The sequence below is a fragment of the Streptomyces sp. NPDC001732 genome (assembly GCF_053596315.1).
Map to the genome: position 1 here is coordinate 1 of NZ_JBSFFY010000022.1, position 56,951 is coordinate 56,951.

General features: G+C 69.8%; 46 protein-coding genes and 4 pseudogenes (1 of these 50 running past the window's edge). 24 read left to right on the forward strand and 26 right to left on the reverse strand.

The window, feature by feature from the left end; all coding sequences use genetic code 11:
• Positions 1-245: 245 nt before the first annotated feature.
• Positions 246-1,484, reverse strand: coding sequence for an IS701 family transposase (locus ACWCXX_RS21550; protein ID WP_451129541.1), 1,239 nt, complete (start codon positions 1,482-1,484; stop codon positions 246-248).
• Positions 1,485-1,623: 139 nt separating this feature from the next.
• Between ACWCXX_RS21550 and ACWCXX_RS21555 the strand changes: the two are divergent.
• The 3 genes and pseudogenes from ACWCXX_RS21555 (at position 1,624) to ACWCXX_RS21565 (ending at position 4,564) form a co-directional block, all read left to right on the forward strand.
• Positions 1,624-2,580: pseudogene (locus tag ACWCXX_RS21555) on the forward strand (ABC transporter permease).
• Entirely contained in the window at positions 2,577-3,410 is an 834-nt protein-coding gene (locus tag ACWCXX_RS21560) for an ATP-binding cassette domain-containing protein (RefSeq protein ID WP_451129543.1), read from the forward strand. Before ACWCXX_RS21555 ends, ACWCXX_RS21560 begins: the two are co-directional and overlap by 4 nt.
• 110 nt (positions 3,411-3,520) lie before the next feature.
• Complete coding sequence (locus tag ACWCXX_RS21565) at positions 3,521-4,564, forward strand: LacI family DNA-binding transcriptional regulator (RefSeq protein ID WP_451129545.1); 1,044 nt, start codon at positions 3,521-3,523, stop codon at positions 4,562-4,564.
• A 178-nt stretch (positions 4,565-4,742) separates the two neighbouring features.
• Here ACWCXX_RS21565 and ACWCXX_RS21570 read toward each other — a convergent pair whose 3' ends face one another.
• Together ACWCXX_RS21570 and ACWCXX_RS21575 are read right to left on the reverse strand one after the other, a co-directional pair.
• The gene (locus tag ACWCXX_RS21570) at positions 4,743-5,159 is read right to left on the reverse strand and encodes a hypothetical protein (RefSeq protein ID WP_451129547.1); all 417 of its coding nucleotides are present in this window, start codon (positions 5,157-5,159) and stop codon (positions 4,743-4,745) included.
• Positions 5,156-5,854: pseudogene (locus ACWCXX_RS21575) on the reverse strand (IS5 family transposase); the annotation flags it as partial. The pseudogene ACWCXX_RS21575 and the gene ACWCXX_RS21570, both read right to left, overlap by 4 nt.
• An 815-nt stretch (positions 5,855-6,669) precedes the next feature.
• Between ACWCXX_RS21575 and ACWCXX_RS21580 the strand changes: the two are divergent.
• Positions 6,670-7,698, forward strand: a complete 1,029-nt coding sequence (locus tag ACWCXX_RS21580; protein WP_451129549.1) for a dipeptidase — start codon at positions 6,670-6,672, stop codon at positions 7,696-7,698.
• 362 nt (positions 7,699-8,060) lie between these two features.
• On the opposite strand, the gene ACWCXX_RS21585 is transcribed toward ACWCXX_RS21580, so the two are convergent.
• The gene (locus tag ACWCXX_RS21585) at positions 8,061-8,525 is read right to left on the reverse strand and encodes a MarR family winged helix-turn-helix transcriptional regulator (protein WP_451129551.1); all 465 of its coding nucleotides are present in this window, start codon (positions 8,523-8,525) and stop codon (positions 8,061-8,063) included.
• Positions 8,526-8,581: 56 nt separating this feature from the next.
• On the opposite strand from ACWCXX_RS21585, the gene ACWCXX_RS21590 reads away from it, so the two are divergent.
• The 4 genes from ACWCXX_RS21590 (at position 8,582) to ACWCXX_RS21605 (ending at position 13,796) form a co-directional block, all read left to right on the forward strand.
• Positions 8,582-9,448, forward strand: a complete 867-nt coding sequence (locus ACWCXX_RS21590) for an SDR family NAD(P)-dependent oxidoreductase (RefSeq protein WP_451129553.1) — start codon at positions 8,582-8,584, stop codon at positions 9,446-9,448.
• A 210-nt stretch (positions 9,449-9,658) separates the two neighbouring features.
• Positions 9,659-11,893: an MMPL family transporter gene (locus ACWCXX_RS21595; protein ID WP_451129555.1), complete on the forward strand. Its 2,235-nt coding sequence runs from the start codon at positions 9,659-9,661 to the stop codon at positions 11,891-11,893.
• 428 nt (positions 11,894-12,321) lie between these two features.
• Positions 12,322-13,239 carry a histidine kinase gene (locus ACWCXX_RS21600; RefSeq protein WP_451129557.1) on the forward strand — a complete coding sequence of 306 codons (918 nt, stop codon included), beginning with the start codon at positions 12,322-12,324 and terminating at the stop codon, positions 13,237-13,239.
• A complete protein-coding gene (locus ACWCXX_RS21605) occupies positions 13,236-13,796 on the forward strand; it encodes a hypothetical protein (protein WP_451129559.1) in 561 nt (186 codons plus the stop codon). The genes ACWCXX_RS21600 and ACWCXX_RS21605 overlap by 4 nt, the downstream gene beginning before the upstream one ends.
• 65 nt (positions 13,797-13,861) lie before the next feature.
• On the opposite strand, the gene ACWCXX_RS21610 is transcribed toward ACWCXX_RS21605, so the two are convergent.
• From ACWCXX_RS21610 to ACWCXX_RS21630, 5 genes are all read right to left on the reverse strand, one after another.
• Positions 13,862-14,734: an IS3 family transposase gene (locus tag ACWCXX_RS21610; RefSeq protein WP_451129561.1), complete on the reverse strand. Its 873-nt coding sequence runs from the start codon at positions 14,732-14,734 to the stop codon at positions 13,862-13,864.
• Positions 14,731-15,039: a transposase gene (locus ACWCXX_RS21615; protein WP_451129563.1), complete on the reverse strand. Its 309-nt coding sequence runs from the start codon at positions 15,037-15,039 to the stop codon at positions 14,731-14,733. The genes ACWCXX_RS21610 and ACWCXX_RS21615 overlap by 4 nt, the downstream gene beginning before the upstream one ends.
• Positions 15,040-15,093: 54 nt before the next feature.
• Positions 15,094-15,495, reverse strand: a complete 402-nt coding sequence (locus ACWCXX_RS21620) for a fumarylacetoacetate hydrolase family protein (protein ID WP_451129565.1) — start codon at positions 15,493-15,495, stop codon at positions 15,094-15,096.
• Positions 15,496-15,575: 80 nt separating this feature from the next.
• A complete protein-coding gene (locus ACWCXX_RS21625; RefSeq protein WP_451129567.1) occupies positions 15,576-16,238 on the reverse strand; it encodes an SGNH/GDSL hydrolase family protein in 663 nt (220 codons plus the stop codon).
• Positions 16,235-19,075, reverse strand: coding sequence for an FG-GAP repeat domain-containing protein (locus ACWCXX_RS21630; RefSeq protein WP_451129569.1), 2,841 nt, complete (start codon positions 19,073-19,075; stop codon positions 16,235-16,237). Before ACWCXX_RS21630 ends, ACWCXX_RS21625 begins: the two co-directional genes overlap by 4 nt.
• Before the next feature lie 189 nt (positions 19,076-19,264).
• Here ACWCXX_RS21630 and ACWCXX_RS21635 point away from each other — a divergent pair, with 189 nt between their 5' ends.
• Positions 19,265-22,351 (forward strand): sialidase family protein, encoded by a 3,087-nt coding sequence (locus tag ACWCXX_RS21635; protein WP_451129571.1) that lies wholly within the window; start codon positions 19,265-19,267, stop codon positions 22,349-22,351.
• A gap of 15 nt (positions 22,352-22,366) precedes the next feature.
• Here ACWCXX_RS21635 and ACWCXX_RS21640 read toward each other — a convergent pair whose 3' ends face one another.
• A complete protein-coding gene (locus ACWCXX_RS21640; protein WP_451129573.1) occupies positions 22,367-23,134 on the reverse strand; it encodes an IclR family transcriptional regulator in 768 nt (255 codons plus the stop codon).
• 37 nt (positions 23,135-23,171) lie between these two features.
• The gene (locus ACWCXX_RS21645) at positions 23,172-24,041 is read right to left on the reverse strand and encodes an SMP-30/gluconolactonase/LRE family protein (protein WP_451129575.1); all 870 of its coding nucleotides are present in this window, start codon (positions 24,039-24,041) and stop codon (positions 23,172-23,174) included.
• Positions 24,042-24,275: 234 nt separating this feature from the next.
• Here ACWCXX_RS21645 and ACWCXX_RS21650 point away from each other — a divergent pair, with 234 nt between their 5' ends.
• The 10 genes from ACWCXX_RS21650 (at position 24,276) to ACWCXX_RS21695 (ending at position 35,222) form a co-directional block, all read left to right on the forward strand.
• A complete protein-coding gene (locus ACWCXX_RS21650) occupies positions 24,276-25,604 on the forward strand; it encodes an aspartate aminotransferase family protein (protein ID WP_451129577.1) in 1,329 nt (442 codons plus the stop codon).
• On the forward strand, positions 25,601-27,100 hold the full coding sequence (locus tag ACWCXX_RS21655; RefSeq protein ID WP_451129579.1) for a M81 family metallopeptidase: 1,500 nt from the start codon (positions 25,601-25,603) through the stop codon (positions 27,098-27,100). Before ACWCXX_RS21650 ends, ACWCXX_RS21655 begins: the two co-directional genes overlap by 4 nt.
• A 16-nt stretch (positions 27,101-27,116) precedes the next feature.
• The gene (locus ACWCXX_RS21660; protein WP_451129581.1) at positions 27,117-27,512 is read left to right on the forward strand and encodes a RidA family protein; all 396 of its coding nucleotides are present in this window, start codon (positions 27,117-27,119) and stop codon (positions 27,510-27,512) included.
• Positions 27,509-28,450 (forward strand): dihydrodipicolinate synthase family protein, encoded by a 942-nt coding sequence (locus ACWCXX_RS21665; RefSeq protein WP_451129583.1) that lies wholly within the window; start codon positions 27,509-27,511, stop codon positions 28,448-28,450. The genes ACWCXX_RS21660 and ACWCXX_RS21665 overlap by 4 nt, the downstream gene beginning before the upstream one ends.
• Positions 28,447-29,250 (forward strand): SDR family NAD(P)-dependent oxidoreductase, encoded by an 804-nt coding sequence (locus tag ACWCXX_RS21670; protein ID WP_451129585.1) that lies wholly within the window; start codon positions 28,447-28,449, stop codon positions 29,248-29,250. The genes ACWCXX_RS21665 and ACWCXX_RS21670 overlap by 4 nt, the downstream gene beginning before the upstream one ends.
• A gap of 148 nt (positions 29,251-29,398) precedes the next feature.
• Entirely contained in the window at positions 29,399-31,024 is a 1,626-nt protein-coding gene (locus ACWCXX_RS21675; protein ID WP_451129587.1) for an ABC transporter substrate-binding protein, read from the forward strand.
• 164 nt (positions 31,025-31,188) lie between these two features.
• Entirely contained in the window at positions 31,189-32,145 is a 957-nt protein-coding gene (locus ACWCXX_RS21680; RefSeq protein WP_451129589.1) for an ABC transporter permease, read from the forward strand.
• Positions 32,146-32,161: 16 nt separating this feature from the next.
• On the forward strand, positions 32,162-33,058 hold the full coding sequence (locus ACWCXX_RS21685) for an ABC transporter permease (protein ID WP_451129591.1): 897 nt from the start codon (positions 32,162-32,164) through the stop codon (positions 33,056-33,058).
• A gap of 8 nt (positions 33,059-33,066) precedes the next feature.
• Positions 33,067-34,170, forward strand: coding sequence for an ABC transporter ATP-binding protein (locus tag ACWCXX_RS21690; RefSeq protein WP_451129593.1), 1,104 nt, complete (start codon positions 33,067-33,069; stop codon positions 34,168-34,170).
• A complete protein-coding gene (locus ACWCXX_RS21695) occupies positions 34,167-35,222 on the forward strand; it encodes an ABC transporter ATP-binding protein (RefSeq protein WP_451129595.1) in 1,056 nt (351 codons plus the stop codon). Before ACWCXX_RS21690 ends, ACWCXX_RS21695 begins: the two co-directional genes overlap by 4 nt.
• A gap of 53 nt (positions 35,223-35,275) precedes the next feature.
• On the opposite strand, the gene ACWCXX_RS21700 is transcribed toward ACWCXX_RS21695, so the two are convergent.
• Entirely contained in the window at positions 35,276-36,277 is a 1,002-nt protein-coding gene (locus ACWCXX_RS21700; RefSeq protein ID WP_451129710.1) for a Gfo/Idh/MocA family protein, read from the reverse strand.
• A gap of 141 nt (positions 36,278-36,418) precedes the next feature.
• Here ACWCXX_RS21700 and ACWCXX_RS21705 point away from each other — a divergent pair, with 141 nt between their 5' ends.
• The 3 genes from ACWCXX_RS21705 to ACWCXX_RS21715 are packed head-to-tail and all read left to right on the forward strand — an operon-like array spanning position 36,419 to position 39,194.
• Positions 36,419-37,315: a succinylglutamate desuccinylase/aspartoacylase family protein gene (locus tag ACWCXX_RS21705; protein ID WP_451129597.1), complete on the forward strand. Its 897-nt coding sequence runs from the start codon at positions 36,419-36,421 to the stop codon at positions 37,313-37,315.
• A 23-nt stretch (positions 37,316-37,338) separates the two neighbouring features.
• Positions 37,339-38,385 carry a pyridoxal-phosphate dependent enzyme gene (locus ACWCXX_RS21710; RefSeq protein ID WP_451129600.1) on the forward strand — a complete coding sequence of 349 codons (1,047 nt, stop codon included), beginning with the start codon at positions 37,339-37,341 and terminating at the stop codon, positions 38,383-38,385.
• Positions 38,382-39,194, forward strand: coding sequence for an SDR family NAD(P)-dependent oxidoreductase (locus tag ACWCXX_RS21715; RefSeq protein WP_451129602.1), 813 nt, complete (start codon positions 38,382-38,384; stop codon positions 39,192-39,194). The genes ACWCXX_RS21710 and ACWCXX_RS21715 overlap by 4 nt, the downstream gene beginning before the upstream one ends.
• Positions 39,195-39,239: 45 nt before the next feature.
• Here the strand turns inward: ACWCXX_RS21715 and ACWCXX_RS21720 are convergent.
• Positions 39,240-39,518 (reverse strand): annotated as a pseudogene (locus tag ACWCXX_RS21720) (universal stress protein); the annotation flags it as partial.
• A gap of 534 nt (positions 39,519-40,052) precedes the next feature.
• Here ACWCXX_RS21720 and ACWCXX_RS21725 point away from each other — a divergent pair.
• Positions 40,053-40,232, forward strand: a complete 180-nt coding sequence (locus tag ACWCXX_RS21725) for a hypothetical protein (protein WP_451129604.1) — start codon at positions 40,053-40,055, stop codon at positions 40,230-40,232.
• A gap of 721 nt (positions 40,233-40,953) precedes the next feature.
• On the opposite strand, the gene ACWCXX_RS21730 is transcribed toward ACWCXX_RS21725, so the two are convergent.
• From ACWCXX_RS21730 to ACWCXX_RS21765, 8 genes are all read right to left on the reverse strand, one after another.
• Positions 40,954-44,541 (reverse strand): GH32 C-terminal domain-containing protein, encoded by a 3,588-nt coding sequence (locus ACWCXX_RS21730; protein ID WP_451129606.1) that lies wholly within the window; start codon positions 44,539-44,541, stop codon positions 40,954-40,956.
• A gap of 79 nt (positions 44,542-44,620) precedes the next feature.
• A complete protein-coding gene (locus ACWCXX_RS21735) occupies positions 44,621-46,147 on the reverse strand; it encodes a glycoside hydrolase family 32 protein (RefSeq protein WP_451129608.1) in 1,527 nt (508 codons plus the stop codon).
• On the reverse strand, positions 46,144-47,184 hold the full coding sequence (locus ACWCXX_RS21740) for an ATP-binding cassette domain-containing protein (protein ID WP_451129610.1): 1,041 nt from the start codon (positions 47,182-47,184) through the stop codon (positions 46,144-46,146). Before ACWCXX_RS21740 ends, ACWCXX_RS21735 begins: the two co-directional genes overlap by 4 nt.
• Positions 47,181-48,134 (reverse strand): ABC transporter ATP-binding protein, encoded by a 954-nt coding sequence (locus ACWCXX_RS21745; protein ID WP_451129612.1) that lies wholly within the window; start codon positions 48,132-48,134, stop codon positions 47,181-47,183. Before ACWCXX_RS21745 ends, ACWCXX_RS21740 begins: the two co-directional genes overlap by 4 nt.
• Positions 48,135-48,137: 3 nt before the next feature.
• Entirely contained in the window at positions 48,138-49,058 is a 921-nt protein-coding gene (locus ACWCXX_RS21750) for an ABC transporter permease (protein WP_451129614.1), read from the reverse strand.
• A gap of 13 nt (positions 49,059-49,071) precedes the next feature.
• On the reverse strand, positions 49,072-50,049 hold the full coding sequence (locus ACWCXX_RS21755) for an ABC transporter permease (protein WP_451129616.1): 978 nt from the start codon (positions 50,047-50,049) through the stop codon (positions 49,072-49,074).
• A 97-nt stretch (positions 50,050-50,146) separates the two neighbouring features.
• Positions 50,147-51,826, reverse strand: a complete 1,680-nt coding sequence (locus tag ACWCXX_RS21760; protein WP_451129618.1) for an ABC transporter substrate-binding protein — start codon at positions 51,824-51,826, stop codon at positions 50,147-50,149.
• A 74-nt stretch (positions 51,827-51,900) separates the two neighbouring features.
• On the reverse strand, positions 51,901-52,917 hold the full coding sequence (locus ACWCXX_RS21765; RefSeq protein WP_451129712.1) for a LacI family DNA-binding transcriptional regulator: 1,017 nt from the start codon (positions 52,915-52,917) through the stop codon (positions 51,901-51,903).
• Between the two features lie 130 nt (positions 52,918-53,047).
• Between ACWCXX_RS21765 and ACWCXX_RS21770 the strand changes: the two genes are divergently transcribed.
• Entirely contained in the window at positions 53,048-54,157 is a 1,110-nt protein-coding gene (locus ACWCXX_RS21770; RefSeq protein WP_451129620.1) for a carbohydrate kinase family protein, read from the forward strand.
• A 126-nt stretch (positions 54,158-54,283) separates the two neighbouring features.
• Here ACWCXX_RS21770 and ACWCXX_RS21775 read toward each other — a convergent pair whose 3' ends face one another.
• From ACWCXX_RS21775 to ACWCXX_RS21795, 5 genes and pseudogenes are all read right to left on the reverse strand, one after another.
• On the reverse strand, positions 54,284-54,484 hold the full coding sequence (locus ACWCXX_RS21775) for an alpha/beta fold hydrolase (RefSeq protein ID WP_451129622.1): 201 nt from the start codon (positions 54,482-54,484) through the stop codon (positions 54,284-54,286).
• A gap of 15 nt (positions 54,485-54,499) precedes the next feature.
• Entirely contained in the window at positions 54,500-54,652 is a 153-nt protein-coding gene (locus tag ACWCXX_RS21780; protein WP_451129624.1) for a hypothetical protein, read from the reverse strand.
• A 63-nt stretch (positions 54,653-54,715) separates the two neighbouring features.
• A pseudogene (locus tag ACWCXX_RS21785) lies at positions 54,716-55,451 on the reverse strand (IS6 family transposase).
• 294 nt (positions 55,452-55,745) lie between these two features.
• Positions 55,746-56,717, reverse strand: a complete 972-nt coding sequence (locus tag ACWCXX_RS21790) for a DUF4432 family protein (protein ID WP_451129626.1) — start codon at positions 56,715-56,717, stop codon at positions 55,746-55,748.
• On the reverse strand, positions 56,710-56,951 hold the 3' portion of the coding sequence (locus ACWCXX_RS21795; protein ID WP_451129628.1) for an SGNH/GDSL hydrolase family protein. The gene runs 460 nt beyond the window's last position; 242 of the gene's 702 nt are visible here — the last part of the coding sequence; its start codon lies beyond the right edge, outside the window; the stop codon is at positions 56,710-56,712. Before ACWCXX_RS21795 ends, ACWCXX_RS21790 begins: the two co-directional genes overlap by 8 nt.

A 56,951-nucleotide genomic window follows, 5' to 3' on the forward strand; every position in this document is an offset into this window, starting at 1 on the left:
TCAAGCCCCCACCCTCCGGATAACGCATACCACCGGCATATCGCAGGGATCATGAACCGTCACTACCCGACGACAACCCGAAAACCTCAGTAACGACGGATCTCCGCTAGTAGTACTTCGTTAGATCTGAAGTGGTCCGGTGTGCCTTGGCTGGCGTGTGGTGGGTAACTCGCGGTGGCAGGTGGGGCATTCGCCGGTCCAGGCCCGTATCAGGTCCTGGATGGTGTCGAGGACTCGGTAGAAGGTCAGGCCGGCGTCCCGACTTTTGGGTCGAGGCGCCGGAGGGTGAGGAAGGCGTGGGCGGCGGTGACCAGGGTGACGTGGTGGTGCCAGCCTCGCCAGGTGCGGCCCTCGAAGTGGTCCAGGCCCAGGCCGTGCTTCATTTCGCGGTAGTCGTGTTCGATGCGCCAGCGGATCTTGGCCAGGCGTACGAGTTGGCGGACCGCGGTCTCGGGCGGCAGGCTGGTCAGCCAGTGCTCGGTGGGTGCGCTCGCGTCCGGTGGCCATTCGACCAGGAGGGTCTCGGTCGGCAGGACACCGTCCCAGGAGGCGCTTCCGCCCGCGTCGGCGGCGGCGAGCGCCCGGGGGATCTTCCCTGCGGGCCGTATCTGCAGGACACGGAACCTTGAGCGCATCGCCCCGCGGGTGCCCTGGCGCCAGGTGACCTGCCGAAACGCCCGGCGGCCGCCCGCGGCGGCGAGCTCGTGCAGGGCGACGGAATCCGTGCGGTAGCGGGGCAGTGTCCTGCGGCCGGTGCCACCGTAGGCGGGCGCCTCGGGCTGCGCATCGTGGAGGTGTGCGGTCTCGTCCCCGCGCACCGCCACGACGTAGTCCAGATCCCGCGAGCGCAGGGCATGGCGGAAGGCCGCCGGCCGGCCGTAGCCCGCGTCAGCGACCACGACCTGCGGGGCGAGCCCCCAGGAGATCAACTCTTCGAGAGCGTCGATGGCCAGCCGCCACTTCTCGATGTGCCCGATCTCCGACGGCAGGCCGGTGCGTCGCCGGCGCACATCGTCGCGGTCATCCCAGTCCGGCGGCACGAACAGCCGCCAGGACAACGGGCTGGAAGCCTTGTCGGTGACGGCGTGGACACTCACACCGACCTGGCAGAGCGAGCGCTTGCCCAGCGCGCCGCAGTACTGCCGCGAAGCGGCCACCGACTGATCCCCGGCTTTTGGGAACGAGGTGTCGTCGATCACCCACGCCTCCGGCGCGAGGGCGGAGGTCATCTTCCTGGCGATCTGCCGCAGCACCGGGGTGTGGTCCCACGGCGACTGGCTGACGAACTGCTGCAACGCCTGCATGTTCCCGTCCGGCAGCCGCTCGGCCATCGGCTGGATCGACTTGCGCCGCCCGTCCAGCATCAGCCCGCGCAGGTAGCAATTCCCCTGCCGACGTTGGTCCTTGCGCGCCAGGGACACGAACACCTCGGCCACGAACGCGCCGAGGTGCTCGCGGAGCCGCTCCACCTCACCAAGATCCACAGCCCGCAGCATGCACCACCGCAATCACCAAGATCAAACCAACCTAACGAAGCTACTAGGGCCTGTCCGGCGAGCAGCCCTCCGGCGTCCCTCTGACGAACCCCGCTCCACCGACCATCGATCACCGGCAAGGACCCTCATGACTGCCACACCCCTGCCCTACGATCAGCTGAAAGGACCGACCATGGTCCGCCAGCTGCTCACCACACCGACCACGGGCCCGCTCGTCGCCCTGCTGGCCTGTGTCTTCTTCTCCCTGACGACCGAGCAGTTCCTCTCCGGCGGCAACTTCTCGCTGATCGTCCAGCAGGTCATGGTCGTGGGCACGCTGGCCATCGGCCAGACCCTGATCATCCTCACCGCCGGCATCGACCTGTCCTGCGGTGCCGTCATGGCGTTCGGCAGCATCGTCATCGCCAAGACGGCCGCCGAGGGCGGCCTGCCACCGCTCGTCGCGATCACCCTCGGCCTGGCCGTATGCGCGGGCTTCGGACTGGTCAACGGCCTGCTGGTGTAGATGATCCCGCTCCCGCCGTTCATCGTCACCCTCGGCATGCTGAACGTGGCATTCGCCCTGACCCACGTCTACTCCGCCGAACAGACAATCACCAACCTTCCCGCACCGCTGACCGCCCTCGGTGAGACGTTCCCGCTCGGCAACACCGACATCACCTACGGCTCGCTCGTCACGATCGCCCTGTTCCTGCTCTTCGCCTACGCGCTGGGCAACAGCCCCGAGGCCGCCCGGCTCAACGGCATCCGCACCTCCCGGCTGACGATCGGCCTCTACACCCTGGCCGGAGCCGTCTACGGGATCGCCGCGCTGCTCCTGATCTCCCGCACCGGCGTCGGTGACCCGCAGGCCGGACAGACCGACAACCTCGACAGCATCACCGCCGTCGTCCTCGGGGGAACCAGCCTCTTCGGCGGCCGGGGCGCAGTCCTCGGCACCTTCATCGGCGTCCTCATCATCGGTGTGTTCCGCAACGGCCTCCAGCTGATGGGTGTCGCCTCCATCTACCAGACCCTGATCACCGGTGTGCTGGTGATCCTCGCTGTGACCGTCGACCAGATCTCCCGGAGGAAGGCACGATGAGCACTGCCGATGTCACACCCGTGCTCCAGGCCCGCGGCCTGGTCAAGCGGTACGGCCATGCCACCGCCATCGACGGAGCCGACTTCGACCTGCTGCCCGGCGAAGTCCTCGCCGTCATCGGCGACAACGGCGCCGGCAAGACGAGCCTGATCAAAGCCCTCACCGGCGCGATCACCCCCGACGAGGGCGAGATCCGGCTGAACGGCGAACCCATCAAATTCACCGGACCGCAGAGCGCTCGGCAGCACGGCATCGAGACCGTCTACCAGGACCTCGCCGTCGCCGCCTCCATGGACATCGCCTCCAACATGTTCCTCGGGCGCGAACTGCGCCGACCGGGCTTCCTCGGCAGCGCGCTGCGCATGCTCGACAAGAAGCGCATGCGCCAGGAAGCGGCCGCCCACATGGCCGACCTCAAGATCGGACTGCGGTCGCTGACCCAGCCGGTGGAGACCCTCTCCGGAGGCCAGCGCCAGGCCGTGGCGGTCGCGCGGTCCGTCGCCTGGGCCAAGAGCGTCGTCGTGATGGACGAGCCCACCGCCGCGCTGGGCGTCAAGGAGTCGGGACAGGTCCTCGACCTGATCCGCCGAGTCCGCGACAAGGGCATGCCCGTGGTCCTGATCAGCCACAACATGCCGCATGTCTTCGAGATCGCCGACCACATCCACATCCACCGGCTCGGCCGCCGCGAGGCACTGATCAAGCCCTCCGACCATTCCATGGCGGAGGTCGTCGCCATCATGACGGGGGCGCTCCGGGTGAACGACGAGGGGGGTACGGTCGTTGCCGACGCGGATGCCGCCAAGGCGGCAGGCGTGTCCGCCCACTGAGTCGCCGCAGGGGCAACACCGCGCAGAACGCAGGGTCGCCGCGCGGTCAGGACAGCAGGCCCGGCCCTGGGCAGGGGTCGGGCCCGACGAACGCATAGGAACGGTGGTACATGGCCGCGAACCGCCGCCCCACACTGGCCGATGTCGCCAGAGAAGTGGGCGTCAGCGCCAAGACGGTGTCCCGGGTCCTCAACGAGGATGGGCCGAGTTCTCCGCAGACCCGCGAACGTGTACTCGCCGCGGTCGCGAAGCTCGGCTTCCAGCCGAACCTGATGGCCCGCAACATCCGCGTCGGAGGACCCGACACCACCGTCGGCCTGGTCGTGCCGGACCTGGGCAACCCCTTCTTCGGAACCGTCGCCGGGGGCATCGAGGACGTCGTACGCGGCCGGGGGCTCACCCTGCTCATGGGCTCATCGGCCGAAGACCCTGACCGTGAGCGGGCGTTGATCCAGACCTTCCTCGCCCGGCGCGTCAGCATGCTAATGGTCGTTCCCGCGTTCGGAGCCGACCACAGTCACCTCAAGGCAGCGCGTGCCGCCGGGCTGCCGGTGGTGTTCCTCGACCGGCCGGGAGTCGGCCTGTCCACCGACTGCGTGGTCAGTTCCAACCGGACCGGCGTCCACGAGGGCGTTGCCCACCTCATCGCCCGCGGCCACCGCCGGATCGGTTTCGTCGGAGACCTTCCCGCCAAGCTCTACACCCGGCGCGAGCGGCTCGCCGGCTACCGCTCGGCACTCGCCGAGGCCGGACTGCCCTACGACCGGACCCTGGTGACCGGCGCCCACAGCCAGGCCGGGGCCGCCGCCGAGACCACCGCACTGCTGAACCTGCCGAATCCACCCACCGCCATATTCGCCGGAAACAACATGATGGCCCTCGGGGTCATCGCCCAACTCACCCGCGCGGACCGCAAGGACATCGCCCTGATCACCTTCGACGACCTCCCACTCGCCGAGACCCTCGAACCCGCACTGACCGTTGTCGCCCAGGACCCCGCGACCATCGGCGAGACAGCGGCCGAGACCGCGCTCGCCCGCCTGGACGGCGACCGCACCCGCGCCCGGACCATCATGGTCCCCACCCGTCTGGTGGTCCGCGGCTCCAGCGAACTGCTCCCGCCCACTGCCGGCTCGACAGCGGCCAGGAACTGAGCACCACGGCCCTGGGCATTCCGGGCGTCCTCGTGACCCGCTCGAACTCTTTCAGAAGTCGATGGGGATGCGATCCAGGTTGACGCCGCCGGTGTCGGTGGATTCGTGGCTGAGACGCACGGGGTTGGGTCCGGCGCTGAGTGGGCGGTTCGTGAGTTGATGTCCGTTCCGGACTTGGTTACTGCTTCTTGCTGAAGGTGCCGGGCTCGGCCTCGGTGAGGATTCCTAGTGTGATCAGGCGTTTCATCTTGGCGCGGGTGCGTTCTATGTGTTTCGGCAGGAGTTCGAAGTCGAGGGCCTGGCAGATGTCGCGGGCCCTCAGTGGGCCGGTGGTGTCGTTGAAGGCGGCGAGGATGCGCGGGTAGTCCGGGTGCTCGGGCAGCTCCGGACTCCCTGATGGGTCGGCACTCTGGACCGGGATTCGGTCGGCGAGGCCGGTGATGGTCGTGCGGGTGATGGCCAGGTGTTCCAGACGCAGTTCGGCCTCGCGGAGCTGGGTCTGAAGGGTGTCGATCTGGGTGCGGAGATCGTCGGTCAGGGCCCGGACTGCGTCTTCCTGAAGGTCGAGCGCCTGGAGGAGAAGGTTGAGGTTCACGCGCCGATCACCTGCGGATCGCGCCAGGTGGGCGTGCTCGCGTCGGTGAGCCGACGGGCCATGACGTGGGTCATGGCCCAGTAGACGCGTGAGGTGGAGGAGGCTGGGCGGTGTTCGTAGTCGCGGACCAGGCGCCGGTTCAGTATCAGGGTCCCGAACGTCTGCTCCACCCGCCACCGTTTCGGCTGCGGAACGAATCCCCGCTCCTCAGGGTTGCGCCGGACGATCTCGACGTCGATGCCGAGGGCGGCCCCATGCATGACGACCTGGTTCTTGAAGCCCTGGTCGACCAGGGCCTTGCTGACCGAGCCGCCGGCCGCGACGGCGACCTGGTCGAGCAGAGCGATGCCGGCGGCGTTGTCGTGGACACTCGCGGCCACCACAGTGACGGCGATGACCAGGCCGAGGACGTCCACGGCCAGTCCCCGTTTGCGGCCAGGCACCCGTTTCGCGGCGTCTTTGCCCGTCGTGACCGCGGGGACCCCGGTGCCCGCCCGGACACTTTGGGTGTCCAGGATCACCAGGGTCGGGTCCTCTGATCGCCGGTTTTTCTCCCGCACCTGGCAGCGCAGGAGTTCATGGATCTGCTGGTCGGTGCCGTCGTCCCGCCAGGTGGCGAAGTAGTAGTACGTCGCGCTCTTCGGTGGCAGGTCGTTCGGCAACAGGGCTCACTGACAGCCAGTCCGGCTGGAGTGAGCCGTGAGGTCGCTGTGAGTCGGCTGTTTGTTCTGGAGGGCCGGGGTGAGCTGAGTACGGCGCATGTGCGGTTGGTGGCGTCGGCGGTGGGTGTCTCTGAGCGCACAGTTTGGAACTGGGTGTCGGTGGCGCGTTGTGAGGGCAGAACAGGGCCGCGTCCGCGTCCGCGGTTCACAGTGACGCGGGAGATTCGGGAACTTCTCGCGCTGTGGGGTGGGAACGTCTCTGCGGTTCACCGGGAGCTCGTCGCCCGTGCGGCGAAGACCCTTTCACCGGATCCGGTCCCGTCTCTTTCGGTTCTCCACCGTGCGGTCGTGCGGGACCTGTCGGCGGGGGACCGGGCGGGGTTGCGGTCGGGCAAGGCAGGCCGTCGGGTCATGACGTGTTCGGGAAGCGGCCGCCGGTGTACTGCAACGCCTGCTGGGAGGGTGATCACAAGCGGGTCCCGGTGCGGGTGGACGGGCCCTGACCCCGGTGCTGCTCGGGGAGCTCACGCTGGCCGTGGGCGGTAGTGATCGTCTGGCGGAGCCAGTTCGTCAGTTCCGGGTCAGGAGCGGTACCTGATGCGGTCCAGGTCTGCGTCGAGGACGGCCATGTCCGGGTGGTCTCGAAGCTGCTGCTCGCGCGCTCAGGTCAGCGAGGTCGGCTGTGTGGGCGGCGCGGACGTCGTCGACACTCGTGTCGGTATCATGGCAATGCTGGCCATTCCCACTCGTCGAGGCCGTTGTACCGGTTGGCGGGGCCGTGCAGGCGGCCAGGTCATGAGTGTGACTGAAGCCTGCCGCAGTGAGCTAGTGATGCGAAAGGCCCTTGCATGTCCGTCGAGCTGCACCGCACCGCCCTGGTGGCTGATGCCCACAACGACCTTCTGATGGCGGTGGTCGCGCGGCCGCCGCAGCGCTGGGGGTCCTTCTTCCGCGAACGGTGGCTGCCGCAGCTGCGCGAGGGTGGTGTCGGCCTTCAGGTGCTACCAGTCTTCATCGACGACGAGTACCGCCCCGACGGCGCCTTGAGGCAGACACTCCGCATGATCGAGTGCGCGCACGCGATCGCCGAGCACAACAGTGACCAGGTGCGGCTGTGCCTCGACGGCGCTGACATCGACGCCGCTCTGGCCGACGGGAAGATTGCGCTGGTCCTGGCGTTGGAGAGCGCACCAGGCCTCGACGCGAACGTGGAGCTCTTTGCGACCGTGCACCGGCTCGGCGTGCGGATCGCGTCCATCGCCCACCTGGGCCGTACCCCACTGGCCGATGGCAGCCGCGAAGACGCTGCCAGCAGTCGGCTCACCGCCGCGGGAATGGAGGCCCTGACCGAGATGGAACGCCTCGGCGTCCTCTTCGATGTCTCCCACCTGGGCGCCGCCGGGGTGGCGCACGTGCTGGAGCTGGCCACCCGCCCGGTTCTGGCCACGCACTCCGGCGCGCGAGCCCTGTGCGACCACCACCGCAATCTCACCGACGACCAGCTCAGGGGAATCGCCGCGACGGGCGGCACGGTCTGCGTGAACTTCTACCCCGAGTTCCTGTCCACCGACCCTGCCGAGCGTACTGTCGGCCGCGTGGTCGACCACATACTGCACATCGCCGACGTCATCGGTATCGACCGCGTGGGCCTCGGCCCCGACTTCATCAAGGAAGTCGACCAGGATCTCGCCCGGCGCTGCTGCGAGGCCCCGGGCGACACCAGCGAACTCGCCCTACCCGGACTCGAAGGCCCCGGCGGCCTACCCTTGATCACCCGCGCCCTCACCGAGCGAGGCGTCCCCGAAGACGCCATCCTCAAGATCCTCGGTGGCAACGTGCTGAACCTCCTCCGCACGACACTCGGCCGCCCATCCTGAGAGACCGCCTCGTCTACCGTTCCGGGCTCGGGAAACGTCGGTACAGCCGTTGGTGCTGAGATTGATCACACTCCGGTCGGTGCCGTGAGGGCGTTGACGTGGTCTCGTACTTGCGGCTGTGTCACCGCCCTGGGCAGCCGGATCGACACCGTGAGAGCCACCGATACTTGGCAAGCGGCACTCGAGGCCCACTGACATGGAACGCCGGTGTGGTTTCACGGCGACATCGGCGTGCAGAGATCGCAGGCCGCGCCTCCGCCGGTAGCACGGTCCCGGATCGCCACGTGGTGTGTCCCTGATCCGAGCTGATGCGGAGCACCGGTGGTGCCGAGCAGTCGCGTTCCGGGGACGCACGTTGCGCGTCAGCGGACCTCGTCGCCTGCCAGGGTGGTGTCCACAAGGGTGAGCAGCGCTTCGAGGTCTGCCAGCTGCTGTGGTGTCAGCGAGCCGAAGATCTGACGAAGCACGCGCGTTCCGGCCTCTTCTGCGGCTGCCAGAGTCGTGCGGCCCGTATTCGTGAGCGAGACGGTTTTACGGCGACGGTCCTCGGGGTCGTCGGTCCGGCTGACCAGGCCGAGGCGTTCCAGGCCCTCCACGCTCTGGGTGACGGAGCGCGGTGCCTGCCCCAGGGCAGTGGCGAGTTCGGCCTGGTGCAGCGTGCCACGGCCAGCCAGTGCCCGGAGAACCTTGGTGCGGGACAGAGACAGTCCCGCAGTCGCCACCATGTGCTGGTCGACTTGTTCGCGCAGGTCGTAGGCGAGGGTGAGGAAGGAAAGTCCCACCCGCTCCGGAGTGCTGGCCGTGGCTGTTGCTTCGTGCTGCTCCATGGTTCGGGTATCCTCCCACAACAAAGTCGTGAGGTACCTCATGAAAGGAGTGGGGGATGGACCGTCCCGTCGCCGTGATCACCGGAGCCACCTCCGGACTGGGCCGCATCGCCGCCTTCGAACTGGCCCGCCAGGGCTACCGCATCGGCACCGTGGCCCGATCCCACAGCAAGGCGGAAGCCCTCGTCGACGAGATCAGGGCGGTGACCGGCGAAACCGTCGACGTCTTCCACGCCGACCTCGGCCTGATCTCCGACGCGCGCCGCGTGGGTGAGGAGATCGCCGCGCATTACCCGCGTCTGGACGTTCTGGTCAACAACGCCGGCCTTCACGCGTTTGCGCAGCGCATCACCGCCGAGGGCTTCGCCGAGATGACGGCCGTGAACTACCTGGGCCCGTTCGTCCTGACGGAGGCGCTGAAGGCGAAGCTCGGCGCCTCCGCGCCGGCCCGGATCGTCAACGTCGCCTCCGAGGCCTCCCGGCAGGCGAGAACCATCGTGCCGCCCGAGGACCTGCGCCGCACCACCCCCTACACCCGCCGGGAATCGATGCCCCTGTACGGACGCACCAAGTTGATGACCATCATGTGGACGCAGGAACTCGCCCGGCGCCTGGACGCGGACAAGGTCACGGTGAACTGCTGCGACCCCGGCTTCAACGCCACCAGCCTCGGCCGGGACCTGCCCGGCTCCGCCGCTCTGCAGCGCGTGCTCAACACCCTGAGGATCGGTGACCCCCGCAAGGGCGCCGGCATCATCGTGCGGCTCGCCACCGACCCGGCGCTCGCCGGCACCAGCGGCGGCTACTTCTCCGTACGCGGCGCCCGCCCGCTTCAGTGCCCCGAGCCCGGCCGGGACCCGCGCGTGCAGAGGGAGCTGTGGCAGGAGACCGTCGCGCTCCTCGCCAGCCGCTCGGCCGGCTGAGACCCGGGCGTCCTTCAAAAGCTCGACTGGCTGAGACCCAGGGCGTCCTTCAAAAGAAGGACGGAGACCAATACCGGGGTACTGCCCCGGGCGCGTTCGTCCTTGCGTAGCTCATTTCGGCCGCGCCCGACTCCTACGTTTACCTGCGGAGCCTGTCAGGCCCGCCCTCACACATCCCTTTTCATTTTCTTTCTGGTGGGAGTAACTTTCATGGCCACCTTTCTCTACCGGCTCGGCCGGCTCGCCTTCCGGCGGCGCCGGCTGGTGCTGCTGGCGTGGATCGCGGTGCTCGTCGCCGCGGGCATCGGCGTCAGCAGCGTGTCCGGCAGTACGACGGACGACTTCACCCTTCCCGGCACCCAGTCGCAGCAGGCCATCGACCTGCTGGAGAAGGAGTTCCCGCAGGCCTCGGCCTCCGGCGCCACGGCCCGTGTGGTCATCGAGGCCGCAGACGGGCAGAAGCTGACGTCGGCTGCGCACAAGCAGCGGGTGGAGTCTCTGGTCGCCGACCTGCAAAAGGCACCGCAGGTGGCGAGCGTCGCCGATCCCTTCGCCAGCGGCCTGGTCAGCTCCTCGGGCAGCATCGCCTACGCCCAGGTGACCTACGCCGTCCCGCAGGCCGATATCACTCCCGCCGCATCGGACGCCCTGCACGAGGTGGCGGACAAGGGCGAGAAGGCGGGCCTGAACGTCAGTCTGGGCGGCAACGCGGTACTGGAGGAGGAACAGAGCAACGCCGCCGAACTGATCGGTCTGCTGGTCGCCGCCTTCGTCCTGGTCATCACCTTCGGTTCGCTGGTCGCGGCCGGACTGCCGCTGCTGTCCGCGATCGTCGGCGTCGGCGTGGCCCTGTGCGCCATCACCGTTGCGTCGTCGTTCGTCGACATGGCCTCCAACGCACAGACCCTGGCGCTCATGTTGGGCCTGGCGGTGGCGATCGACTACGCCCTGTTCATCGTCTCCCGCTACCGCACGGAGCTGCGCGAGGGCCACGAGCCGGAGGAAGCTGCCGGACGCGCCCTGGGCACCGCGGGCTCGGCGGTGGTCTTCGCCGGCCTGACCGTGATCATCGCGCTGGTGGGTCTGAGTGTCATCGGGATCGCGATGCTCACCACCATGGGCCTGGCCGCGGCCTTCGCCATCACCGTCGCCGTGCTGGTCGCGCTCACCCTCCTGCCGGCCACTTTGGGCTTCACCGGCACCCGCGTGGCCAATGGCCGCCTGACCACGCGCCGCATGCGCGCCGCGCAGCACGGCCGACGCGTCACGATGGGCGTGCGCTGGGGCCGCTTCGTCACCCGCCACCCCTGGAAGATGCTGCTGGCCTCCGTCGTCGGTCTGGGCGTGCTGGCCATACCGGCGCTGTCGCTGCGGCTGACCCTGCCCGACGACAGCATGGCCGCCCCCGGCAGCACCCAGCGCATGGCCTACGACACGCTCAGCAAGGGCTTTGGGCCGGGCTTCAGCGGCCCGCTGACCGTCGTCGTCGACGCGCGGGGCAGCGAGGACGCGAAGGCCGCAGCCAAGGACACCTCCGCCATGCTGGACGGCCTCGACGACGTCGCTACCGTGCGACCCCCGGTCTTCAACGAAGCCGGTGACGTCGCCCTGATCACCGCGGTGCCGGGCAGCTCACCCACCAGCCAGGCCACGGTCGACCTGGCCGCCGACATACGCGACCGCAGCAGCACAGTGGAGAAGGACAGCGGCGCGCAGGTGATGGTGACCGGCACGACCGCGCTCAACATCGACGTCTCCGCCAAGCTGGGCGAGGCGATGGTGCCCTACCTTGCCATCGTCGTTGGTCTCGCACTGCTCCTGCTGCTGCTCGTGTTCCGTTCGGTGCTGGTTCCGCTCAAGGCCGCGGCAGGCTTCCTGCTCAGCGTGGTCGCCACCCTCGGCGTGCTGGTCGCCGTGTTCCAGTGGGGCTGGCTGAAGGGCGTCTTCGGCGTCGACGAGACCGCGCCCATCGTCAGCCTGCTGCCCATTCTGCTGATCGGTGTCGTCTTCGGTCTGGCCATGGACTACGAAGTCTTCCTCGTCTCCGGGATGCGCGAGGCGTACGTCCACGGCGCCGGCTCCACCGAGGCGATCGTCACCGGGTTCCGGCACGGGGCCCGTGTGGTCACCGCCGCCGCCGTCATCATGATCTCGGTGTTCGCCGGATTCCTCCTCGACGACATCGCCCTGGTGAAGTCGATCGGCATGGGTCTTGCCACCGCGGTCCTCTTCGACGCGTTCGTCGTCCGCATGACCCTCGTGCCCGCGGTAATGACCTTGCTCGGCGCACGGGCCTGGGCGCTTCCCCGCCGGCTCGACCGCCTGCTGCCCAACGTGGACGTTGAAGGCGAGAAGCTTCGCCACGCCCTGGCCGAACGCGACCGTCAGGCGTACATCCCCGCCCCGGCCGACCTGGAGCCGACGGCACCTGCTCCCCTCGGGTAGGCGCACACCCGGCACGCCTCGACCCCGTCCGTCGGCCCTTCCCCCGAGGGCTGGCGGGCGGTCCCCGGGGCCCGGACAGCACAGAGTGCGCTGCACGTCAGCTGACCGGGCTCATTGACCCTGCCCGGACAGCGAAAAGGCCCGAACCTGCCATGCCCGAGCCGACCACCGAAGAGCGCACGCGGCGCCTCCTCCCACGCCTCCCGGCTTCCGCAGTCACTGACCAGCGACCCCGACCACCGCGTCACCGTGTCGATCATCAGCAGACTGGCCGCATGGCGGATGCTCGACCGCGCCCATCCCCAGTTGCGGCGGTGGGCCGTGCCTGCGTTCTGCGCCGTCCTCGGGCTGCCCTCACTGTTGAACCCGGCCAACCGCGCCTATCTGCCAGCGAGATCGTCCTCACCCTCGCCTACACCGTGCCGCCGTTGTGGCGCGAACGCCGTCCCGGGCTGGTGTCCGCCCTCATCACAGCCGCCTCCGTCCTGGTGCTGCCGCTGAACGTCCTCAACGGCGCCGACGCCGCCCGGATCGTCGCGCTTTACAACGTCGGCCGCTACGGCAGGCCCCGCCGACTGGCTCTCGCCTGCACGGTTACCGCCGCCCAACTCATCGTCCGAGTAGAGGAGTTCTGGGGAAGCGGCCACCTGCAGCACGCCAAACGCCCCGAGATGATCACGCTGCTTGCCTTGCTCGCCGTCACCGCCTGCGCGGGCCTGGCCCTGCCCGGGCGCCTGGCGAAGGCCTACATCGTGACCCTGGAGACCGAGAGAGACCAGCAGACCCGCTTGACCGCGGCCCGGGAACGCACCCACGTCTTCCGCGAGATGCACGACATCCTCGGCCACACCCTTGCGGTCGTCGTCGGCCTGGCCGACGGAGCAGCCGCCCTGGCCAGATCCCGCTCCGAGAAGTCCGCCGACACACTCGCCCTCATCGTCGATAGCGGCCGCGAGGCTCTCGCGGAACTGCGCCGGCTGCTCATCGTGAACGACGCCCCCCAACGCACAACGACACCACCCCGCTGTCCCCGCAGCCGACCCTTCAGGACCTGCCCGCGCCGCCCCACCGCCGACCTGCGCACCGAAGGGGATCTGGCCCCGCTCAGTCCTGCCCTCCAGCTCACTGCCTACCGCATCGTGCAACCTCGACGAGTACGCTTACGAAGCCCTACGGGCCGGCACCGCCGGCTACAACGGCACGGCCACGCCACCACACACCACAGCACCAACTACTCAGCAATCATCAAGGAGCTTTCCACCGCCATGCCCATACGCACCCACCCCACCGACCCGTGCGGACTGTCACCCCACAGCTCGGCCACACCGCCGAGGGCAGCGACTTGAGCACCCTCGCACAGGAAGTCGCCGTCGCCGGAGCGAGCATCGTCGTCTCGGCCACCGGCCACCGCTATCTCTACCTGCGGCTCGTCAAGAACGTCGCCGCCTCCATCCGGCTGCGCCGTGCAGGGCAGACCGCGGCGGTGGCGCTCACGATCCTGGTTCCTACGGGTGTTCTTGCCGCCCAGTACGCCAACCCCGCGCGCATTGCCTGGATCGCCTGGCCGACGTTCGCCTGGGTCGCCTTGGCCGCCTACCTTGTGATGGTATTTGCCGTCCTCGAGATTCCGGTATGCCTCACGGCGTGTGCGCTGAGCCGTTGCGCAAAATCCGACCCCGACAGCTTCGCGGAAGCCGACCGGGTGCCGATGGCACACCATTCGCCGTCTGACACCACCGCGATATCGGCGGGGATCGCGGACTCGCGTCCTGACGCCGACGGGCCGCAGATGGTCGATCGACGCCTTGTCCTGGCCCGATCGGTCGCTCTGCTCGCGACGGGAACGGCCGTGGCCACCACCGGCTACGGTTTCCACCGCGGCCTGGGGGCGCCCGATGTCTAGACCGTGCCGGTCACCCTGCGCCGACTGAGCTTGTTCCGCTTTGACGGACACCATTGGTGTGGTGGTCAGGCTACGAGCGCAGTCTCGTATTCGGCTGGGCTGCGATAGCCGAGACTGCTGTGCAGACGGTGCAAGTTGTACCAGCTCTCGATGAAATCGAAGATCGCGGTGCGGGCGGCGGCCCGGCTGGGCCAGGCGGCGGTGTGGAGCAACTCGCGCTTGATGGTGGCGAAGAACGACTCGGCCAGTGCGTTGCCCCAGCACTGTCCGGTGCGGCCGACTGACAGACGGACCCCCAACTGGTCGGCCAGTGAGGCGAATTGCTGGCTGGTGTACTGACAGCCGCGATCAGAGTGGAAGATCACCGGGTTGGTGGGTCGGCGCTGCCGGCAGGCGGCCATGAGGGCATCGGCGACCAGATCGGTCCGAAGGTGGTCGGCCGTCGCCCAGCCGACCACGCGACGCGAGGCGATGTCGATGACGGTGGCCAGGTAGAGCCGGCCCTCCTCCGTGGCGATGTAGGTGATGTCGCCGCACCAGCGGGTGTCCAGTGAGCCGGCGTCGGGCTGGAAGTCCCGGACGATGAGATCGGGCCGCACGGCAGCCCGTGGATCGGGGATCGTCGTCAGGTGCCGTCGTCTGCGGTGTCTGCCCTGCAGGCCTGCAGCCCGCATCAGCCGCGCGACACGGCGCCGGCCGCACCCGGCGCCCTCCCGCTTGAGGACGGCATGGATGCGCGGGGCGCCGTAGCTTCCCCGCGATCGCGTATGAACGTCGGCGATCTGCTTCGCCAGCTCGGCGTCACGGACCGCCCGTGGGCCGGGCATGCCGCTGCGGCGGGCGTAGAAGGCGGTCCGGGAGACCTTCAGCAGCTCACACGCTCGTTTGACGCTGTGACCTGCACGCTTCTCCGCCTCGATGAACGGGTGCACCGTCACCGGGTCTCCTGAGCGAAGAAAGCCGTGGCCCGCTTGAGGATGTCGACGTCCTCACGCAGGCGGTGGTTCTCCCGCCGCAGCGCGGCCAGTTCCTCTCGTTCGCTGCTGGTCAGGCCATCCCGCTCGCCCGCATCGACCTCGGCCTGCCGGACCCAGTCGCGCACCGCGGTCTCGGTCAGATCGAAGTCCTTGGCGATCTGACCGACCGAGCGGTCACCGTGTCGACACAGCTCGACGATCTCGGCCTTGAACTCCGGCGTGAACGAGCGGCGAGGGCGAGGCTTCTTCTTCCCCATGCTCTCCATGATGGACATCCTCTCGGGGCTGAACCCCTGATCTCGAATGTCCGCCAAAGCGGATCAAGCCCAGACGATGCCCAACTCGACCTCCCAGTCGGGCTTGGTGGAGCCGCGGGGGATGCGGACGTCGTCGTTCGGGCCGACGAGCGTGTTGGGCGACTTGGTGAACAGGATCGGCTCTTCGGGCACCGGCATCCCCGTCTCGGCCGCGTGGTCACGGTAGTTGAGGCCGACGCACAGGATCTGGTGAGGGCGGGCGAGGGGGGCGCCGACGCGCTCCCCGGCGAAGCGGGACACCCGGCCCGCCGCCGCCCGTTCGGCCACCAGCGGGCGGATGCGGTCGAGGCCGCCGGTGCCGAAGAAGGTCTCGTCGAAGTCGGTGACGACGTCGCCGACATCGACGTAGGTGTCGGCGTCGAGGCGGACGACGGGTTTCTCGGCGCCGAGGGCACCGATGCGCATGAGGTAAACGGGCTCAATCTCCAGGAACGGAAGGGCAGTTCAGCGACGGGGGTGGTCGGCGCCGACCGGCGCGGCCGGTATCAGGGCAGGAAAGCTCGGGTGAGGGTGGCCTCCGGACCGTCCAGCTCCAGAGCGCTGAACAGCTCCAGCGCCAGCGCCCGGTGGCCGTACTCGTTGGGGTGGCATCCGTGCGAGATCCAGTACTCCGTCCGGTCGTCCGGCTGGGTCTCGGTCCACGCGCGATAGTGGTCGACCAGCACGGCGTCGAACCGCGCGGCGAGATCCCGTACGGCGTCGGCGTATTCGGGAAGAACCGCCCGGCGGGGTTCGTCGTACACGGCGACCTGGTTCGGGGTCTGCACGACGAGGGTGGCGTCGGACTCTTGGGTCAGCCGGCGCAGCACCGAGGCGTAGCCGTCGGTGAACGCGTCCAGCCCTTCCTGTCCCAGATCCGCGTCGTTGAGCCCGAGCATCAGCACCACCACGTCCGGCCGGTGGCGCAGAACGCTGTGGTCGAGGTCCTCCCGGAGATCGCCGATCCGCCGGCCGGAGACCCCCGTGTTGATGACGGTGTCCCGGCCGCGCCCGAGTTCCCAGCGCCAGCGTTCGGCGAACAACTCGGTGTAGTCGCGCCAGCCGTTGGTGTGCCGGGCACCCTGCGTCACGCTGTCCCCGGTGAACACCCAGGTGACCGGGTCCGGTTGCGGCAGCAGTGACCCGGCCGTCCATCCGGTGGGCGTCATGTGTTCCTCCGCGGGTCCGGGACGGTGACGTTCATCGTGGCGGACTCGATCCGCGGGGTCGCCACCGCGTTCACGGCGCCCAGGGCGAGGCGGTACTGGAGGAACCGGCCCACTTGGAGGTCGCATCCGCCCGCGTCGTTGGTGAAGTGGGTGTCCGGGGTGCCGTCCGGTCCGAGCCAGGGTGCGGCGGCGAGCGCCTTCTCGTCGTCCGCGTACCTGATCTGCCCGCTGACCCAGGTTTTCGGGGGGACCAGTCCTCCCCACTCCAGCCCGGCCAGTCGTCCCCCGTCCGGAACGCGGTGTACGCGGGAGGTGAAGTGCTCGACCATGCCTCGGTCCCTGACGTTGCCCAGGTCGGCGTGGAAGATGCCGTGCGGGCCGCGGGTGGGCAGCGTCTGGGTGCGGTGTTCGGCGAACCCGTCGGGGCCGCCGTGCCAGATCACCGAGCCACCGGGGTGGTTCCCGTCGGTCTTGTGGTTCGCCACGGCCAGGTCCATCCGGCCGGTCTCGGTGAAGTCGGCGGCCAGCAACCCGCAGGCCGAGTGCTGGAAAAGCCGGGTACGCCGGGCCGGATGGAAGCCGTCCTCGTCGGCCCAGTAGACGTACGAGTCGATGTCACGGGTGCGGTGCGCGCTGTAGCAGGCGACCGCGATGTCGAGGCGGCCGTTGCCGTTGAGGTCGGCGACCGCGACGTCGGCCGGGAACGACGCGGGCAGCTGAGTCCGGCGGGAGTCGCTGAAGCCGTCCTCGGACCCCCAGTAGACGAACACCGACGCGCGGTACCGGTCGCCGGGGTCGTTGCCCTGGTAGCCGCCGATCACCAGGTCGGGCCAGCCGTCGCCGGTGAGGTCGGCGATCCGGCTCGACACCGCCTTGCCGCAGCGCAGTACGGTCGCCCGGCTCGCGTCGAAGCCCTCTGGGCCGCCCCAGAGCAGGATGACACCGCCGGTCGGGCCGAGTTCCGGGATCACCAGATCGAGATGGCCGTCACCGGTCAGATCGCCGATCGACATGAAGCGCGGCTGCTGGTAGGTGACTCCGTCGATCACCAGCGGTACGTCGACCGGATCGCCGAAGCCGTCCGGGCCGCCGGGGAAGATCTGGAGCCGGTCCCGGGAGAACCCGGCGGTGATGAGGTCCAGGTACCCGTTCCGGTTCAGGTCGGCCACCAGCGTGGACATGTTGCGCGTGGTGCCCAGCTCGGTCCGGTTCTTCGGGTCGACGCCGTCGTCGGTCGCGTGGTAGAGGAACGATCCGTGCGGACGGTCGAGGTCGTTCTCGTTGGAGTTGGACAGGTAGACGTCCGGTCGGCCCGAGTCGTCGAGGTCCACGTACCGGAGTTCGGTGGCGGCCCAGCCGGTGAGTTCAAGGCGGCGGGTCTCGTCGTACCCGTCCGGTCCGCCCAGGTAGATGTACGTGGCGACGTCCCCGAAACGGCTGTGCGCCTTGTGGTTCACGACGGCAAGACGGGCCGGGCCGAGCGGGCCGCGCAGGGCCAGGATGTCGGTGGCGCAGTGGGTGGCGAAGGCCTCCACGGGTGCGAGTGCGCCGCCGTCGGTCCGCAGCACCAGACTCTCGTGGGTGTAGGTGCGTTCGGCCGCGCCCTGGCAGACCACAATGTCGGGCCGGCCGCGACCGGTGAGGTCGACGGCGAGTACGTCGACGCCGCGGTGCACGTCGATGCCGCTGCCGTGGTCGGGCCGGTACTGCGAGGACTCCCAGTACACCGTGCACTGTTGGGCGGCGGGAGCGGCTTCGCCGGGGTGCCGGTCCAGCACGATCAGGTCGGTGGTGCCGGTGCCGGTGAGGTCGGCGGTCTCCACCGACTGGGCCGGACCGGTCCGTACGGTCAGCAGGTCCACCGGCCGGCGGTCGGCGGTGAAACCGAGCAGGACCGTCCGGTCCTCCCGCGGGCAGAACAGCGCGGCCCTGCCGTGCCAGGGCACGGTCTTCAGCCGCGGAGCGGTGGGGGCGTCCTCGGCGTGGATCGAACCGACCGAGCGGCTGTAGGCCACCGGGTCCAGGACCTCGCCGTCAGGACCGGTCTCCGGGGCGGTCGGCGTCTGCGACGCTCCCGAAGCGGCCGCGTTGACGCCGACTCCGGCTTCGATCACGCCGGACAGCTCGGTGGGCAGCGCGGTGTGGCGGTCCCATGACAGCGGCGCGGCACGGCGGCCCCAGAGCACCCGGACGATTCCGTCGGTGCCGCGGGCGAGGAGCTCGTCGCATCCGTCGCCGTCGAGATCCGCGGTGGTGATCGCCTGCACCTCAACGCCGAACGGGAGGTCGGTGAACCGGTCCGCGACGAAACCCCGCTCGTCCTGCGCGAAGATCCGCACGGTGCCGCGGCTGACGAAGACCACCGCCGGCCGGCCGCCGTCGAACCGCCCGACGGCGACGTCCCTGGAGTCGGGCGCCCAGAGTTCGGCCGTGGCCTTCGTCGAAGGGCCCGACGGGCCCCCGAAGTAGATCTGCCCGGGCACCTCGTTGCCGCATCCGTCGTATTGGTTGGCCACGACCAGGTCGTCGTACCCGTCGCCGGTGAGGTCGGCGGCGGCCCCGGCCATCGCTCCGTACGTGGGCAGGTGGGCCGCCGGGCCGGTGCTCGGGAGTCCGGTGTAGAGGTCCACCGGGACCTTGGGGGAGTCGTCGTGCGAGTTGGCGAACGGCAGGTCGACGTATCCACTGCCGCTCACGCAGCTGTAGTGGATGCGTTGCAGCACACCGGCCGCGGAGACGTAGATGTTCTGGCCCGCGTCGCCCGGCGTACCCGCCCGGAAGTCGGCGAACCCGTGGTCCCGTAGCTGGATGGCAGACCCGGCCGAGAACGTGGTCATGAGGGGAAGACTCCTTCCCAGGGCATCCGCCCGGGTTCAGTCACTGGAACTCAGGTATTGCCAGGCGGAAACGCTAATCGGCTCGCGGCGGCCCGGTCAAGGCTCGCAAGTCATTGACGGGTACCTGGCGGCATCCTATCGTCGTCCGACGTATCGAAACCTTGGTTTCATTCACTGAACCATCTTGTGGTGACTGACATCCCCGTCGCCGTTCGCGAGGAGCACGTGATGACTCTGTCCCGCCGCAACTTCCTGATGGTGACCGGATCCGGTGCCGTCACCGCCCTGATGGCCGCTCCGGGCCTCGCCGCGGCCGCGGAGCCCGCCGGCGAGGTGTCCGGTCCGGTCGGCTACCGCGATCACGACCTGAACCCGAAGACCGGTGCCCTGTCCCAGTGGGGCGTGCACGTCGCGTACGCCGTCGACTACGACTACCGGAGCATCGGTATCGATGTCGGTTCGAGCAGCGTGAACGCCCTGGCACTGACCAACGCATGGGGCGCGCACGCGCTGAACCAGCGTGACTGGTCGGTGTACTCCAGCGCCGACAACGAGAGCTGGGCGAAGGTCGCCGGAGTCCAGGTGGTCGACCTGGGCGACGCGGTGTGGCTGCTGTTTCCGGCCCAGACCCGCCGCTACCTGAAGGTCCACTGCCACCGCGAGTACACCGACACGGCCCGCTGCACCTTCGTCCTGTCCGACATGCAGACCGGGATCAAGGCGTACGATCTCGCGATGCCCGCACTGCTCGCCGGTGGCGCGGGTACCTGGACCACCAGCATGGAGCTGGCGGTCCGGAACCCCACGACCGCGACGCTCAACGACCGTGCCGTCTACATCCCCCTCGACCGGATCCGCACCGACGCGCTGGTCGACACCGGCAGACTGAGCAGTGACCTCGCGGACCTCCGCTTCGGGGACAGCCAGAACAACTACCTGCACGCGTACGCCGACTCCGGGGGCGTGTTCGTCCGCATCCCGACCATCGCGGCCGGGCAGCAGCTCACCATCAAGGCGTTCACCGGCAATCCGTCCGCGCGGGACGTCGTCCACCACGACGCCGCCGCGCTGCAGGTCGAGTACGGCCAGCGGACCCTGGTGCGGCTGAGCCACCAGGCCGACGGCAAGACCTGGGGCAACGACCACCGGCCGCTGGTGCTCTCCTCCGGTGTGGTGGTGGCCACCGGGGGCTGGCACGACGCCGCGGGCAAGGGCGGCATCGGGGCGCGGTACTCGTACGACGGCGGCAGGACGTTCGGCGCGGTGAAGGACTTCGTGCCGGGCACCTCAAGCGGCTCGAACGCCGAGTGCGGCTACAGCACCGGCAGTTACTACGTGGATCCGGCCGACGGATCGCTGCACTACTTCTTCTACCGCCTCCGGACCTCGGCCGGCACCGACTGGCTCGACCCCAAGGACAAGGACTGCACCTGCTGGGTGGCCAAGGCGAGCACCTTCGACGCCGACGGCTCACCGGTCTTCACCAGCGTGCAGCAACTGCTGCCGCACTCGCCCGCGGCCGGCAGGAACGCCGCCTGGGCGCTGACCTACACCAACCCCGTGCGTACTCCGTCCGGCGCCTGGCTCGTCCCGGTGAGCTACCCCTACACCTCCGTCGGTACCTTCGCGGTGACGATCTTCCGCTCCACCGACCGTGGCGACTCCTGGCAGCAGGTGCCGGTGGAGTTCACCATCCCCGGCGGCGGTTTCGAGGTGGGCGTCAGTGAAACCGCTCTGGCGGTGCGCTCCGACGGCTCCGTGCTGCTGCTCGCCCGCGGCCAGGGCAGGGGCCGCTACTACATGGTGACGAGCGAGTCGACGGACGACGGCCGCACCTGGACGCCGTTGACGGAGAGCAAGGTCCTGTCCACCAACACCTTCCCCGCGTTGTCGACGGGCCGTATCGGCGACATGCAGCTCAGCTGGTCCGGCCACAACTCGAAGGGGCAGGCCAGCTACTGGCGCAACAACCTGACCATGGCGTACAGCAAGAACGGCGGCGCCTCCTGGAACGGCTACCACGACCTCATCGGCGCCACCTCGCTGTCGGTGCCCGGCATCAATCCGTCCGGCGGCAACCCGAGCAACTACTACATGCGCGTCATGGAGGCCGACTCCGTCCCGATCGGCACCAAGGACCGGCTCTTCGGGTGGAGCACCTGGACCCTCACCTTCCCCGATGGCGGGCCGCAGACGCTGTACATCGAGGACGAAGTGCGCTACCTCCGGGACAGCCACGGGGCACTGGACACCCTCGGCTACCGCTACTCACTCAGCTCGCTGGTCGGGCAGGGGTCCGAGCTGGCGCACGACCGCTGGCACCGGGTGTCCGGGGGCGGTTCGCTCACACTGACGAGCGGCGCCCGAGGCGCGACCAGCGCGCTGCAGATGAAGGCTCCCGCAGGGGGGACGGTCGGTGCCTCGCGCTTGTTCCCGGCGATCCGCAAGGGCCGGATCCGCTTCCGGGTTCGCTGGGCGGCGGTGGGGTCCAACCTCGACCTGGCGATCCAGGAGGGATTCGGCAGCGATCCCCAGGCGACGGGCACGGTGCAGATCCTGCGCGTGACCCCCACGGGGCAGTTGCTCGCCCCCGCGGCGGCGCGTGGCGAGTCGACGATCGGCTACGTGGACGACGACGTGGACCCGGCCAAGGGCAATCTCGGCCACTTCGACTACGAGGGGAAGATCGCCCTCGACTACCAACGCCGCAGTATCGGCGCCTCGTTCACCACCCCGGCGCAGCTCACCGAGGTCCGGATCGGCGACGACGGCGGCGGGAGCCGGCTCACCGCCGCCGACCTGTCCGTCTGGGTCTCCGACACCAACAAGGGCGACTGGACCCGGTTGACCAACTGGACGGTCACCGGGTCGGGCGGGGCCTTCACCGCGTCCGGGCCGGCCGTGACCACGAAGTACGTCAAGATCGCCCAGACCAAGGCCGACGCCGACTTCACCTTCGCCAACGACAAGCGCGCGATCATGGCGTTCAACAGGGCGCTGAAACCACTCCCCGAGAACACCACCCTGGTCGCGAACCAGTACGCCACCATCGACCTCGCCGTCGACCTGCTCGCCAAGACGGTCAAGGTCACGGTCGACGGAAAGGAGTGCGGCACCCTCCCGGTCTTCGCACCGGCCGAGGTGGTGACCCACCTGCTGATGCTCGGCTGGTCGGGATCCGCGGCAGTGGACATGGCGATCGACGAACTGATCGTCCAGGACACCTACGCGGGGCTGCCCGCGCTGGCGACCGTCGGTGCGATGACCAAGCTCTGAGCGCGGGCGGCTCGCTCAGCCCACGAGTGCCTTGCCGAGCCCGGCGGCCGCCTTGCGCAGCCGCCGGGCGACGGCCGGCACGTCTGCCGGCTCGAACCGGCTGGCCGGAGCGCTGAGGCTGATACCGGCCGGGAAGGTGAGCCGTGGAATGCTGACCGCGACGCACCGGCCCTCGTCCTGGTTCTCCTGGTCGTCCACCGCGAATCCCTGCTCCCGGACCCGCTCGACCTCGGCGAGGTAGTCGTCCGCGTCGACGATGGTCGACGCGGTGAACCGGGGCAGCCCGGCCGCGTGCAGGATCGCCCGTACGCGGTCCTCGGGGAGCTCAGCGCACAGCGCCTTGCCGAGCGCGGTGGCGTGTACGTGCCCCCGGTCACCGACGCGGGCGGCAAGCCGCATCGCGTTCGGGCTCTCGACCACCATCACGTGCACGATCATGGTGCCGTCAAGCAGGCCCAGGTTGAGGGTCTCGCCGGTGGCGTCGCGCAGCCGCTCCAGGACCGGGCGGGCGATCTCGGTGAGCCGCTCGATACCGCGGGTGTGCTGGGGCCGGAACGCCGGGCCGAGGCGATAGGCCGAGGTGCTGGCGTCCCGCTCGGCGTAGTGGCGGGCCTCTAGCGCGGTCAGGTACCGGAAGGCCGAACTCTTCGGCAGCGAGGTGGCGGCCGCCACCTCGGTCAGGGTCACCCCGCCGTCGGAGTTGGCCAGTGTGTCGAGGATGTCGCAGACCCGGTCCACGCCCCGGATCGGATAGGCCGAAGCGGACTCGGTGCTGGCTGCCATGGCGGTCAAACCCCTTCTCCCAGTTGGTTCATCGTAGTCACCAGACCCCGCCGACGGGGCCGCTGAAGACCATTCCGGCGGCGGGCTCGGCCGCGGATCTGGCGGCGTCGAACCCCTCGCGGGCGGTGGTGACGAGCAGGTGGCCGGCCGCGGCGCCGCCGACGGCGACCGCGGTGACCTGCGCGGCCGGCACCGGAACACGTGCCACCGTCCGGCCGTCGCGGATCGCCCTGGCCTCACCCGCGCCGTACACGGCAAGCCAGACCACGCCGGAGTCCGTCACCGCCAGGCCGTCCGGCAGGCCCTCCTCGGCCGGTACCCGCAGGTACTCCGTCGAGTCGGCGCGGGTGAAACCGTCGTCGAACCGATGCCGCCAGACGATGCCGCTCTGGCTGTCGACGTGCAGCAGGGTCCGCGCATCGGTCCAGGCCAGGCCGTTGGACAGGGCGAACCCGGACACCGGCGAGGTGATCGTGCCGTCGGTGGCGATCCGGATCAGCGCTCCGTCCGGCGGACGCCGGCCGTCGCCGCCGGCCGGCGGAACCGAGCCCACCCAGACCGATCCGTCAGGGGCCAGGCAGCCGTCGTTGAGCAGCCATCCCTCCGGCAGGCTCAGCCGGACCCAGGGCGCGGCATGGACGGCGAGATCGTCGGCGACCGTCAGGCGCCGCAGCCGGGTGCCGTCGGCCAGGACCAGCCAGCCGGGGGCGAGCGGGGCGAGGAACGAGGCGCGGCGCCCGGTCCTGAGAACCAGACGGGTCGGCTCTCCGGGTGCCATCCGGTACACAGCGCCGATCGCGACGTCCAGCCACCACCACGCCACGCCGTCCCAGCGCGGGCTCTCGGCCAGATGGCACCGGGGAGCGTCGACGGGCGAAAGGGCCGCGGACGACGGTGACGTGCTCATCGGCGGCCTCCCAGCTGTTCCGCTCAGCGAATCATGAGTTTTGCCTATTGAATCACGGCCGGTGTGCGGCCCACTCCGTGAGCTGTGCCGGACCGACCGCGAACTCACTGTTGACCTCGTTGCAGGGGGCACGTTAGCGTTCGGGTCACCGGAATCTGAATTTCAATCACCGAAACTCCGGCGAGGTTTGGCGAGCGGCTCATCGACGGCGACGACGAAACGAGGACGCACCGAATGATCGACAGTTGGCCCACGTCCGCCCGCCTGTGGCACCGGACCAAGGCGTCATTGCCAGGCGGCGTCTCCACCGGTATGCGCGGGTCGATGCGACCGCACCCGCTGTTTTTCCGCGGCGGCCGCGGTTCGACCCTGACGGACGTCGACGGCAACAACTACCTGGACTACGTGCTGGGTTGGGGTCCGGTGATCCTCGGTCACGGACATCCCGGCCTCACCGAGGCGGTCACCCGGCGGCTGCCGCTCGGTGCCACCTTCGGTGCCGGCCACGAACTCGAGTACCTGGCGGCCGAAGCCGTTCTGGAGGCCGTGCCCGGCGCGGAGCGGGTGCTCTGGTCCAACACCGGGTCGGAAGCGGACCAGATCGCGCTGCGGCTGGCCCGGGCGGCCACCGGACGGAACCGGTTCGTCAAGATGACCGGCCACTACCACGGCTGGTCCGACGCGTTCCTCCTGGGCTACCGCCCCGACGCCGAGGGACGGTTGGACGGGCCGGCCACCAAGGGGCAGAACAGCGGCGCGCTCTCCGACGTCAGCATGGCGACGTGGGGCGACCTGGACTCGGTCGCCGCGATCCTGCGGGAACCCGTGCAGGACATCGCGGCGGTCTTCGTCGAGCCGGTGCTGTGCAACTCCGGGGTGATCGCCCCACCGGACGGGTACCTCGCCGGCCTTCGGGCGCTCTGCGACGAGACCGGGACCCTCCTGGTCTTCGACGAGGTCATCACCGGGTTCCGGCTCGCACGGGGAGGCGCGGCCGAACTCTACGGTGTCCGGCCGGACTTGGTGGTTCTCGCCAAGGCCCTGGCCGGCGGGTACCCGGTGGCCGCCGTCGCCGGGCGGGCCGACGTCCTGGACCAGTCCACGCGTGGCGTCGTCCACGCCGGCACGTACAACGGCAATCCGGTGGTGCTCGCGGCCGTGCAGGCGACGATCGAGGCGCTCTCCGAACCCGGCGTCTACCCGGCGTTCGAGGACCACGGCCGCCGCCTGGCGGACGGACTGCGCGGTGCGCTCGACCGGTACGACGTGACCGCCGCGGTCAACCAGGTCGGCCCGGTCGTACAGGTGCTGCCGGGCCTGGACCAGTGCGACACGTTCGCGCAGTTCCTCGCCGGGGACCAGGAGTGGTACGACGCGCTGACGGTGGAGTTGCTGCGCCGCGGGGTCTTCGCGCTTCCGGGCGGCCGCTGGTACCTGTCGACCGCGCACACCCGGGCGGACGTCGACACGACCGTCCAGGCCTTCGACGAGGCGGTCGCCGCGACCGTCGCGGTCACCGGCCCACCGCGTGCCGCGCTGTGCGACGGGAGTGTCGTCGGATGATCCGGCTGGCCGTGGTCGGACTGCTGCACGAGGCGAACACCTTCTCCTCGGAGCTGGCGGACCTGGCCGCGTATCAGGACGGCGGCGTCCACGCGGGCGCCGAGCTGATCGAGCACTACCGCGACTCGCACGCCGTCCCCGGAGGCTTCCTGGAGCCGCTGGACCCGGCGGTGGATCCGGACGTGGAGCTCCTGCCGCTGCCGGTGGCCTATGTGACACCGCGCGGACCGGTCTCGCAGGAGGCGTTCGAAGTCCTCGTCGGCCGGATGTGCGAGGAGCTCTCGGCGGCCGGCGAGGTCGACGGCGTACTCCTGGTCCTGCACGGTGCCGCGGTCGCCGAGAAGCACACGGCCGCCGACGCGGAGATCGCCGAGCGGGTCCGCGAGGCCGTCGGTCCCGACGCGGTGATCGGCACGGTCCTCGACATGCACGCCAATGTCGACCAGCGGCTGGTCGACGCGGTCGACGTCATGACGGCGTACCAGACGAATCCCCATGTGGACGCGCGGATCAAGGCCGTGCGCTGCCGGCGGTTGGTGATCGACGCCATCCGTGCCGGAGTGTGTCCGGCCCTGGTGGTCGAGCAGTTGCCGCTGGTGGTGACCATCGTCCGGCAGGACACCGGCCAGGAGCCGATGGCCGGTCTCCTCGCCGGGGCCCGGGAGATCGAGGCCGAGCCGGGGATGTTGGAGGTCAGCATCCTGGAGGGCTTCCCCTACGCCGACACCCCGCAGATGGGGATGTCGGTCATCGCCATGCATCCCGAGCGGGCGCGCGCCCGCGACGCCGCACGGCGCCTCGCCGAGGCGGTGTGGTCGCAGCGGGAGGCGCTGCAAGGCGGCGGAGTTCCGGTCGTTGAGGCGGTCCAGACCATCGCGGACCACAAGGGCGACCGGCCGCTGCTCGTACTGGACGTCGGCGACAACATCGGCGGGGGCGGCCCGGGCGACTCCACGGTGATGCTGGCGGAGGCCCTGCGGCGCGGGATCTCCGGGGCCGGGACCACGCTCCACGATCCCGAGGCCGTGGCCCGGCTCGCCGGTGTCGAGGTCGGCGGGAGGGTCGACGTGCAGGCCGGCGGGCGGTCCGTCGAACAGGACGGTGCGCCGGTACGGCTGACCGGGGTGCTCGTAGGACGGCACAGCGGGCTGTACGAGGAGGAGCACGTCGCCCACGGCGGGTTCCGCTTCTTCGACGGCGGCGTGATGGTCGGCGTCCGCACCGACGAGGGCGTGCTGGTGGTGCTCACCTCGAAGGTGATCCAGCCCGTCTCGCCCGCTCAGTACCGCGCCGTGGGCATCGACCCGGACTGCCTCCGGGCCGTCATCGCCAAGGGCGTCAACGGTCCGCGCGCGGGGTTCGCGCGGACCTGCGCACCGGTCGTCGTCGAGACCGATTCCCCAGGGATCACCCGCAATTCGGTCACTGAGTTCCGGTATCGGCGGCGACGTGTTCCGATGTACCCCTTTGAGATCACCACGACCTACCCGAGCTGAAGGATCGATCCGACTCATGCCACGTACTGCCGTCACCGCACCCGGGACGCCCCGGTCGCACCTGCCGTTCTCGCCCGCCGTACGCGCCGGCGAGCTGGTCTTCGTGTCCGGACAGGCGTCGGTCGACGACACCGGCCGGATCGTCGAGGACTCCTTCGCCGGCGAGATGGGCCGGTCGATGGCCAACGTCGAGCGGATCCTCGCCGCCGCCGGCGGTTCGATGGACGACGTGGTCGCGGTGCGCTGCTACCTCGGCCGGTGGGAGGACCGCGACGAGTTCAACCGCCTCTATCCGCAGCACTTCTCGGAGCCGTACCCCGCCCGGACCACCACCTGCGGCGGCATCGGCGACCTCAAGTTCGAGATCGACGTGGTGGCCCACATCCCGGCGACAGGCGGAGCGGACCGATGAGCGACTCCCTGAACCAGCCCCCGGCGGCGCTGCCCGGCGGTGTGATCACCCCGCTGGTCACGTTTCTGGACGCCTCCGGGGAGCGTCCCGACCCGGCACACATGGGGGTCCTGGTCGAGGCACAGCTCACGGCCGGGGTGAACGGGCTGCTGGCCGTCGGGTCCACCGGGGAACTGGGGAGCCTGGACCAGGCCGGCCGGCGCGAGACGGTGCGTGTGGTGGCCGACGCGGTGTCCGGACGGGTGCCGGTGTGGGCCGGTGTCGGAGGGCTGGGCACCCGCGACACCGTGCAGGCCGCACGGGAGGCCGTCGACGCCGGCGCGGACGCGGTCCTGGCCTTGCAGCCGCTGTTCTTCGACTGCGCCGAAGACGAGTTGTACGCGCACTTCGGTGCGGTCGCCGGCGCCGTCGACGTACCGGTGATCGCCTACAACGTGCCGGTGCGTACGCCGCGGGCGTTGTCGCAGGAGCTTCAGGTGCGGCTCGTACGGGACGGCGTGATCGCGGGGATCAAGGACTCGTCGGGCGACCTGTCCGCCGGGCGGCTGCTCTGCCGGGCGCTGGCCGGAACCGCGGCCAGGGTCTACACGGGGGGCGAACTCACCCTGGACTCGGCCCTGGCCGCCGGCTTCCACGGCATCGTCCCCGGCTTCGCCAACATCCTTCCCGGCCCGGCGGTGACGATGTGGGAGCACGCAGGCCGCAATGACAAGGACAGCCTCGCGGCCCAGGAAACGTACCTCGCACTCTTCGACATCCTCGCCGCGGAGCTGCCCGGAGCCGGTTTCCCGGCGCGGGCGATCGGGGCGATCAAGTGCGCGGCGGCGCTCACGCTCGGCCTGCCGGTGCCGGGAAGCACGATGCCGCTGACACCGCCGACGGAGGAGTTCTCGGCCGCCGTCGCCGCGGTCCTGCGGTGCGCGGAGGTCCCGGGATGACGGGGAATCCGGCCGCCCCGGCGGGGCCGTCGTTCCGCCTGGACGGTCGCGTCGCGGTGGTCACCGGCGGCGCGGGGCTGTACGGAACGCATCTGTGCCGCACGCTGGCCCTCGCGGGGGCGTCGGTGGTGCTGACCAGCAGATCGCTCGCGAAGGCCACCGAGGCGGCGGCCGAACTGGTGGACTCGGGCGCCGGCTCGGTCCGGCCGGCGGCGCTCGACCAGGCCGATCCGGACAGCGTGAGCGCGTTCGTCGAGCAGGTCGAGCAGGAACCGGGCCGGATCGACGTCCTGGTGAACAACGCCGTCCACCGGCAGGGCCACGGGCTCGACGGGATCACGGCGGAGGACTGGGCCGCCACCCAGGACGTCAACGGGCGAGGTCTCTTCCTGCTCACCCAGCGGGTGGCACGCACCATGCGCGACCAGGGTGGCGGATCGATCGTCAACATCGGATCGATCTACGGCATCTCCGGTCCCGACCTGCGTCTCTACTCCGGCACGGCCATGTCGATGCCCGCGTACTACGCGTACGACAAGGCAGGCATGATCGGCCTCACCCGCTACCTCGCGTGTGTGCTCGGCCCTGACGGGATCAGGGTGAACTGCCTCGCCCCCGGGGGACTGGACGACGGTACGGCGCCGGAGTCGTTCCGGGCGGCCTACGCCGAGCGAACTCCCTTGCGGCGGTTGGCCTCCGGCGATGACGTGGCGGGTGCCCTGCTGCTGTTGGCGTCGGACGCCGGCGCGTATGTCACCGGGGTCACGCTGCCTGTCGACGGTGGCTTCACCGCGCAGTGAGTACCAAATGAATCACGGTTCCCGGACCGGTGGGCTCCGGTCTCTTGACAACCACACAGCAGTCAACCAGTGTTCGAGCTAATGAAACCATCCGTTTCGGTGGCTGAAACTAGGCCGGTGGGGATCGCCGGACAGTGAGGAGGCGAGCGTGGCAGGTTTCTCTACGCGAATGCGAGGGGCGACGTTGCTCGCGGCCCTGGCGATCGCCGTCGCGGGATGCAGCGAAGCCGGTACAGAGTCGGGTGGCGGCAACTCGTCCGGCGGCAAGGACGGAAGCGGAACGATCACCTACCAGCTGTACCTGCAGGCGTCGGCCTTCAGTCCGTTCACCGCGCTCACCGGTGGCGACGGGCTGGTCTCGCTCCTGCAGTTCCAGCCGCTGCTCGCGGAGGCCAAGGGCGCGTACACGCCGCGGGTGGCCGAGAAGTGGGAGGTGAACACGGACGCCACGAAGTACACCTTCCACCTGCGCAAGGCGAGTTGGAGCGACGGCAAGCCGATCACCTCCAAGGACGTGGCGTTCTCGCTTGAGGCCACCGCCGACCCGAAGACCGCGGCCGTCTGGGCCGGGGCGATGCTGCCGATCAAGGGCACCAAGGAGTTCCAGGCCGGCAAGGCGAAGAACATCTCCGGGATCGCGACTCCCGACGACCAGACCGTCGAGATCACGCTCGCCAAGCCGCACTCCGGCTTCCTGGCGAACCTGGTGCAGGTCGGCATCGTCCCCGAGCACGTGTACGGAGGCATCGGGCACGACAAGTTCAAGGGCAACGAGGCCTTCCACACGCCGAAGGTCGGCAGCGGTCCCTATGTGTTCTCGAAGTGGATCAACGACGACACCATCGAGTTCGCGGCCAACAAGCGCTTCTGGGGGAAGGTCCCCGCGGCCAAGCTGGTCACCAAGTTCCTCGCCGGCGACGCCGCACTCGCCCAACTCCAGACCGGCGAGGTGGACATCGCCCAGATTCCGGCCGCCGAGGTGGAGCCGCTGAAGGGCGACCAGAAGGTCACCGTGGCGCAGGCGCCGGGCTCGGGCGTCATGACCCTGCACACCGCGCTGAAGAACGGCAAGCTCAAGGACAAGCGCGTGCGCCAGGCCATCCTGCACGCGATCAACCGTGAGTCGATCGTCAAGAAGGTGCTGTCCGGACAGGCCCGCGTCGCGGACACCGCGCTGTTCGCCCCGGACTGGGCCCAGCCGACGGACCTGGTCCGCTACGACTACGACCCCGCGAAGGCCAAGCGGCTGCTCGCCGAGGCCGGCTGGAAGGCCGGCACGGAGCTGCGGCTTGACATCACCCCCGGCCAGGCCGACCGGGACGCCGTGATGAAGATCGTCCAGGGCCAGCTCCGGGCCGTGGGCATCAAGGCGAAGATCATGCCGCTGCAGCCGGCACAGGTGGCCGACGTGGTGAAGAACAACGAGTTCGACCTGATGATCACCGTGCTCAACCAGGTCCCGCAGATCGAACCGTCGGCGATCAACGTCCGGTTGAACTGCGACCAGGTCGCGCCGGCCGGGGTGAACATCACCGGGTACTGCAACAAGAAGCTCGACGCACTCCTGGACCAGGGCATGGCCACCACCGACAAGGCGAAGCGCCAGCAGGCCTATCAGGAGGCCAACCGGATCATCAACAAGGAGGTGCCGATCCTGCCGCTGTACGTGCCGATGGCCAACTACGGCGTCACCAAGCGGATCAGCGGCTTCGACGCCAGCGTCTCCCCGGCGCTGACGCTGATTACGGCCGAGCAGTGGAAGATCCGGAACTGATCCGGCTCACGCCACCATGGCGAAGTCTTCGGCAGATCCGACCGGACGGCCGGGACTTCGCCGGACCCCTGGGGCCTGTCGTCACCTTCCCGTCCGCTCTTCTGGCGACGACGCGAAGGTGACGACACGCCCTCACCCCTTCGACCGGAAAGGACCGCGAACGCGTGCTGCGCTTCATTCTCGGCAGACTGCTGGTCAGCATCGCGGTGTTCCTCGGCATCAGCGTGCTGCTGTTCGCGCTGGTGCGCAGCGCGCCGGGCGATCCGCTGGACATGTACTTCGACCCGATGTCGTTCCAGGGCCCGGACCGCGAGGCCGCCCTCGCCGCCGCCCGTGAGCAACTCGGGCTCGACAAGCCGCTCCCGGTCCAGTACTTTACCTGGCTCGGTGAGGCGATGCAGGGCAACCTGGGCCGCTCGCTGGTGAGCGGCCGTCCGGTGTCGAGCGTGATGACGGAGCGGCTGCAGAACAGCTCCTCGCTGATGCTCGCCGCCCTGCTGATCTCGTTGCTCCTCGGGATCGCGGCCGGGCTGCTCGCCGCGCTCAAGCGCAACACAGCGGTGGACTACGTGCTCTCGGCGGCGAGCCTGGTCGCCCTCTCCGTCCCGGTGTTCTTCCTCTCGCTGGTCGGCATGTACGTCTTCGGCGTCAAGCTCGGCTGGTTGCCCACCGCGGGCATGAACGAACCCGGCGGCGGTGCGCTGTCCGGCCTGCGGCACCTGGTGCTCCCGGCGGTGATCCTCGGCTTCAGCGGGGCCGCGGCGTACATGCGATGGGGGCGGGCCAGCATGCTCGACGTGCTCGACCGCGACTACATGGTGACCGCGAGGTCGAAGGGCCTGTCCACCTCCCGGGTGGTCTGGCGGCACGGTGTCCACAACGCGCTCATCCCGCTGATCACCGTCGTGTCGATGCAGATCCCGACCCTGTTCAGCGGTGCGGTCATCGTCGAGCAGATCTTCGCCTGGCCGGGGATGGGACGCTTCGCGGTCGACTCGATCACCGCCCGGGACTACCCCGCGATCATGGGGTTCGTGATGTTCGTGGCGGTCCTGGTGGTGCTGTGCAACCTGGTCGCGGACGTGCTCTACGCGATCGTCGACCCGCGGATCAGGCTGTAGGACAGGAGATCCGACCATGACGACTCTTTCGCCCACCGCGGCCCAGGACAAGGCCGCCGCCAAGAGCCCAAGCCCCAGAAAGCTTGCCTGGCGGCGCTTCCGCTCCCACCGTCTGGCGATGGCCGGCCTGGTGGTGCTGGTTCTGCTGGCCCTCGTATCGGCCCTCGGCCCCCTGCTCTACACCGTGGACCCCGACGCGGTCGACCCGCTCCTGTACCGCGAACCGCCGAGCGCGGGCCATCCGCTCGGCACCGACTCGGCGGGCCGCGACGTCCTGGCCCGGGTCCTGGCCGGCGGCCGGGTGTCGCTCACCATCGGCCTGGTCGCCTCCATGCTGGCCACCGTCCTCGGCGTGGGCCTGGGCGTCACCGCCGGCTATCTGCGCGGCTGGACCGAGGGGGTGCTCTCCCGGATCGCCGAGGTGTTCCAGTCGTTCCCGACGCTGATCGTGATCATCGTGGCGGCCGCCTTCCTGGGCCCCGACGTGTGGCTACTGATCCTGTCGCTGGGATTCATGCAGTGGACCCAGGCGTACCGGCTGACCCGGGGCCTGACGCTGTCGCTGCGTGAACAGGACTCGATCGAAGCGGTCGAGGGGCTGGGCGCGACGCCCTGGCGGATCGTGCGCAAGCACCTGGTTCCCGCAGTGCTGCCCCAGGCCGCCGTGTCGTTCACGTTGCTGATGGCGACCGTCATCATGACCGAGGCGGCGCTGTCGTTCCTCGGTCTCGGCGTTCCTCCGCCGACCGCGACCTGGGGAGGCATGATGAACGAGGCCCAGCAGTTGCGCATCCTCGGCTCGATGCCGTGGATGTGGGCGCCGCCCGGCATCGCGATCGCGCTGACCGTGATGGCCGTGAACTTCGTCGGCGACGGCCTGCGCGACGCCGTGGATCCGAGGCAGACCCGATGAGCGAGCGAATGAAGAAGTCACCCGAACCAGCCGGCGTGCAGCCGATCCTGAGTCTCCAGGACATCGTCACCGAATTCGCCACGGTGTCGGGGCGGGTGCGGGCCGTCAACGGCGTGAGCTACGACGTGATGCCGGGGAAGACCCTCGGAGTGGTCGGCGAGTCCGGCTCGGGCAAGAGCGTGACGGCCATGTCGGCGCTCGGCCTGCTGCCTCGCAGCGCCACCGTCCGAGGCCGGGCCGTCTTCCACGGGGACCGCGATCTGCTGGCGATGAAGGAGCGCGAGCTCCAACGGATCCGGGGCGGCGAGATCGGCGTCATCTTCCAGGACCCGATGACCGCGCTCAACCCGGTGATGACCATCGGCGAGCAGATCGACGAGACCCTCAAACGGCACTCCACCGAGCTGGGCCGACGCGAACGCTCCGACCGGATCGTCGAGTTGCTCGCCGACGTGGGCATCCCCGCGCCCCGGGAACGCAAGGGCCAGTACCCGCACCAATTCTCCGGTGGCATGCGGCAGCGGGCGATGATCGCGATGGCGCTGGCGAACAGCCCGTCCCTGCTGATCGCCGACGAGCCGACGACCGCCCTTGACGTCACCGTGCAGGCGCAGATCCTCGACCTGCTGATGAGGCTCTCCGACGACCACGGCACCGCGCTGGTGCTCATCTCGCACGACCTGGGCGTGATCGCCGAGATGGCCGACCAGGTGGTCGTGATGTACGGCGGCCGTGTCGTCGAGTCGAGCGCGGTCGACGACGTCTTCCACGGGGCGCGCCATCCGTACACCCGGGGTCTCCTGCGCTCGATGCCCGGCCGGAACGCCGACGGGTCGACTCCGGCCGAGGCCTCCAGTCGGCGCACCTTGCTGCCCGCGATTCCCGGAGCGCCGCCCAGCCCGCGGGAGCTGCCGCCGGGCTGTGCCTTCCAGCCGCGCTGCGACCTGGCCGGCGGCCGCGAGCAGTGCCTGGTACAGCCACCGCTCGCCGTGGTCGGTCAGGAGCATCTGACCGCCTGTCATTTCCACGCGGAACTCGACGGCAGCGGCCTCGGCGACGCGGCCGCGGGGGTTCCCACAGGTACGTGCACACATGAGGAGGCGGCCGGATGAGCGGCGCACCGGTGAAGGTGACGGCCACGGCTGACGACGCCGGGAAGCCGGTGCCGGGGGAGCGGTTGCTGACCGTCACCGATCTGGTCCGGCACTTCGAGGTGGGCGGGCGGTTCCTGCGGCGGCCTACGGTGGTGCACGCGGTGAACGGGGTGACCTTTCACGTCGATGCCGGCGAGACCTTCTCGCTGGTCGGCGAGTCCGGCTGCGGCAAGTCCACCGTCGGCCGGACGGTGATGGGCTTCCATCCGCCGACCTCGGGCACGGTGGATTTCGAGGGGCGGGACGTCGGCGCGATGTCCCGGCGGGAACTGCGGGCGATGCGGCGCCGGATCCAGTACGTGTTCCAGGACCCGTACGCCTCGCTTCCCGCGCGGCTACCGGTGGGGCAGATCCTGAGCGAACCGCTGGAGATCCACAAGATCGGTGACGCGGCCTCGCGCCGGGCACGCGTCCGGGAACTGCTCGAACTGGTCGGTCTGCGCAAGGAGTTGGCCTCGCGCTATCCGCACGAGTTCTCCGGCGGACAGCGCCAGCGGATCGGCATCGCCCGCGCCCTTGCGCTGGAGCCCAGGATGCTGGTGCTCGACGAGCCGGTGTCGGCCCTCGACGTGTCGGTCCAGGCGCAGGTCGTCAACCTGCTCGACCGTCTGCAGGCCGAACTGGGCCTTGGGTACGTCTTCATCGCCCACGACCTCGACGTGGTGCGGCACATCTCCGACCGCATCGCCGTGATGTACCTCGGCACCATCGTCGAGGCCGGCCCGGCCACGACGATCTTCACGGCGCCGCAGCATCCGTACACCCAGGCGTTGCTGTCGGCCGTGCCGGTGAAGGACCCGCGCCAACGCGGCCGCGGTCAGCGGCGGCTGCTGTCCGGCGATCTGCCGTCGCCCACCGCGATTCCGCCGGGCTGCCCCTTCGCCACGCGGTGCCCGAAGGTGCACGACCTCTGCCGGACGGAGCTTCCGCCCCTGCTTCTGTCGGAGTCGGGTGCGCTGTCCGCGTGCCACCTCACCCGCACCGAGAAGCCGACGGCCGCGGCCTCTTGAGCGGTTCCGCCCTGGGCGAGGGCCCGCCCGGAAGGGGGCCCTCGCCCAGGGGCTCAGCCGCCGTCGGCCACGGCCGTCCACTGTCCGGTCTCCGCCGACGTACGCAGCGCGTCGGCCACCTCCAGGGCCGCCACGCCGTCGGCGAAGCCGACCACCGGAGCGAGGCCCGACGTACGCCGCTCGACCAGGTCCATGAGGTGACGCAGTTGCGCGAGCAGGCCGTCGGCGGCCGTCACGGGGTGCGCCTCCTCGACCACCCCGCTCGTACGCCGGAGTCGGATCTGCCCCGCGGCCAGGTCCGCGAACAGGGAACCGGCCGTACCCATCACCTGCAGGGTGCGTGCGCCGACGGTGTCGACGTAGTCGATGTGGCAGTGCGAGACGACCTCGGTCGCCCCGTCGGGGCGGTGCCGCAACATGGCGTCGACCAGGTTCGGCTGCTCCACGTGCTCCACGGCGTCCGTGGTGCGGGCGAGCGCGGAGACGCCGACGATGGGTCCGAAGAGCAGGCGCAGGTAGTCCCATTCGTGGGAGTAGTCGCGGTAGAGCCGGCCGCTCTCGGGGCGGGCGAACCGGGAGGCGGCCACCGTGATGGTGTTGTAGGCGCCGAGCAGCACCTGGGCCGTGGTGGGTTGTCCGATCGCTCCGTCCGCGATCAGCGCGGACAGGCGCCGCACCACCGGCCGGTGCCGCAGTACGTACCCGACGAGCACCTGACCGGGGTCGGCGATACGGCCCAGGGCTTCCCGCGCGGCGGCGGCCGACTCGGCGACGGGCTTCTCCACGAGCACGGTCGCGCCCGTCTCCACCGCCGCAAGGAGTTGCGGTACGTGCGTGTGGTCGGGTCCGGCCAGCACCACCGCGTCCGGGGCGCCGGACAGCAGGTCGTCGAAACTGGTCGTGCGCCGGTCGACGAGCGGGCTCTCGGCCCGGTTCAGCAGTTCGGGATCCGGGTCGAAGAGGTCGACCCGGACGCCGGGCAGTTGGGAGCACGCGGCGAGGTGCTGACGTCCGATGGAACCGAGACCGCTGATTGCGAGGCGCCGGACAACCATTTCCACTCGCTTTCATCAAGTGAAACTCGGGGTTCACCAGGTGGACCAGTGAGGGCTAGGCTAACAGCACCGAACGACCGTACGCACCGACCGGAGGGATCCGATCCCATGCCCCCGCCTGCAGCAGCGACACTGCCCCAAGTGAGGCGTGCCACCACCGGATCCGCCGGCCCGGTGGTGGCGTTGCTCGGTGGCGTCCACGGCGACGAGTACGAGGGAGTGCTCGCGACCCGCCGACTGGTCGCAGACTTCGCCGCCTCCGGTGTCCGCGGCGAGCTGCGCTGGGCCGCCCCCGCCCACCCGGCGGCCTGGGCGGCCGGAACGCGCTGCGATCCGCTCGACGGCACCAACCTGGCCAGGGTGTTCCCCGGTTCCGCCACCGGCTCCGCCGCGGAGCGGATCGCCCACCACCTCACCCAGGAGCTGATCACCGGCGCCGACCTGCTCGTCGATCTGCACTCGGCGGGAGCCGGGTTCGAGATGCCGGTGTTGTGCGGGTACGAATCCACGGGTCCGCTGAGCCCGGTGGCGGAGCGGGCGGCCAAGGCCTTCGCCGCTCCGCTCACCTGGCGCCATCCGGTGATCCACCCGGGCCGGTCGCTCAGCGCGGCCACGGAACTCGGGGTCGCCTCGCTCTACGTCGAGGGCAGAGGCGGCCGCCAGATCCGCGCCGACGACCTTGAGCTCTACCGTGCCGGTGTCTGGCGGGTCTTGGCCGACCTGGACATGCTCGCGCCCGGCACGGAGGTGCCCGCGGGCGCGTCCAGCGTGATCGCCACCGGGGACGGCGACACCGACGGCGGCGAGCGGGCGCCGGTGGACGGCTATCTGGTGACGGCCCGCACCGCCGGCGAGCTGGTCGAGCCGGGAGCCCTCGTCGCCACACTCGTGGACGATCAGGCGCAGGTCCTGCACGAGTTCCGGGCGGCCGAACGGTCCGCGGTGATGCTGCTCGTCAGGACACCCCGGGTCCGCCGGGGCGACACGGTGCTCATCCTCGCCGCCGTCGGTGGCGAGGATGAGCATGTCAACCAGTAGGTCCCGCAGTCGGGAGGACTTTCATGAGAAGTGGCCGCGCGACCGGGAGCGTCCTCGGCGAAGGGGACACACCGCTGGTGTCACTGGACAGACTGGCGGGCCGCTGGGGGCTCGGCGGACTGTGGGCCAAGTGCGAGCACCTGAACCCCACCGGCTCCTACAAGGACCGGATCGCGGCGGCCTCCATGCGCCATGCCGTGGAGCGCGGGTTGCGGGGCTGGGTGGCGACGTCGTCCGGGAACGGCGGCGCGGCGATGGCGGCGTACGGCAGCCGGGCCGGGTTGACGGGGGTGCTCTGCGTACAGTCGGGCGCCCCGGCCGAGAAGCTGGCCTCGATCCGGCCGTACGGCGTGCTGATGATCGAGGTACCCGGTATGGGGCCCGCGGTGATGGACGAGCTGGAGCGCATCGCCGCGGCGAGCGACCTGCTGCTCACCATCACCACGCATCGGCACAACCCGGTCGGCATGCGCGGAGCCGATCTCATCGGCACGGAGCTCCGCGCCGCACACGACGCGCTCACCCATGTCTACGTGCCCTGCGGTGGCGGCGGACTCCTTGTGGCGACGGCGAGAGGCCTGGCCGCCGCCGGGCGTCCCGGGCCGACGGTGATCGCCTGCCAGCCGGAGGGCTGCGCCCCGATCGCACGGGCGGCCACCGGAGACCTGGACAAGCCGGTGGTCACGGAGTGCCGGACCGGTATCTCCGGCCTGCAGTTGGCCGAGCCGCCCGACGGGGAGGCCGCGGTGGCCGCGGTGCGGAATACGGGAGGGTGGGGCGCTGCCCTGTCCGACGAGCAGATCTGGGCAGCCCAGGACCTGCTGGCCGCCGAGGAGGGGCTGTTCGTCGAGCCCGCTGCGGCCGTCCCCCTGGCCGCCGTCGCGGCCGACGCGGCACGGGGCCGGCTTGGGGCGAACAGCCAGGTGTCCATGGTCCTGACCGGCCACGGTCTCAAGGATCTCCGGCGGCACACCGCGGCCGGCGCGCCGTTGGAGGTCTGCCCGACCGACGGTCTCGCAGAACGCATCGGACGCCATCTGGCCACCCCCGTCGTCGGGACCGCCCAGTGAGCGGGCCTTCAGCGCCGGAGACGGGCGCCGGGAGTGCTCCCGCCGGGCGGCTGTCCGGGCGTACGGCGCTGATCACCGGGGCCTCGCGTGGCATCGGAGCCGCGGTGGCCCGGCGGTTCGCGGCCGAGGGCGCGCGGGTGGTGCTCGCCCATCAACCGACCGTGGAAATGGCGGCACTTGCCGAGGGCGAGGCGGCCCGGCTTCGAGCGACCGGCAGCGAGGCGGTGGCGCTTCCGGCCGACCTCGGCACCGTCGAGGGCCCGGCTGCCCTGGTCCGTGAAGTCCGGGAAGCCATGGGGTCGTTGGACATCCTGGTCGCGAACGCCGCCGCGACCGGCCGCGGTTCTGCCGTGGACCTGGACGTGACACAGTTCGACACGGTGCACGCGGTCAACACTCGCGGAACCTGGTTGCTCGCCCGGGCCGCCCACCCGGACCTGGTCGCTTCCGGCCGGGGCAGCCTGATCACCGTGACGTCGGTGATGGTCGAGACCGGACAACCGGGCGCCGTGCACTACACGGCGTCCAAGGCGGCGATCCTGGGCATGACCCGCGCGCTGGCCCGGGAATGGGGCCCGGACGGGGTACGGGTGAACACCGTCATGCCCGGGGCGATCCGCACCGAACACGAGGCCGAGACCGAGCCGAACGCCGACGCGGTCGCCGCCCAGATCCTCCCTCAGCAGTGCCTGCAACGCCGCGGCACCCCGGACGACCTGACCGGCGCGTTCCTCTTCCTCGCCGGCGACGACTCCGCCTTCGTCACCGGCCAGGTGCTGTGCGTCGACGGTGGCTGGGTGCACTACTGAGCCCGACTCTGCCGGAGAGCTCGGGCCCACCTGGGCCCCAGGGGTTCAGGGCTGGTGGGGGATGACGGCGACCGGGCACTCGGCGTGATGGAGGAGGGTGTGGGCGACCCTGCCCAGTTGCAGTCCTGCGTGGTCGTGGCGCCGCAGGGCGCCCACCACGACCAGGTCCGCGTCGGCAGCGGCGCGCAGCAGGACCTTGTGCGCGGGCCCCTCGGCCACCCGGCGTCGCACGCTCACGGCGGGGTGTTCCCGCTCGGCGTCCCGCAGTGCGCGGGAGAGGGCTTCGGTGGCCTGCTCCTCGTGGATACGTGCGGCGTCGGCGGCGGCGTGCCGCAGGAGCCAGAACTGGTCCAGATCCTGCTGGATCAGGCCGGGCTTGAGGTAGTGCTGCTTGACGCCGTAGCGGCGGACATCACCGGCCCCTATTCGAGCAACACCATGGTGTCACCGGCCTGTTCGTCGACGACGGTGACTGTCCGGCAGGTCTCGCCCCCCCAAGTCGCCCCTGGTAGAGGGGAGACTCAAAACGCCCGTGGAGCATCCATCAGACTTCACGCCCCCCGGGGCAGGAAGCAGGACGCGAAGAAACGGGAAGACGCCACGCTCTCAGGCTTGGCGCCACCTCGGCGGAGCAATCCACCGACATCCCCCAACCCACGCCAAGAACAGGCAAAGCTCTTCTGAACGCCCACGTCAGAAAGGGGCCGACCCGTACGCGTAGGGGATGACCGTGCCGACGACGACCCGCCTCGAGCCAGCGTCTTCGTTGTCCAGCCCGCGTGAGCAGAGGATAAGCGGGCAAGTGGACTGCCGGTTTGTCCGGCCTGTACTGCTGCCGTGGGCTCTTTTTGATTCGCCATGGGCGCGGTCAGTAATTATTTTCCGCTGGCGGACTGCGGGGAGCTGAAGGTTGTTCTGTCGGATCTGCCGGGCGGGCCGGTCACGGTGCCGGTCACCGCGCTCACGCTGGTGGCGGAGTGGCATACCCGCCACGAGATCATGTGGGACGTCCTGGCCGAGGTTCCTCTGGGCGGGTAGCCGGCGACCGGGCCCGCCCGTGTTCCGGCCGCCCCGCCGGTCCTGGCACCGCTTCGCCCGTGCCACGGCAAGCTCATCCGCGGCCGCGCCATCCTCAACCTTGCCGAGGTCCAGGCCGTGCTTGAGGAGATGGCCGCCGAGCGCGGAGTCGGCGAGACGTGGCGCTTCCACACCAGTGAGTGAGGCTCGCGCCGGCCTCCCGACCGCCGGACGAGCGCTTGGTGCGTCCCGAGGCGCTGGCAGATCTGCCGCAGGTGCGGCCCACCTCGCACGAGGCCCTGCAGCGGGCCGGGATGCTCGCGCCGCCCAGGCCGCGGCTGGTGCCCTCCTGGATGTCCGGGGGCCTCGGGAGCTGCCGCGATTGTCTTGCCTGGACGAACGAGGGTGATCAGTGATGTGCGTCCTGCCAGAACTGGGCGATCGGTCGGTCGACGGGCCCGTGCGACCGGTGCGGTCGGCGACTGCCGCTCAGAGATGATCACTGTCGGCGCTGTGTACTGCTGACCGCTGAGACCGAGTACGACGTCCGCCGAAGGCGGATTGACCGTCAGCTCGTTCAGCCACGCCTTCGGCAGCAGGCCGCAGGACTCCACCGACACGGATCTGCCGTGGCGCCCGCTTGACCGTCGATCGCGGTCCAGCAGGCGCCTGGCATTGTCCCAGCCTCTGCCGACGGGACTGAGACCCCAAGGGGACTACGACTGGTCGGCCTGACCGGCGGTCACAGCTCCTTCGCGTACGTGTCCTGGTACGCCGCCCTCCCTCCGAATACGTTGAAGCCGATGTGTCCGTCGGTGTACGTCGTGTCCGTCACGTCGATGATCTGCGTGCCGTTGAGGAACACCCGGATGCGATCGCCCTCGGCGAGGATGCGGACCGGGTACGTCGTGCCGTGGCGGACCAGGGCGGGGACGCGGGCGAGGGCGGCGCCGTCGTCGAAGTGGCCGTTGGCCTTGGCGACCAGGCGGATCACCCGGAGGTCGGGGTCGATGTTGAGGCAGTAGGCGTTGGCGCTGTCGGAGGAGGCGCGCCAGAGGAGGGAGAGCGCGCCGCCGGTGTCCGGGTCGGGGCCGCCGAGGCGTACCAGGGTGGTGAGGTCCAGGTCCGTCACCGTGCGCGCCGAGATCGCGTCGGAGTCCTGGTCGAAGGTTCCGGCGCGGCCCGCGCTGTCCGTCGACCAATGGCCGGCGGGGGTGATCGTCAACTTGCCGAGGTCCGAGCGGAATTCACCTCCGGTCGGGGCGGCTACCGGCGCATTCACCCGATCCACCAATCGGTAGGTGCTGTCCAGTCGGTGCACCTTGAGCGACTCGATGCGCGCGGTGCCGCCCTTGGCGTAGAAGGCCATGCCGTCGGCATCCGGGGCCGGGAAGATCAGGCTGGTCACGGCAGCCTGTCCGTCCGCGCCGAATGCCTCGACCGATGACGAGTCGACGTACAAGCGCAGGGTCACGCGGCCGCCGGTCGCCTTCATCGGCGCGGTCGTGCGGCCCGCGAAGTACTGGGTGAAGTCGCTCAGGCCCGAGGCCGAGCGGTCCACGAACAGTTGGTTCGCCTCGGCGTCGTAGCCGACGGTCGTGTGCTGGTCGTCGTCGGCGCGGAGGCAGAATCCGATCTCCGTAGCGGTGCCGAGGGTGATCTCGGCCTCGATTTCGTAGGCGATGCCGGTGACGCCCGCGAGGGGGTTCGCGGTGTCGGGGCTGACGGTGAGGTCCTTGCGGGTTGTCGTGGACGTGCGCAGCCGGGTCAGCTCCTGGACCGGGCTCTGCACCAGGCGTACGCCGTCGGCGGTGTCTGTCAGCGTCAGTTCGCGGGGGGCGCTCAGTTGGCCGTTCCAGGCGCCGGTCGGGGCGCTGAAGGGATAGTCCCAGTTGCTCATCCAGCCGAGCCAGACGCGGCGGCCGTCGGGCAGGCCGTAGAAGGACATGGCGGCGTAGAAGTCGCGGCCGGAGTCGGCGCGCAGGACCGTTCCGGCCTTCTGGTCGGGGGTGAAGCCGGTGCCGTTCCAGTCGCCGGTGAAGTACTGGGCGGCCGAGCCGTTCGTGGCGCGTACGGCGCCGGTGCTCAGGGTGAGGACCCACTTCACCTTGTCCTTGTCGCCGTCGATCGGGAGGGGGAAGAAGTCGGGGCACTCCCACACGCCGGGCGTGGCCCAGTCGCCGTAGCCGAAGGAGCTGACGTGGGTCCAGGTGAGGAGGTCGGTGGAGGTGAAGAAGCGGACGTGGTCGCCGCCGGAGACTACCATCAGCCACTGGTCGTGCTGCTCGTCGCGGATCACCTTCGGGTCGCGGAAGATCCAGCCGGCGTCGGGGCCGCCCGGGTTCTGCACGGCCGGGGCCGGCCCGCCGTGCCACTGCCATGAGCGGCCCTTGTCGTTGCTGTACGCGATGCGCACGCCGGCGTTCCCGCCCGGCTTGTCCGGGTGGTAGCTGGTGTAGTAGGCGATCAGGCCCGACCTGCCGTCGAAGAGGCCGGACGTGTCGTCCTCGTCGACGATCGCCGAGCCCGACCAGCAGTTTCCGTACTCGTTCCAGGGCAGGGCGATCGGCAGGGGCTGCCAGTGGATGAGGTCCGTGCTGACGGCATGTGCCCAGCGGCCCTGGTCCTGGTGGAAGAGGTGGTACTCGCCGTCGTAGTGCACCAGGCCGTTGGGGTCGCTGGTGCGGCCGGTGAGCTGGCTGTAGTGGTACGTGGGGCGGTACGGCTCGGTGAAGTAGTCGGCAGTGCTCCGGGCCTGCACGTTCTGGAAGTACGACGTGCCCTGCGTGGCCGTGATGCCGATGGCGGCTGCGGACGTGGCCCGGGAGACGTGGGTCTCGAGCGCGCGTACGCCGTCGACGTGCACCTCGATGGTCGGGCCGGTGGCGCGGACTTCCACCCGGTAGGTGCGGCCTGCGGTGAGAGGGCGGACCGGTGCGGCGGCGGTGGTGAGGCGGGCGCCGGAGGTTCGGTCGATCAGGCTGACGGTGTTGCGGGTGGTGTCGAGGCGTACCTCGTAGCCGCCGGAGCCGGTGGCGGAGGCGTGCAGGACGAGGCCGGCGCAGGCCGATGGGCCGCCGGGCGTGATGTCGGCCCGCACTACCGCGTCGGTGTGGGGGAAGGGCGCCGTGCGGTGGCCGCCGTCGCCTCGGATGCCGTGCAGGTCCGGGGTCCAGGTGCCGGATCTCGTCGTCCATCCCTGGACGTCGGTGACGAGGTCGGCGGCGGCGATGTTGTCGAAGGATGCTGCTCCGTCGGACACCAGGACGGCGAGCCGGCCCGAGGTGTGTGCCGTTTCCTTCGCCGTGATGGCCGGGGCGTAGCCGTCTGGCGAGAGGAAGTTCGTCTGCCAGTGCACGCGCAGTTCGTCGCCCTCGGCCTCGATCCGCAGCCGGTAGACGGATCCCGCCTTGATGGTGGTGTTGTACGTGCCGAGGGTGACGTTCCCGTCTATGCGGAACAGCCTCAGTCGGCTCTGGCCGGGGTCGGCCTGGACGCCGTAGCCGCGGGTGCCCGTGGCGTCGGCGCGCACCAGCAGGGTCGCCGCGGCGGACGCGTCGTGGAGTATGAGGTCGGTCTGGAGGGCGGTGTCGTATGCCTGGGTGGCGGCGACGGCACGGGCGGTGCCACCGTCGGCGGCTTTGGCGTGCCAGCCGAGTGAGGTCGCTGTCCATGTGCCGCCGCTGGTGGTCCAGCCGGTGAGGTTGGTGGTGACCTCGGACAGGGCGGGCGGGCCGAAGGCGACGGTTCCGCCCTGGGCAAGCAGACCCACAGAGCCGGAGTCGTAGCGATGGTCCTCGACATGGAGGCATGTCTTGCCGTCGACGAGGACGGTCAAGTCGGCTCCGTCGACGTTGACTTCGAGGTCGTAGGAGGCTCCGGTCCCCGCTTTTGTCAGCTGTGCGGTGGTGATGGTGTGGCCGTCCGCCAGGTCGAAGAGCCGTACGCGTTCACCGTCCAGGTCCACGGCCGCCGCGTATCCGGCGGAGCCGTCCTGGGCGGCGCGGAACACTAGTGCGCCCACAGCGCGCTGGGATGCGGGGGTCATTTGGGCGGCGTAGGCCCCCTTGGTGGCGAGCTGCTGCTCGGAGAGGGCGAGGGCGCCTTCGCTTGGGGCGCCGGTGGTCTTCCAGCCGCCGTCGGGGGTGTGGTTCCACGTGCCGGTGATGGGAAGGGGGTCGGGGATGGAGGTCTGGGCGGAGGTGTTCTCGAGAAGAGCGGAACCTGATCCGCTCGTGCGGGCGGCGGCCTGCGCTGAGGGGACGCCGCCGGCGAGGGGCAGCAAGGTCATTCCTCCGGCGAGCAGGAGTGTACGGCGGGACACGCTCATGGCGGCTCCTGGAAGAAGGGGAGGGTGGGCCGCGGCCCGGGGGACGTCCTTCCCCGGGCCGTAGCCGGCTGTAAGTCCGTCACGGCCACAGCGGCCGGGGTCCGTTGGTGAAGGCCGACGCCATCTGCCAGGCGTCGAACCGCTCCAGGGTCACGTCGCCGTCGGCTCCGATGCCGACGCCGAGGGCCTCGTCGGGGCGGGTGGGGTAGATGCGGGCGGTGAGAGGGCGCCCGTTCGCGAAGATCTCCAGTGCGGAGTGGTCGACGAGGACGCGCAGCTTCACCCGGCCGTCGGTGTCCAACAGCAGCTCGCCGTACCGGGGTTCGGTGTCGACCGTCGGGTCGAGGCTGCTGGTTTCGCGGTGCAGGCGGAGCGTGCCGCCCGATCCGTCGTGGGCCCTGCTCACCTCCACGACCGTGCGCTCCGCGCCGTCCGGTGTCTCACGGACCACGAGCCGGGCGGTCGTTCCCGGGGCGAGGCGCAGGGTCGTCTCGATGTCCAGCTGGTCCCCGCGCAGGCCGTGCAGCCGGGTGTAGGGGCCAGTGAGCGGACCCGCCGCCACCTCTACGCGCTCCCGCCGCAGCAGGCCCAGTTCCGGCACCGGAGCCTGGCGCAGGCTGCCCTCCGCGCCGAGCGTGACGACCCTCGGCAGGGACATCACGCCGCACCAGCCGGCCTGCGCGTTCGCCTCGTCCGTCCGGCCCTCCTGGAGCCAGCCGAACATGATGCGGCGGCCGTGCTCGTCGCGGGTGGACTGAGGTGCGTAGAAGTAGCGTCCGCCGTAGTCGAGGCGGTGCAGAGCGGTCGGGGTGAAGGCGTCGCCCTGGTAGCGGCCGGTCCAGTACAGGGGGTGGTGGGTGGTGCCCTCGTCCCAGGCGGAGAAGACCAGAACATCCGTCTCCTCGAGGCGGAACAGGTCGACGCACTCCCACATCGTGCCGGTCCAGTCGAGTTCGCCCCGGTCCTGCGAGGCGTCGCCGGTCAGCAGGGGGCCGACGTACCGCCAGCTGCGCAGATCGTCCGACTCGTACAGGAAGGCCGTTCCACCGACGCCCTGGAAGCCCGAGCCGACCAGTTGCCGCCACACCGCGTTTTCACCGGAGCCCTCCCGCCAGACGCAGTGGTCGCGGAAGGCGGTGATGTCGACGCCCTCGGGCGGGGCGGTGATGACCGGGTTGGCCTGGTCCTTGGTCCAGTACCGAAGGTTCGCCGATCCCCTTGCTACGCAAGGAAGTTCATGCTCTCCGTGGCGGCCGGAGTAGACGAGTGTGGGGACGCCGCCGTCGTCGACGAGGACGCCGGACCAGCAGCCGTCGCGGTCGGGGCCGTCGGTGCCGGGGACGAGGGCGACCGGTTCGTCGGTCCAGTGGATGAGGTCGGTGCTGGTGGCGTGGCCCCAGTGGATGCGGTGGTGGGCGGGGGCGAGCGGGTTGTACTGGTAGAAGAGGTGGTAGACGCCGTTCCAGTGGCTCAGTCCGTTGGGGTCGTTGAGCCAGCCGCCGGGCGAGGTGAAGTGGAAGCGGGGGCGGTGGGGGTCGCGCAGGGCGCGCTCGGCCAGCCCCTCGGCGGTGGGAGTGCCTGAGGGGAGGGTGAGGTCGTGGGTCATGCGGCGGTGGTCTCCGCTTTCTCGGTGTCGTCGGTGGCCTCGCCGTCGGGCCGGTCGGTGGCCTTGAGGACGCGGCGGGCGATGTCGGAGGCGGGTGCGCGCAGATGGCAGCGCACCCAGTGGGGCTGTCCGTCGTCCTCGCCGACGATGTGGCGGACGGGCTGGGTGCGGCTGCACGTGCCGTCGTCGTACGGGCAGGACGTGGGGTTGAGGATCTCCTCGCGCAGCCGGGCGCGCTCGACGGGGTCGTAGCTCCCGGCCCGCTCCGGGTCGGGTACGGCGGACAGCAGCAGGCGGGTGTAGGGATGGGCGGGGGCGTCCATCACCGCCAACGCGTCACCGCCCTCGACGAGTTCGCCGGCGAACATGACCATGGTGGTGTCCGCGAGGTAGCGTGCGGAGCCCAGGTCGTGGGTGATGTAGAGCATGGCGATGTCCCGCTCGTCGCGCAGGCGCCGCATCAGGTTGAGCACGCCGACGCGCACCGACACGTCCAGCATCGACGTCGGTTCGTCAGCCAGGATCAGACGCGGCTCCACCGCCAGCGCACGGGCGATCGCAACACGCTGCCGCTGGCCGCCGGAGAGTTCGTGCGGGTAGGACTGGAGCATGTCCTCGGTCAGGCCGACTGTCGTCATCAGCTCGCTCAGCGCCTCGGGTGTGGCCGGGTGGCCGTGCAGGACGAGGGCACGGGTGAGGAAGTGCTCGATGCGGTGCACGGGGTTGAGTGAGCCGAAGGGGTCCTGAAACACCATCTGGACCTTGCGGCGGTACGACCGTGACGCCCGCCTCCGTTCGGTGCGCAGGACGTCCTCGCCGTCGAGCAGCACCTGTCCGGCGGTGGGTTGTTCGAGGCGGGCGAGGCAGCGGGCGATGGTGGACTTGCCGCTGCCGGACTCGCCGACCAGGGCGGTGATCCGGCCGGCCGGTAGGTCGAAGGACACGTCGTTGACGGCTCGGACGCGGCGCCGGGAGAAGACGGTGCCGACCTGGAAGTTCTTGGTTAGGCTGCGTACGGACAGGAGGGGTTCGGTCATCGGGTGGCTCCTTCAAGCCTGCGGGCCACCCAGCGACCGGGCGCGACCTCGCGCAGGTCGGGGATGTTCATGGAGCAGTCCGAGCGGTCCTCGGGGCAGTGGACGTGGAAGCCGCAGCTGTCGGCGGTGCGTGGGGCGTCGAAGAGGCCACTGAGCTCCCGGCGCGGGCCGGTGAGCGGCGGGAAGGCGTTCATCAGCGCCTCGGTGTACGGGTGGAGCGGCCTCGCGAACAGGTCCTTGGCGTCGGCGAGTTCGACGATCCGTCCGCCATACATCACGCCCATGCGGTCCGACAGCTCGACCATCAGGGACATATCGTGGGTGATGAAGAGGATGGAGAAGCCCAGCTCCCGCTGGAGGTCGCGGATCTGCGCCATGATCTCCTGCTGCACGACCACGTCGAGCGCGGTGGTCGGCTCATCCATGATCAGAAGCCTGGGCTTCAGGGCCACGGCCATGGCGATGACCACGCGCTGGCGCATGCCGCCGGAGAGCTGGTGCGGGTACGCCTTCAGCCGTCCCGGGTCGATGCCCACCAGCTCCAGCAGTTCTCCCGCACGCTCCCGCGCGGGCCGTTTCTTCATCCGCTCGTGGGTGGTGAAGATGTCGTCGATCTGGTCGCCGATGGTGAGGACAGGGTTGAGGGAGTTCATCGCCGACTGGAAGACCATGGCGATCTGCCGCCACCGGAAGGCACGCAGCTCCCGCTCGTCCAGGCCGAGGACGTCCCCGCCCTGGAAGCGGATGCTGCCCGCGCTGATCTCCGCCGGGGGCTTCAGCAGCCGCATCACCGCGTTGGCGATGGTCGACTTGCCGCAGCCGGACTCGCCGGCGAGGCCGAAGACCTCTCCGGCGCCGATGGAGAAGGAGACGTCGTCGGCGCCGACGACGGTGCGTCCGTCGCCGCGGTATTCGACGCGCAGGCCGTTCACTTCAAGTACGGGGTCCATGGCTCAGCCCCTCCTCTCGCGCCGGGCACGGCGGCTTCGCAGTCTCGGGTTGGTGATCTCGTCGACCGCGTAGTTGACCAGCGCGAGCGCGAAGGCGACGAGCGCGATGCACAGGCCGGAGGGGACGAAGGCCCACCAGGTGCCGGTCATCAATGCGCCGTCGTTGCTGGCCCAGTACAGATTGGTGCCCCAGCTGACGACGCTGCTGTCGCCGAGGCCGAGGAACTCCAGGCCGGCCTGGGCGCCGATGCCGAAGAGCACGCAGCCGAGCAGCGTGGTCATCACGACGGACGCCATGTTGGGCAGGATCTCGCGGAACATGATCCGCAGCGGGCGTTCCCCGGTGACGACGGCAGCGGCGACGAAGTCCTTGCCGCGGATGGACTTGGCCTGCGCGCGCAGTACCCGGGCCGAGCCTGCCCAGCCGGTGACGACGAGCACCAGAATCACGGTCGAGGTTCCGGGCGGCAGGAACGCTGCCAGGATGATGAGCAGCGGCAGCCCGGGCAGCAGCAGGAAGACGTTGGTGACCAGGGTCAGCGTGTCGTCCACTATGCGGCCAAAGTATGCGGACGCGAGGCCGACGACGATGGCGACCGCGGTCGCCGCGAGTCCCACGGTGAATCCGACGAAGAGGGAGCTGCGTGCGCCCCACAGGGTGAGTACGAGGACGTCCTGTCCCTTGGCGGTCGTACCGAGCCAATGGGCGGCCGAAGGGGCCTGGGTGCCCGTGGAGTTGATGAGCGACGGGTCACCGGGGGCGAGGACGGGCGCGAGCAGGGCGAGGAGTGTGAAGACTGCGAGAAGGATCAGTCCGGTCAGCGCCTTCTTGCTGTCGATGAGCCGGCGTAGCAGTCCACGTCGGCGGGAGGTGCGCGCGGGGGTTGTCGGGGTGGTGGCCGTCGCGATCTCTATGGTGGTCATGTCGGCAGCCTCCTCAGCGGACGCGGACGCGCGGGTCGAGGCGGACGTAGACGAGGTCGACGAGGAAGTTCGCGAGCAGAACCGCCGCCGTGATCGTCAGGAAGATGCCCTGCATCAGCGGGTAGTCCAGGCCCTGGACGGCCATCAGCAGCTGGTAGCCGATGCCGGGGTAGGCGAACACGACCTCGGTGAGCAGCGCGCCGCCGACGACGAACCCGAACGCCATGCCGAAGTTGGTGACGGACGGCAGCAGCGCGTTGCGGGCGGCGTAGCGGAACATGATCCGCGAGGGGCTCAGGCCCTTCGCCTCGGCCATCGTGATGTAGTCCTCGGCCGCCGTGGCGATCATGGTGTTGCGCATGCCGAGCATCCAGCCGCCGATGGAGACCAGCACGATGGTCAGCGCCGGCAGTACCAGATGGCCGGCGACGTTTGAGACGAATTCGCCGTTGAAGCCGGGGGTCAGACCCGCGTCGTACGCGTGCCGCAGCGGGAACCAGCCCAGGCTCACCCCGAACAGGTACAGCGCGCCCATGGCCAGCCAGAAGTACGGGAACGAGCCGACGAAGATCAGCAACGGCGGGAAGGCGGAGTCGAGGAGGCCGCCGCGCCGCCAGGCGGCGACGATGCCGAGCAGGTTGCCCACGACAGCCGCGATGACGAGCGCTACGCCACCGAGCAGCAGGGTCCAGCCGAGCTGCTGGCCGATCACGTCGGAGACCGGGGTCGGGAAGCGGGTGATGGAGATGCCGAGGTCGCCGGTGAAGACGCTCTTGACGTAGGAGACGTACTGCTCCCAGAGGGGGCGGTCGTCCAGGCCGAAAAGTTTCCGCAACTGTTCTATCTGGTCGGGCTGCATCGTGCCCTGGGCCTGCGCGAACATCCGGGAGACCGGATCGCCCGGCATGAAGCGCGGGAGAACGAAGTTCAGGGTGATGGATGCCCAGAAGGCGAGCAGATAGAACCCCAGGTTGCGCAGGATCAGACGCACGGGTCGTGCTCCCTGTCAGTGGGGGATGAACGGGTGATGCGGTGCGCGGGGGCGGCTGTCCGGGGAGGAGGGCGGCCGCCGGTCCGCGCGGGCTGCGTCAGCTCTTGACAGGCTTCAGCGAGGTGAGCACGAGGATCGTGCTGCCGTTGCGGTTGCCGAGGGTGGCGTACGGGTTCTTCTCAGAGGGCCAGCCGGTGAAGCGGGCGTCCGTGTACGCGCCCCACTCGGGGCCGGTGAACAGCGGGACGGCAGGGGCGTCCTCGTCGTACAGCTTCTGCAGGCCGTTCATCTGCTCGCGCTGCGAGTGCTCGTCCGCGGCGGCGGCGAAGGCGTCGATGAGCTGGTCGGCCTTCTTGTCGCCGAAGCGGTGGTAGTTCTCGGTCGCCTTCTCGCCGACGGGCTTGACCATGGCGGTCGACATCACGCCGCGGAAGTACTCGTACGGGGTGGCGCCGTTGTTGCTCCACACGATGCCGCTGTCGAAGGTGCCCTGCTCGTAGGAGTTCACCACGGCCGACCAGTCGGGCGTCTTCACAGTCGCGGTGATGCCGACCTTCGCGAGGTCCTGCTTGATGATGTTGGCGACCGAGATCCAGTCGGAGGAGGCGGAGCCGACGGAAATGTCGAGCGTGAAGTTCTTGCCGTTCTTCAGCTTCCGCTTGCCGCCGCTCTCCCTGTAGCCGGCCGTGTCCAGGGCCTTCGCAGCAGCGTCGGTGTCGTACGTCGTCCAGGTGCAGGAGGAGGCGAGCGAGGTGTCGCGCCACTTGTCGTACGTGTGGGCCAGGCCCGTGCAGTCGGCGGGTTCGGCGTAGCCGTTCATCGCGACCTTGGTGATCTGGTCGCGGTCGACGGCCATGCTGAGCGCCTTGCGCACCGCCGGATCGTCGAAGGGAGCCTTGGTGGTGTTCAGCTGCCAGTTGATCATGGCACCGGTGGCCGGGAACCAGTAGTGGTTGTGCTTCTTGTCCTTGGCGACGAAGGACTTCTCGATGTCCGGGATGTACGACTGGGTCCAGTCCACCTCACCGTTGGTGAAGGCGACGTTGGCGCTGTCGTTGCCGGAGAAGGCGAGCATCCGGATGCCGGCGATCTGCTGCTTGGCGGGCTGCCAGTAGTCGGGGTTCTTGCGAAGCTCGTACGACTGGCTCTGGAACTTCTCGACCTTGGTGTACGGGCCGGTGGCGACCGGGTTCGGGTTGGTGAACTTCGCCGGGTCCTTCACCTTGGACCAGATGTGCTTCGGCAGAATGTAGTGGCCGCCGATCTCGAAGAAGGCGGGCGAGAAGGGCTTGTTGAGGGAGAACTTCACCGTGCGGGCGTCGACCGCGGTGACCTCGTCGAGGTAGTCGAAGCCGCCCAGGACCTTCTTCTGCAGCTGGAAGGTGTAGACGACGTCGTCGGCGGTGAGCGGCTTGCCGTCCGACCACGTGACGCCCTCGCGCAGCGTGAAGGTGAGGGACTTGCCGTCCTTGGCCTGCTCCCACTTGGTGGCCAGCCACGGCGTGTCCTTGGAGTCCGCCATGCTGTGCACCACCAGCGGCTCGTAGACCGACTGCAGGGTCATCGGGGCGGCCTGCGGAGAGAGCGGGTTGAAGTTGCGCGTGAAGGTCGCCAGGTCCTCGCGCGGGATGGTGAGCAGCTGGTTGCCGGAGGTGTCACCGGCGCCGGCGGCGCCCGAGCCACCCGCACAGGCGGACAGGACCAGGGCTGCGGCGGCGGTCGCGGTGACCGCTCTCAAGACGGCGCGCGGCCGCCGTGAGGCTATGGAGGGTGCCATAATGGAGACTCTTTTCCTCTCTTCAACACACAGGACGAAGACGGGATGGGATTCCTCGGCGGACTGATTCGCAGTCAGACCGACGAGCGTTCGAGCAGCGGGCAGTCGATCGTCACCCGGTGGGTGTCGAGCGGCTGCCCCGCTGCGAGAGCGGCGAGCATGTCGACGCCCTTGGTGCCCATGGCCTCGAAGGGCAGGGCGAGCGTCGTCAGCTTCGGCCGCAGATAGGCGGCGATGAGTTCCTGGTTGTCGAACCCCACCACGGCCACGTCGTGTGGGATGCGCAGCCCGCGTTCCTTGATCGCGTCGTACGTGCCCATCGCCATCCGGTCGTTTCCGCAGAACAGCGCGGTCGGCCGGTCGGCGGCCGGACGGTCCAGCAGTTCGCAGGCGGCGGCATAGGCGCCGTCGGCGGTTGCCCAGCCGGGGATGACGAGGGAGGGGTCGGGGGTGATTCCGGCCTCGCGCAGGGCACGCTCGTAGCCGTCGAGCCTGCCGATGGCGGCCGGGATGGCCGGGTCGAGGTTGATGAACCCGATGCGGGTGTGCCCGGCGTCCAGGAGCCGGCGGGTCGCCTTGTATCCGCCCGACACCTCGTCGGGCAGGATGCACGGCAGCTCCCCTTCCGCGTCGTAGCAGTTCACGAGCACCGTCGGCACCTCGCGAACGGCCTTCGGCAAGCTGACAGCCCTGTGCCAGGTCGTGGCGTACAGCAGCCCTTCCACGCGATGCTCCAGCATCTGGTCGAGCGCGGCGGCCTCCTGCACGGGATCGCCCTCACTCGCGGCGATCAGCAGGAACCTCCGGTCACCCCAGGCGCGGCTCTGCGCGCCCGTGATCACCTCCGCGGCGAAGGGGCCGGTCACGATCTCGGTGATCAGCCCGAACCAGCCACTGCGGTTGGCGGCCAGCGCCCGTGCCCCGGCGTTGGGCCGGTAGCCGAGCTCGTCGATCGCCTCCAGGATCCGCCGACGGGTCTCGTCGGGGATGGCGGCGCCGGGCTTGTCGTTGAGGACGAAGGAGACCGTGGTCCGCGAGACACCCGCGCGGCGAGCCACATCGCTCATCGTCACGCGCTGCGCCTTGTTCATGGCCACTTTCAGTCCCCTTCGGTCGGTGGAGGTGCCCTGCGGCCCTCCGGTTTCGCGCTTTAATAACGCGCGTTAGTGCTAGGTTGCTAGGAAGTTACGAGCGTCTCGCACCGCATGTCAATACCTAGGCATGGGCTGCATCAGGCCACCGCACGGTGTCCCTTCGCCCGTACGTACGCCCGAGCCGCCTGGGACCGGCCACCACAGCCCGTGCGCGGACCGCGGCAGCCCCGCGCGCTTTCCCAGAGAGGCAGACCGTCCCCTGGCTCGACTCGAGTCCCCCAGCGGTGCCACCGTCCTCGGTGAGTGCGTCGCCGACGCCTTCACCGACCCTGCGCTGTCCGGCCCGAGCGAACTCGCCCTGCGCGCTCTGCCCGGTGGCGGCCCCGCCAACACCGCCGTCGCCCTTGCCCGGCTCGGTACTCCCACCCGCTTCCTCGGGCGGCTCTCCCACGACGTCTTCGGCACGCTCTTCCGCAGCCGCCTCAGCGACTCGGGCGTCGACCTGAGCGGCAGCGTGACCGCCCCCGAGCCCAGCACCCTCGCCGTCGCCACCCTCGACGAGACCGGCCAGGCCACCTACACCTTCCACGCCGACAACGCCGCCGACTGGCAGTGGACCTCCGACGAACTAGCCGGCACCCCACACGACGGCACCGTCTGCCTGCACACCGGCTCCCTGGCTCTGATACGCCAACCCGGAGGCGGCCGCATCGAGAACCACCTCGCCAAGGCACGCGAGCACGTCACCGTATCCATCGACCCCAACGTCCGTCCCCTGCTCGTACCGCCCTCCGCCTACCGCGAACGGTTCCCCCGCTGGTGCGCCCTCACCGACATCCTCCGCCTCAGCGAGGACGACCTCGCCCTGCTTCTCCCCGGCACCAGCCCTGAAGAGGCTTGCGACACCTGGCACGCCGCCGGCGCGCGCCTCGTCGTCATCACCCTCGGAGGCCGCGGCGCGCTCGCCTCCTTCGACGGCCTCCGCGCCACCGTCCCGGCGCCGGCCGTCAACGTCGTTGACACCGTCGGCGCCGGCGACTCCTTCACCGCGGGCCTGCTGCACCGACTCGCCGCACTCGGACACCTCGGCGGGCGACTCGACCGGCTGAGCCTCCAAGACGTCACCGACGCCTGCGCCTTCGCCGCCCTGACCTGCTCCGTCCCTGGTGCGAACCCGCTTTGGACGGACGAAGTCGCACTGGAGGCCGACGTCAAACGGCTACTGCCAGACGGCTGAACGCGGGGTGCCCGTTCCCGCAGCGACAGCGGGAACGGGCACCGAAGCCACATGGATGGGAGAGCGCCGCTGGGCCTACCACAACGAAGCGGGGCGGATCATGACAGACCGTCTACGGAGTCGTGGCTACCTTGGAAGCATGTCGAGCCAGCCTCCGATCAGCTCGCGGACCGCCGGTGTGCACTCAACCTGCGGGTTGTGGCCCGCGCCGTCGAGGACCACCGCGGTCATGCGAGGGTAGTGGTTGAGCAGGGCAAGCTGGTCACGCCAGCCCACGAGGGCGTCCTGGCGTGTGGTGAGCAGAAGATGCCGACCGTGGTGGACCACGCCGGGGTTCTCCGGTCACTGTGGGAGGAGGAAGTCCGCGTCAAGTTCGGCTGCGGCCTGGCGGTCGTGCACTCGCCAGCCGGGGAGGATGTGCTCCTCGAACAGAGCCCAGCTCTCCTCGGTGTGGCGAGCCATCACGGCGCGGAACAATTGCAGGGGCGCTGTCACGTTGTTGAGTGTGAGTGCCTGACGGTGTGTCGGGTGTGGTGGGGCCGGGTTCCGGCTCCGTGCTCAGGCCGCGGCAGGCAGGGCGGTGGCGGCGGTTGCCTGGTCCCGGATGGCGAAGCGGGTGGTCATCTCGGTGCGGTATTCGGGGGCGGTCATCAGGTGGCGGCGGGGCCGGAAGTGGGGTGAGATGCCGCTGAACGCGGCCAGGAACTGCTGGGCTTTGCCGACGCTGCGGAAGCCTTTCATGGCGCGTTCGCGCTGTCGGGTGGGCTGATGACTGTTCTCGGCCCGGTTGTTCAGGCCCTGGTGGGCACGGTGCTCGACGGAGGGCATCACCTCGCGGTGGGCCGCGCCGTAGGAGCGGAGCTTGTCGGTGACGACCACCCTGGGCACCGTGCGGGTCTTCTTGAGCGGTGTGCGGAAGAACCGCCTGGCCGCAGCGGTGTCCCGCCGGTTCTGGATCAGGATGTCGAGCACGTTGCCGTCGGCGTCGACGGCTCGCCACAGGTACTTCTGCTCTCCGTTGATTCTGATGAAGACCTCGTCCAGGTGTCACTTGTCGCCGGGTCGGGGTCGTCGGCGGCGCAGGCCGTTGGCGTAGGCCTGGCCGAACTTCGCGCACCAGCGGCGGACGGTCTCGTGGGAGACGAGCACACCGCGCTCGAGCATCAGCTCCTCGACCTCCCGGAACGACAACCTCGCGGAACGACAGCGGGAAGCGGAAGTACAGCCACACACAGTGCGCGATGCTCTCCACCGGGTACCGGTGCCCCCTGTACGACGGCGGCGTACTGCCCACGGACGCCCCCTCCCAGCACGACCAACCAGAAGATCATCCCACCCGGTCAGCCAACGTGACAGTGCCCGTCGGATATCTCGGCGACTTCGGCGTCCGAGATGAATTCACCGGTGGCGGGGTCGGGGACCGCGGAATGTGCTGGGAGAAGGCTGTTGCCGATGGTCTTCCTGCCGATGTCCCCGCGTCTTCGTGACGTGAGGGTGGCCGACGGCGGCGGGGCGACGCCGCGCGGAAGGTGCCGCAATGGGATCCCGGTGCGGTCGGCATGGAGAGGGCCGCACCGGGATCCGATCCTCACCTCGTGTCGGCGTGCAATCGGAAAGCGCTCACGGAGACGGACAGAGACACTTGTTGGCGCGGTGCGAGACGCAGGGCGCTGCGGCGTCCCGGGCCCCCGGTCGGTGAAGAGGCGGGTTCGATCGCGACGACCCGTGCACGCCCGTACCAAGGGAACGTGTCGGTGCCCTGCAGCTCCTGCCACAGCCAGGCGTACGGCTGGTGGGTACCGTTCCAGTCGATCCGGACCGTCAGACCGAGGTCCTGGTTCGTGATGCTCGCCCAGGGCGTGTCGAAGTCGGACAACCAGCCGAGCAACGCCCTGCGCTCACCCGGTTGTGGTACCGACCGCAGATCGATGTCGGATCCGTCGGGTGTCCTGATCAACGGCCAGTCGTGTGACGAGCCGGGTTCGACGAGTTTGCTGGGGGTCATCGGATCAGCGGTGAAGCGGCGTGCACCCGTGTCGATTTGGCTGGCACCGTCCAGCAGCGGACCCGCGAACGCGGGGTGACTGACGCAGTCGATCTCCAGCGGAACGTCACTTGTGTTACTGAGCAGATCGGTGACGGACAGTTTCGCTGACTCGCGGTCGAGTACGACCTCGCGGTCGATGGTCACGGGCACCGAGAACAGTTCGGTACGCAGTCGCGCGCTCGATCGGGTGGTGGACAGGACTTCCCAGCGCACGATCGACGCCTCGCCGTGAAACCCTACGGGGGCGCCGGCGACGAGACGCGGATCGCCCGCGTTCGGGCACAGCGTCTGCCATCCGCCGCGGTACTGTTCGAGCCACCCGCTGAACGACTCCGGGCTCGCGGCAGGCTGCCTGGTTCCGGCACGGACCGCATCGGCACGGTCGCGCCAGGGGGTGGAGAACAGCAACTCGTGGCCGCTGTCGCGATGGATGAGGGAAAGGACATCGGAGCCGCGGCCGACATCGACCTGGGCCTTGAGGTGGGCCGTTTCGAGCGTGAGGAGGTCATTCATGGTCTCTCGGTTCATCGACTCTCGTTGCGGTTAGCCGTGTGGGGGGAATTCCTCGGCGCTGCCGCCGTCGCCGTACCGCGTCGCCACCGTCGCCAGCCAGGCCTGGGTAAGCAGCCGGGGTCGGGTGGACGCCGTCGGCGGCGAGTGCGCTCGGAGTGCTCGTCGAGTCGGCGGCCTCGGACATCAGGCGCTGCGTCGGAATGAGCGTCGCGGCGAACTCCTTTGCGAGCACGC

What these genes read in the sequence shown, in the direction of transcription:
- ACWCXX_RS21710 (WP_451129600.1), top strand. Translation starts at nt 37,339, where the DNA reads ATGAGAAGTGGCCGCGCGACCGGGAGCGTCCTCGGCGAAGGGGACACA.
- ACWCXX_RS21790 (WP_451129626.1), bottom strand. Translation starts at nt 56,717, where the DNA reads ATGAATGACCTCCTCACGCTCGAAACGGCCCACCTCAAGGCCCAGGTC.
- ACWCXX_RS21745 (WP_451129612.1), bottom strand. Translation starts at nt 48,134, where the DNA reads ATGGACCCCGTACTTGAAGTGAACGGCCTGCGCGTCGAATACCGCGGC.
- ACWCXX_RS21665 (WP_451129583.1), top strand. Translation starts at nt 27,509, where the DNA reads ATGAGCGACTCCCTGAACCAGCCCCCGGCGGCGCTGCCCGGCGGTGTG.
- ACWCXX_RS21565 (WP_451129545.1), top strand. Translation starts at nt 3,521, where the DNA reads ATGGCCGCGAACCGCCGCCCCACACTGGCCGATGTCGCCAGAGAAGTG.
- ACWCXX_RS21760 (WP_451129618.1), bottom strand. Translation starts at nt 51,826, where the DNA reads ATGGCACCCTCCATAGCCTCACGGCGGCCGCGCGCCGTCTTGAGAGCG.
- ACWCXX_RS21630 (WP_451129569.1), bottom strand. Translation starts at nt 19,075, where the DNA reads ATGACCACGTTCTCGGCCGGGTCTGCCATCCAGCTACGGGACCACGGG.
- ACWCXX_RS21690 (WP_451129593.1), top strand. Translation starts at nt 33,067, where the DNA reads ATGAAGAAGTCACCCGAACCAGCCGGCGTGCAGCCGATCCTGAGTCTC.
- ACWCXX_RS21735 (WP_451129608.1), bottom strand. Translation starts at nt 46,147, where the DNA reads ATGACCCACGACCTCACCCTCCCCTCAGGCACTCCCACCGCCGAGGGG.
- ACWCXX_RS21685 (WP_451129591.1), top strand. Translation starts at nt 32,162, where the DNA reads ATGACGACTCTTTCGCCCACCGCGGCCCAGGACAAGGCCGCCGCCAAG.
- ACWCXX_RS21640 (WP_451129573.1), bottom strand. Translation starts at nt 23,134, where the DNA reads ATGGCAGCCAGCACCGAGTCCGCTTCGGCCTATCCGATCCGGGGCGTG.
- ACWCXX_RS21740 (WP_451129610.1), bottom strand. Translation starts at nt 47,184, where the DNA reads ATGACCGAACCCCTCCTGTCCGTACGCAGCCTAACCAAGAACTTCCAG.
- ACWCXX_RS21700 (WP_451129710.1), bottom strand. Translation starts at nt 36,277, where the DNA reads ATGGTTGTCCGGCGCCTCGCAATCAGCGGTCTCGGTTCCATCGGACGT.
- ACWCXX_RS21580 (WP_451129549.1), top strand. Translation starts at nt 6,670, where the DNA reads ATGTCCGTCGAGCTGCACCGCACCGCCCTGGTGGCTGATGCCCACAAC.
- ACWCXX_RS21765 (WP_451129712.1), bottom strand. Translation starts at nt 52,917, where the DNA reads ATGAACAAGGCGCAGCGCGTGACGATGAGCGATGTGGCTCGCCGCGCG.
- ACWCXX_RS21620 (WP_451129565.1), bottom strand. Translation starts at nt 15,495, where the DNA reads ATGCGCATCGGTGCCCTCGGCGCCGAGAAACCCGTCGTCCGCCTCGAC.
- ACWCXX_RS21660 (WP_451129581.1), top strand. Translation starts at nt 27,117, where the DNA reads ATGCCACGTACTGCCGTCACCGCACCCGGGACGCCCCGGTCGCACCTG.
- ACWCXX_RS21595 (WP_451129555.1), top strand. Translation starts at nt 9,659, where the DNA reads ATGGCCACCTTTCTCTACCGGCTCGGCCGGCTCGCCTTCCGGCGGCGC.
- ACWCXX_RS21585 (WP_451129551.1), bottom strand. Translation starts at nt 8,525, where the DNA reads ATGGAGCAGCACGAAGCAACAGCCACGGCCAGCACTCCGGAGCGGGTG.
- ACWCXX_RS21695 (WP_451129595.1), top strand. Translation starts at nt 34,167, where the DNA reads ATGAGCGGCGCACCGGTGAAGGTGACGGCCACGGCTGACGACGCCGGG.
- ACWCXX_RS21730 (WP_451129606.1), bottom strand. Translation starts at nt 44,541, where the DNA reads ATGAGCGTGTCCCGCCGTACACTCCTGCTCGCCGGAGGAATGACCTTG.
- ACWCXX_RS21650 (WP_451129577.1), top strand. Translation starts at nt 24,276, where the DNA reads ATGATCGACAGTTGGCCCACGTCCGCCCGCCTGTGGCACCGGACCAAG.
- ACWCXX_RS21645 (WP_451129575.1), bottom strand. Translation starts at nt 24,041, where the DNA reads ATGAGCACGTCACCGTCGTCCGCGGCCCTTTCGCCCGTCGACGCTCCC.
- ACWCXX_RS21770 (WP_451129620.1), top strand. Translation starts at nt 53,048, where the DNA reads ATGGGCTGCATCAGGCCACCGCACGGTGTCCCTTCGCCCGTACGTACG.
- ACWCXX_RS21655 (WP_451129579.1), top strand. Translation starts at nt 25,601, where the DNA reads ATGATCCGGCTGGCCGTGGTCGGACTGCTGCACGAGGCGAACACCTTC.
- ACWCXX_RS21625 (WP_451129567.1), bottom strand. Translation starts at nt 16,238, where the DNA reads ATGACGCCCACCGGATGGACGGCCGGGTCACTGCTGCCGCAACCGGAC.
- ACWCXX_RS21590 (WP_451129553.1), top strand. Translation starts at nt 8,582, where the DNA reads ATGGACCGTCCCGTCGCCGTGATCACCGGAGCCACCTCCGGACTGGGC.
- ACWCXX_RS21750 (WP_451129614.1), bottom strand. Translation starts at nt 49,058, where the DNA reads ATGACCACCATAGAGATCGCGACGGCCACCACCCCGACAACCCCCGCG.
- ACWCXX_RS21670 (WP_451129585.1), top strand. Translation starts at nt 28,447, where the DNA reads ATGACGGGGAATCCGGCCGCCCCGGCGGGGCCGTCGTTCCGCCTGGAC.
- ACWCXX_RS21560 (WP_451129543.1), top strand. Translation starts at nt 2,577, where the DNA reads ATGAGCACTGCCGATGTCACACCCGTGCTCCAGGCCCGCGGCCTGGTC.
- ACWCXX_RS21725 (WP_451129604.1), top strand. Translation starts at nt 40,053, where the DNA reads ATGGGCGCGGTCAGTAATTATTTTCCGCTGGCGGACTGCGGGGAGCTG.
- ACWCXX_RS21615 (WP_451129563.1), bottom strand. Translation starts at nt 15,039, where the DNA reads ATGGAGAGCATGGGGAAGAAGAAGCCTCGCCCTCGCCGCTCGTTCACG.